General features: G+C 28.5%; 56 protein-coding genes and 2 other annotated features (2 of these 58 cut by a window edge). Of the genes, 52 read left to right on the forward strand and 4 right to left on the reverse strand.

All coding sequences use genetic code 11. The features are described 5' to 3' along the window. The 23 genes from KGF42_RS02840 to KGF42_RS02950 all read left to right on the forward strand — a co-directional run. Positions 1–246: the 3' end of a DUF881 domain-containing protein gene (locus KGF42_RS02840; RefSeq protein ID WP_107595490.1), read on the forward strand. 453 nt of this gene lie to the left of the window's left edge; 246 of the gene's 699 nt are visible here — the last part of the coding sequence; its start codon lies beyond the left edge, outside the window; it ends in the stop codon at positions 244–246. A 4-nt stretch (positions 247–250) separates the two neighbouring features. Continuing rightward, positions 251–925, forward strand: coding sequence for a DUF881 domain-containing protein (locus KGF42_RS02845; RefSeq protein ID WP_227825665.1), 675 nt, complete (start codon positions 251–253; stop codon positions 923–925). A gap of 98 nt (positions 926–1,023) precedes the next feature. Continuing rightward, positions 1,024–1,377: a small basic family protein gene (locus tag KGF42_RS02850; RefSeq protein ID WP_227821153.1), complete on the forward strand. Its 354-nt coding sequence runs from the start codon at positions 1,024–1,026 to the stop codon at positions 1,375–1,377. 189 nt (positions 1,378–1,566) lie between these two features. Continuing rightward, positions 1,567–2,724, forward strand: coding sequence for a cell division protein FtsZ (gene ftsZ / locus KGF42_RS02855; RefSeq protein ID WP_054274623.1), 1,158 nt, complete (start codon positions 1,567–1,569; stop codon positions 2,722–2,724). 277 nt (positions 2,725–3,001) lie between these two features. Further along, positions 3,002–4,276, forward strand: a complete 1,275-nt coding sequence (locus KGF42_RS02860) for an ABC transporter substrate-binding protein (protein ID WP_227821152.1) — start codon at positions 3,002–3,004, stop codon at positions 4,274–4,276. Between the two features lie 324 nt (positions 4,277–4,600). Continuing rightward, positions 4,601–5,446 (forward strand): sigma-E processing peptidase SpoIIGA, encoded by an 846-nt coding sequence (locus tag KGF42_RS02865; protein ID WP_079740138.1) that lies wholly within the window; start codon positions 4,601–4,603, stop codon positions 5,444–5,446. A gap of 24 nt (positions 5,447–5,470) precedes the next feature. Then, the gene (sigE, locus tag KGF42_RS02870) at positions 5,471–6,193 is read left to right on the forward strand and encodes an RNA polymerase sporulation sigma factor SigE (RefSeq protein ID WP_003416098.1); all 723 of its coding nucleotides are present in this window, start codon (positions 5,471–5,473) and stop codon (positions 6,191–6,193) included. Positions 6,194–6,284: 91 nt separating this feature from the next. Further along, positions 6,285–7,058 carry an RNA polymerase sporulation sigma factor SigG gene (gene sigG / locus KGF42_RS02875; protein ID WP_003416101.1) on the forward strand — a complete coding sequence of 258 codons (774 nt, stop codon included), beginning with the start codon at positions 6,285–6,287 and terminating at the stop codon, positions 7,056–7,058. 103 nt (positions 7,059–7,161) lie between these two features. Continuing rightward, a complete protein-coding gene (locus KGF42_RS02880; RefSeq protein ID WP_003416105.1) occupies positions 7,162–7,425 on the forward strand; it encodes a YlmC/YmxH family sporulation protein in 264 nt (87 codons plus the stop codon). 21 nt (positions 7,426–7,446) lie between these two features. Then, positions 7,447–7,908: a transcriptional regulator NrdR gene (nrdR, locus tag KGF42_RS02885; protein WP_227821151.1), complete on the forward strand. Its 462-nt coding sequence runs from the start codon at positions 7,447–7,449 to the stop codon at positions 7,906–7,908. Next, the gene (gene pgeF, locus KGF42_RS02890; RefSeq protein WP_311315295.1) at positions 7,905–8,666 is read left to right on the forward strand and encodes a peptidoglycan editing factor PgeF; all 762 of its coding nucleotides are present in this window, start codon (positions 7,905–7,907) and stop codon (positions 8,664–8,666) included. The genes nrdR and pgeF overlap by 4 nt, the downstream gene beginning before the upstream one ends. Positions 8,667–8,680: 14 nt before the next feature. Next, positions 8,681–9,373, forward strand: coding sequence for a response regulator transcription factor (locus tag KGF42_RS02895; protein WP_227821149.1), 693 nt, complete (start codon positions 8,681–8,683; stop codon positions 9,371–9,373). Positions 9,374–9,401: 28 nt separating this feature from the next. After that, positions 9,402–10,691, forward strand: coding sequence for a HAMP domain-containing sensor histidine kinase (locus tag KGF42_RS02900; RefSeq protein ID WP_227821148.1), 1,290 nt, complete (start codon positions 9,402–9,404; stop codon positions 10,689–10,691). A gap of 54 nt (positions 10,692–10,745) precedes the next feature. Further along, positions 10,746–11,678 (forward strand): YIEGIA family protein, encoded by a 933-nt coding sequence (locus KGF42_RS02905; protein ID WP_227821147.1) that lies wholly within the window; start codon positions 10,746–10,748, stop codon positions 11,676–11,678. 44 nt (positions 11,679–11,722) lie between these two features. Then, a complete protein-coding gene (locus tag KGF42_RS02910) occupies positions 11,723–12,655 on the forward strand; it encodes a YIEGIA family protein (protein ID WP_227821146.1) in 933 nt (310 codons plus the stop codon). A 1-nt stretch (position 12,656) separates the two neighbouring features. Then, complete coding sequence (locus tag KGF42_RS02915) at positions 12,657–12,857, forward strand: capping complex subunit for YIEGIA (RefSeq protein ID WP_004454951.1); 201 nt, start codon at positions 12,657–12,659, stop codon at positions 12,855–12,857. A 236-nt stretch (positions 12,858–13,093) separates the two neighbouring features. Beyond that, positions 13,094–14,422, forward strand: a complete 1,329-nt coding sequence (locus KGF42_RS02920) for a DUF512 domain-containing protein (protein ID WP_227825667.1) — start codon at positions 13,094–13,096, stop codon at positions 14,420–14,422. A gap of 27 nt (positions 14,423–14,449) precedes the next feature. After that, entirely contained in the window at positions 14,450–15,775 is a 1,326-nt protein-coding gene (gene der / locus KGF42_RS02925) for a ribosome biogenesis GTPase Der (RefSeq protein ID WP_003426959.1), read from the forward strand. A 34-nt stretch (positions 15,776–15,809) separates the two neighbouring features. Then, the gene (plsY, locus tag KGF42_RS02930) at positions 15,810–16,424 is read left to right on the forward strand and encodes a glycerol-3-phosphate 1-O-acyltransferase PlsY (RefSeq protein WP_227821144.1); all 615 of its coding nucleotides are present in this window, start codon (positions 15,810–15,812) and stop codon (positions 16,422–16,424) included. A 30-nt stretch (positions 16,425–16,454) separates the two neighbouring features. Beyond that, a complete protein-coding gene (locus KGF42_RS02935; protein ID WP_227821143.1) occupies positions 16,455–17,474 on the forward strand; it encodes an NAD(P)H-dependent glycerol-3-phosphate dehydrogenase in 1,020 nt (339 codons plus the stop codon). A 301-nt stretch (positions 17,475–17,775) separates the two neighbouring features. Beyond that, complete coding sequence (spoIVA, locus tag KGF42_RS02940; RefSeq protein WP_227821142.1) at positions 17,776–19,251, forward strand: stage IV sporulation protein A; 1,476 nt, start codon at positions 17,776–17,778, stop codon at positions 19,249–19,251. 482 nt (positions 19,252–19,733) lie between these two features. Then, complete coding sequence (locus tag KGF42_RS02945) at positions 19,734–20,003, forward strand: ACT domain-containing protein (RefSeq protein WP_227821141.1); 270 nt, start codon at positions 19,734–19,736, stop codon at positions 20,001–20,003. Positions 20,004–20,028: 25 nt separating this feature from the next. After that, positions 20,029–21,384, forward strand: a complete 1,356-nt coding sequence (locus KGF42_RS02950; RefSeq protein ID WP_227821140.1) for a PFL family protein — start codon at positions 20,029–20,031, stop codon at positions 21,382–21,384. Between the two features lie 442 nt (positions 21,385–21,826). On the opposite strand, the gene KGF42_RS02955 is transcribed toward KGF42_RS02950, so the two are convergent. Further along, positions 21,827–22,867, reverse strand: coding sequence for a PTS sugar transporter subunit IIC (locus tag KGF42_RS02955; protein ID WP_227825668.1), 1,041 nt, complete (start codon positions 22,865–22,867; stop codon positions 21,827–21,829). Between the two features lie 381 nt (positions 22,868–23,248). Between KGF42_RS02955 and KGF42_RS02960 the strand changes: the two genes are divergently transcribed. From KGF42_RS02960 to KGF42_RS03000, 9 genes are all read left to right on the forward strand, one after another. Beyond that, positions 23,249–23,884, forward strand: a complete 636-nt coding sequence (locus tag KGF42_RS02960) for an HlyD family efflux transporter periplasmic adaptor subunit (RefSeq protein WP_227821139.1) — start codon at positions 23,249–23,251, stop codon at positions 23,882–23,884. Between the two features lie 9 nt (positions 23,885–23,893). Then, complete coding sequence (locus KGF42_RS02965) at positions 23,894–24,598, forward strand: YggS family pyridoxal phosphate-dependent enzyme (protein WP_227825669.1); 705 nt, start codon at positions 23,894–23,896, stop codon at positions 24,596–24,598. Between the two features lie 39 nt (positions 24,599–24,637). Next, entirely contained in the window at positions 24,638–25,096 is a 459-nt protein-coding gene (locus KGF42_RS02970; protein ID WP_227821137.1) for a cell division protein SepF, read from the forward strand. A gap of 18 nt (positions 25,097–25,114) precedes the next feature. Continuing rightward, complete coding sequence (locus tag KGF42_RS02975; RefSeq protein ID WP_054274603.1) at positions 25,115–25,372, forward strand: YggT family protein; 258 nt, start codon at positions 25,115–25,117, stop codon at positions 25,370–25,372. Between the two features lie 9 nt (positions 25,373–25,381). Then, positions 25,382–26,167: a YlmH/Sll1252 family protein gene (locus tag KGF42_RS02980; protein WP_227821136.1), complete on the forward strand. Its 786-nt coding sequence runs from the start codon at positions 25,382–25,384 to the stop codon at positions 26,165–26,167. 34 nt (positions 26,168–26,201) lie between these two features. After that, positions 26,202–26,729 (forward strand): DivIVA domain-containing protein, encoded by a 528-nt coding sequence (locus KGF42_RS02985; protein WP_227821135.1) that lies wholly within the window; start codon positions 26,202–26,204, stop codon positions 26,727–26,729. A 173-nt stretch (positions 26,730–26,902) separates the two neighbouring features. Further along, positions 26,903–27,138: a binding site (T-box leader), on the forward strand. Positions 27,139–27,229: 91 nt separating this feature from the next. After that, positions 27,230–30,337 carry an isoleucine--tRNA ligase gene (gene ileS, locus KGF42_RS02990; RefSeq protein WP_227821134.1) on the forward strand — a complete coding sequence of 1,036 codons (3,108 nt, stop codon included), beginning with the start codon at positions 27,230–27,232 and terminating at the stop codon, positions 30,335–30,337. A 296-nt stretch (positions 30,338–30,633) separates the two neighbouring features. Continuing rightward, positions 30,634–31,506 (forward strand): YitT family protein, encoded by an 873-nt coding sequence (locus KGF42_RS02995; protein WP_227821133.1) that lies wholly within the window; start codon positions 30,634–30,636, stop codon positions 31,504–31,506. Positions 31,507–31,619: 113 nt separating this feature from the next. Beyond that, on the forward strand, positions 31,620–31,880 hold the full coding sequence (locus KGF42_RS03000; RefSeq protein WP_227821132.1) for a hypothetical protein: 261 nt from the start codon (positions 31,620–31,622) through the stop codon (positions 31,878–31,880). Positions 31,881–32,042: 162 nt separating this feature from the next. Here KGF42_RS03000 and KGF42_RS03005 read toward each other — a convergent pair whose 3' ends face one another. Next, positions 32,043–32,615: a TetR/AcrR family transcriptional regulator gene (locus KGF42_RS03005; RefSeq protein WP_227821131.1), complete on the reverse strand. Its 573-nt coding sequence runs from the start codon at positions 32,613–32,615 to the stop codon at positions 32,043–32,045. A 183-nt stretch (positions 32,616–32,798) separates the two neighbouring features. On the opposite strand from KGF42_RS03005, the gene KGF42_RS03010 reads away from it, so the two are divergent. Further along, complete coding sequence (locus tag KGF42_RS03010) at positions 32,799–33,641, forward strand: DegV family protein (protein WP_054274595.1); 843 nt, start codon at positions 32,799–32,801, stop codon at positions 33,639–33,641. Between the two features lie 120 nt (positions 33,642–33,761). On the opposite strand, the gene KGF42_RS03015 is transcribed toward KGF42_RS03010, so the two are convergent. Further along, the gene (locus KGF42_RS03015; RefSeq protein WP_054274594.1) at positions 33,762–34,838 is read right to left on the reverse strand and encodes a M24 family metallopeptidase; all 1,077 of its coding nucleotides are present in this window, start codon (positions 34,836–34,838) and stop codon (positions 33,762–33,764) included. A gap of 493 nt (positions 34,839–35,331) precedes the next feature. On the opposite strand from KGF42_RS03015, the gene KGF42_RS03020 reads away from it, so the two are divergent. The 13 genes from KGF42_RS03020 to cplR all read left to right on the forward strand — a co-directional run bounded on the left by KGF42_RS03020 (position 35,332) and on the right by cplR (position 50,458). After that, positions 35,332–36,735 carry an amino acid permease gene (locus KGF42_RS03020; RefSeq protein WP_227821130.1) on the forward strand — a complete coding sequence of 468 codons (1,404 nt, stop codon included), beginning with the start codon at positions 35,332–35,334 and terminating at the stop codon, positions 36,733–36,735. A 90-nt stretch (positions 36,736–36,825) separates the two neighbouring features. Continuing rightward, positions 36,826–37,066: a binding site (T-box leader), on the forward strand. Positions 37,067–37,108: 42 nt separating this feature from the next. Beyond that, complete coding sequence (locus KGF42_RS03025) at positions 37,109–37,807, forward strand: 5'-methylthioadenosine/adenosylhomocysteine nucleosidase (RefSeq protein WP_227821129.1); 699 nt, start codon at positions 37,109–37,111, stop codon at positions 37,805–37,807. A gap of 24 nt (positions 37,808–37,831) precedes the next feature. Next, positions 37,832–38,833 (forward strand): tryptophan--tRNA ligase, encoded by a 1,002-nt coding sequence (gene trpS, locus KGF42_RS03030; RefSeq protein ID WP_227821128.1) that lies wholly within the window; start codon positions 37,832–37,834, stop codon positions 38,831–38,833. 583 nt (positions 38,834–39,416) lie between these two features. Next, complete coding sequence (locus KGF42_RS03035) at positions 39,417–40,619, forward strand: LytS/YhcK type 5TM receptor domain-containing protein (RefSeq protein ID WP_227821127.1); 1,203 nt, start codon at positions 39,417–39,419, stop codon at positions 40,617–40,619. A 4-nt stretch (positions 40,620–40,623) separates the two neighbouring features. Then, positions 40,624–41,394, forward strand: a complete 771-nt coding sequence (locus KGF42_RS03040; RefSeq protein ID WP_227821126.1) for a LytR/AlgR family response regulator transcription factor — start codon at positions 40,624–40,626, stop codon at positions 41,392–41,394. A 146-nt stretch (positions 41,395–41,540) separates the two neighbouring features. Beyond that, entirely contained in the window at positions 41,541–42,962 is a 1,422-nt protein-coding gene (locus KGF42_RS03045; protein WP_227825670.1) for a carbon starvation protein A, read from the forward strand. 183 nt (positions 42,963–43,145) lie between these two features. Then, on the forward strand, positions 43,146–43,628 hold the full coding sequence (locus tag KGF42_RS03050) for a TraR/DksA C4-type zinc finger protein (RefSeq protein ID WP_054274585.1): 483 nt from the start codon (positions 43,146–43,148) through the stop codon (positions 43,626–43,628). A 49-nt stretch (positions 43,629–43,677) separates the two neighbouring features. Beyond that, on the forward strand, positions 43,678–44,457 hold the full coding sequence (locus KGF42_RS03055) for a polysaccharide deacetylase family protein (protein WP_227825671.1): 780 nt from the start codon (positions 43,678–43,680) through the stop codon (positions 44,455–44,457). Between the two features lie 319 nt (positions 44,458–44,776). Beyond that, positions 44,777–45,223, forward strand: a complete 447-nt coding sequence (gene lspA, locus KGF42_RS03060) for a signal peptidase II (RefSeq protein ID WP_054274583.1) — start codon at positions 44,777–44,779, stop codon at positions 45,221–45,223. Next, positions 45,192–46,139 carry an RluA family pseudouridine synthase gene (locus KGF42_RS03065; protein ID WP_227825672.1) on the forward strand — a complete coding sequence of 316 codons (948 nt, stop codon included), beginning with the start codon at positions 45,192–45,194 and terminating at the stop codon, positions 46,137–46,139. The genes lspA and KGF42_RS03065 overlap by 32 nt, the downstream gene beginning before the upstream one ends. Before the next feature lie 361 nt (positions 46,140–46,500). Then, positions 46,501–47,034, forward strand: coding sequence for a bifunctional pyr operon transcriptional regulator/uracil phosphoribosyltransferase PyrR (gene pyrR, locus KGF42_RS03070; RefSeq protein WP_054274581.1), 534 nt, complete (start codon positions 46,501–46,503; stop codon positions 47,032–47,034). A 272-nt stretch (positions 47,035–47,306) separates the two neighbouring features. After that, the gene (locus KGF42_RS03075) at positions 47,307–48,515 is read left to right on the forward strand and encodes a solute carrier family 23 protein (RefSeq protein WP_107595473.1); all 1,209 of its coding nucleotides are present in this window, start codon (positions 47,307–47,309) and stop codon (positions 48,513–48,515) included. A 290-nt stretch (positions 48,516–48,805) separates the two neighbouring features. After that, complete coding sequence (gene cplR / locus KGF42_RS03080) at positions 48,806–50,458, forward strand: ABC-F type ribosomal protection protein CplR (protein ID WP_227825673.1); 1,653 nt, start codon at positions 48,806–48,808, stop codon at positions 50,456–50,458. A 214-nt stretch (positions 50,459–50,672) separates the two neighbouring features. On the opposite strand, the gene KGF42_RS03085 is transcribed toward cplR, so the two are convergent. Continuing rightward, positions 50,673–52,448 carry an NFACT RNA binding domain-containing protein gene (locus KGF42_RS03085; RefSeq protein WP_227825674.1) on the reverse strand — a complete coding sequence of 592 codons (1,776 nt, stop codon included), beginning with the start codon at positions 52,446–52,448 and terminating at the stop codon, positions 50,673–50,675. Positions 52,449–52,742: 294 nt separating this feature from the next. Between KGF42_RS03085 and ltaE the strand changes: the two genes are divergently transcribed. From ltaE to coaBC, 6 genes are all read left to right on the forward strand, one after another. Then, a complete protein-coding gene (ltaE, locus tag KGF42_RS03090) occupies positions 52,743–53,777 on the forward strand; it encodes a low-specificity L-threonine aldolase (protein WP_227821120.1) in 1,035 nt (344 codons plus the stop codon). 289 nt (positions 53,778–54,066) lie between these two features. Continuing rightward, positions 54,067–54,897, forward strand: coding sequence for a diaminopimelate epimerase (gene dapF / locus KGF42_RS03095; RefSeq protein WP_227825675.1), 831 nt, complete (start codon positions 54,067–54,069; stop codon positions 54,895–54,897). 3 nt (positions 54,898–54,900) lie between these two features. Then, on the forward strand, positions 54,901–55,782 hold the full coding sequence (locus KGF42_RS03100; RefSeq protein WP_227821119.1) for a YicC/YloC family endoribonuclease: 882 nt from the start codon (positions 54,901–54,903) through the stop codon (positions 55,780–55,782). 29 nt (positions 55,783–55,811) lie between these two features. Beyond that, positions 55,812–56,429 (forward strand): guanylate kinase, encoded by a 618-nt coding sequence (gene gmk, locus KGF42_RS03105; protein ID WP_054274574.1) that lies wholly within the window; start codon positions 55,812–55,814, stop codon positions 56,427–56,429. Between the two features lie 2 nt (positions 56,430–56,431). After that, positions 56,432–56,698 carry a DNA-directed RNA polymerase subunit omega gene (gene rpoZ, locus KGF42_RS03110; protein WP_003416246.1) on the forward strand — a complete coding sequence of 89 codons (267 nt, stop codon included), beginning with the start codon at positions 56,432–56,434 and terminating at the stop codon, positions 56,696–56,698. A gap of 4 nt (positions 56,699–56,702) precedes the next feature. After that, positions 56,703–57,671, forward strand: the 5' portion of a protein-coding gene (gene coaBC, locus KGF42_RS03115; protein ID WP_227821118.1) for a bifunctional phosphopantothenoylcysteine decarboxylase/phosphopantothenate--cysteine ligase CoaBC. 231 nt of this gene lie beyond the right edge of the window; 969 of the gene's 1,200 nt are visible here — the first part of the coding sequence; it begins with the start codon at positions 56,703–56,705; its stop codon lies beyond the right edge, outside the window.

A 57,671-nucleotide genomic window follows, 5' to 3' on the forward strand; every position in this document is an offset into this window, starting at 1 on the left:
AGAATAGTTTCTAATACATATATGTATTTAAAAGAGGATAAGCTTTATATGAATGACACTGTTATAAAAGAACCAATCATAATAAAAGCAATTGGTGATTCTGATACATTAGCTTCTGCACTTAATATAAAATATGGTATTGTCTGGGAAATAGAAACATATTATAATGCCAAGATAAAAGTGACTAAAGAAGACAATATAGAAATAGATGGACATAGTGATATAAACAAAGTAGAGGGGAAATAATAGTATGAAAAAGAAAATAGTTATATTGAGAGCATTCATATTAGGTATTTTCATATCAACTTATATAAAATCACTAGACCCAAATAGAGTGTACATAACATTGAGTCAAACTGAAAATATTGAGAGTGAGGTAGAAAATACAAAAAAAGAAATAAAAAGTTTAAAAGAAACACTTAAAAGTAACAAAAAAACTTTGAATGAATATAAAGAAGCAAAAGAGAATGGAAATGAATCTGTTCAAACACTTATGCAAAAAGAACTTGAAGAAATTAAAGCATTAAGTGGTTATTCAACTGTTACAGGACCAGGTATAACTATTACTATGGAGGATAGTGAGAGAGAATTAAAAGATGGGCAGAATCCAAATGATTTGATTATACACGATATAGATATTTTGAGAGTTTTAAATGATTTAAAAAAGGCTGGTGCAAAAGCAATTTCTATAAATGGAGAAAGAGTACTAGCAACAAGTAAGATAAAATGTTCAGGAGCTACTATTACAGTAAATGATACAACATATGGACAACCATTTATAATAAAAGCTATAGGAGATATAGATTTATTAAGTGCTGCTATAAATTCTCCAGAATCATATGCTAAGTCTCTTAAGGACATATATGGAATTAATATAAAAATACAGGAAAATAATGGAAATAAAGTGAATTTATTTGCAAAATAAAACGAAAAATATAAAAAAATTAATAAAAAGTAAAAAAAATTAATAAAAAGGATTGTAATATAGTTGTGTTTCAAAGTAAAATAAAGAGGTGAAGATTTATGTTATGGGTTTTAGGAGGATTAGCATTTGGTGTAGTAGTAGGTTACTATATTCCATTTACATATTCTATGGATTATTCTATATATATGTCAGTAGCTATTCTTGCAATAATGGATTCTATCTTTGGAGCGATAAGGTCCAGTTTTGAAGATAACTATGATAATGTAATTTTTGTTACTGGTTTCATAGGTAATGCTATATTGGCTATATTATTGACTTATATAGGGGAAAAATTAGGAGTTTCTATTTACTATGTTGCTGTATTAGTTTTTGGTATGAGATTGTTTAATAATTTATCCATAATTAGACGCTATATTATTAGTAATATTATGAATAAAAAACGTAAAAATTAAAGAGCATTTAATATATACATAAATTATTTTATACTTAAAGAGTAATATTTGACAATATAAGTAAGAAATTTAAAAAGGAAAATTTACGTTTTTGTGGAATATGTTACTTAAAGGTTAACAAAATAAAAGAAGAAAATGATATAATTAATACATACGATAACTTTGAATCATGAGAGAAGGGGGTTTATGATGCTAAACTTTGACGTAGAATTAGAAGAATGTGCACAAATTAAAGTAATAGGTGTAGGTGGCGGTGGAAACAATGCTGTCAATAGAATGGTAGAAGCTCAACTAAAAGGCGTTGAATTTATATCAGTAAATACAGATAAACAAGCTTTATATACATCAAAAGCTGAATATAAAGTTCAAATAGGAGAAAAATTAACTAGAGGACTTGGAGCAGGAGCAAATCCAGAGGTAGGAAAAAGAGCTGCTGAGGAGAGTAAAGATGAAATAGTAAAGTTACTTCAAGGAGCTGATATGGTTTTTGTTACAGCTGGAATGGGCGGTGGTACTGGTACAGGAGCTGCTCCAGTAGTTGCAGGCTTGGCAAAAGAAATGGGTATACTTACAGTAGGTGTAGTTACAAAACCTTTTGCATTTGAAGGTAAAATAAGAATGAAGAATGCTGAAGGTGGAATAGCAGAACTTAAATCAAAAGTAGATACTCTTATAACAATACCAAATGATAGACTTTTACAAATAGTACAAAAAAATACTTCAATGTTAGATGCTTTTGCAGTTGCAGATGATGTATTAAAACAAGGTATACAATCAATTTCTGACCTTATAGCAGTTGAAGGGTTAATAAACTTGGACTTCGCAGATGTTACTACTATAATGAAAGACAAGGGTCTTGCTCATATGGGTATAGGTAGTGCCAGTGGTGAAACTAGAGCAATAGATGCTGCAAGACAAGCTATTCAATCTCCGCTTCTAGAAACATCAATACAGGGTGCTAAAGGAGTTCTTCTTAATGTTACAGGTGGTCCTAACTTAGGATTATTTGAAGTTAATGAGGCATCTACTTTAGTTATGGAATCTTGTGACCCAGAGGCAAATGTTATATTTGGAGCTTCTATAAAAGAAGATTTAGGTGATGAAATAATGATTACAGTAATCGCAACAGGATTTGAAGGATTACAAAATGGTTCTTTAGATTTAGATACTAAGCCTAAATCAAGCATACGTTCTTCATTAAATACAACAGTAAAGCAAGCTGTAAAAGAAATTGAAGAAGAAGCCATCGTTGAGGAAAAAATAGAGCCTCCTAAAAAGGCAAGTATAATTGAAGAAGATGATGATGAGAGCATGGAGATACCTACATTCCTAAGAAGAAGAAGATAATATGTAAGCTTATAAAGAAGTCAATAGACTTCTTTTTATTTTGTCCAATTTAAATAGTTAGATTTTAAAATATACTTTAAATATTGATGATATATAATAAATAAATTTTTTAGTATATAAATAAAATTTAATATAGATAGAAAAAAAATATAGTTATAGGAGCTATTATAGTTTTTTGTTATTAGACAACGGTAGTTTTATTTGCTAATATTAAATCTGAATTAAATTGTAAATATTTGAGGAAAAAGACAAATTAAAGTCTGAAAGGGGATTAAGCATGATTAAACTAAAAAAAGTTATTTCTTTAGTTATGATAGGTATTCTATCAGTATCAATTCTTGCCGGATGTTCAAAAAAAGAAGATTCTAAAGGTAAAGATAGTAAAGAAAAATTAGTTGTGTGGTCTGCACCATTAACAGACCATGATGAAGACGCATGGAAGCCAATATTTGAAAAATTTGAAAAGGAAAACAACTGTGAAATTGAATTCCAAATAGTACCATGGGATAACTACGCAGAAAAATATGCAACTGCAATAAGTGCAGGTGAAGGTCCAGATATAGGGTACATGTATGCAGAGATGTTCCCTCAATTTATAGAAATGGGTGCAGTAGAAGATTTGACACCTTATCTAGAGAAATCAGGAACTTCAGATAATTATCTATACTTAGATGATGCAAAAATGATGGGTGGTATTTATGGTTTACCTATAGAAGCTGCTAATCCAGGTGTATTGTACTACAATAAAGATATACTAGAAAAATTAGGAGAGAAACCTCCAAAAACATGGGATGATTTTAAAAGAATATGTGAAAAAGCAACAAAAGATACTGATGGAGATGGAAAAATCGACCAATGGGGTCTTGCACAAGGTTGGGGTTCTAAAGTATTTGGAAGCTTAAACTGGAACTGGTATCCGTATTTATGGCAAGCTGGTGGAGATATATATAATGATGATTTAAAATCAGTTAAGTTTAATAATGAAGAAGGTTTAAAAGCTGCAAACTTTATAAATGATATGAAAAAATATATTCCAGAAGATGCTTTATCAAAAGATAGTAATGAAATGATTGAAAGTGTATTTGGGCCAGGAAAAGCTGCATTTACTATAATGCTGTCTTCTGCTGCTACAAGTACCTTTGATAAATCATTCCCAGATTTAAACTGGGGATATGTAACATCATTAGAAGATAAGACAGTTGGTAGTTTTGCTTCAGTAGATGATTTAACATTAATGTCAGCATGTAAAAACAAAGAACTTGGATTTAAACTTCTTGAATATATGTTAAGCAAAGAATCAATGGAAGCTTTCCATAAAGAAGTACCTAGAGCTCCAGTTGCTAAAGGTGAAAAATACCAAGGAGACCCAAGATTTGAAGAAATGGTGACAAGAGATAAGGATATGTATAGACCATTGACAGTTGGACCTCATGGAGTAGAGATATATGAATATTTATGGAAACAACTTCAAATGATGATAGCTGGAGATATAACTCCAAAACAAGCATTAGATGAATCTGCAAAATATGCAAATGGATTATTAGCAGAATAATTTAAGTTTGTATTTGAATTTATGGACCATGTAATTTGATTTTATACAAGTAAAAGATTTACTTGATATATCATTAAATTGTGTGGTCTTTTTTTATGGAAATATACCAAAAATAGAACGAATAACTTCTACCTAGATATATTGGATTCTACAAAAAAGTCTATTTGTTTAATATTAAAAATATATCTTTTGGCGACATAAAGTATAAGACATATATCATTGTTCTTTTTAAATAGAATTTGTTTTGGATTCGACCATCAAAAGTGACATAAAATTTTGTACATACTATCTTATAATATGTTTAAAGGTTTTAAGGGGGGATACATGGTGTATATTGAGTACTATGTTATAGAAAACCTAGTAATAAATTATATTATTATAAGTTGTACTTCTATTCTTACTAAAAAATATAATCCTAAAAAAAATAAGTTGTTGGGGGCTAGTTTAGGAGGTGCCTATTCTGTTGCTTATTTGTATCCATCAATGAATATACTATTTACTGTGCCGTTTAAAATAATAATCATGAGTATAATAACTTTAATTTCATTTAGAAGTAAGAGCAAAAAAGATTATGTTCATGTAGCATTAGTTTTTTACCTAGTAAACATTTTTATTTCTGGAAGCACTTATTTTATAATTTATTTTACAGGAATAAGTCATTTAAAAATATCTTTCTTAATTGCATGTACTTATGTAAGTTGCGAATTATTAAAATACATTTATAAAGATTTGAAGATGCTTAAATACATTAAGGAGCTTACAAAGACTATAAATATAAACTTACTGGAAAAAAGTTTTTGCTGTACAGCTTTAGTAGATAGTGGAAATTTATTAAAAGACCCAATAAGTCAAAGTGATGTAATAATAGTTAAGTCAAGTGTGTTAGAAGGATTTATTCCAGAAAAACTATTAAATATTAATTATGAAGATATAGATATGAAAAAAGCACAAGAAATTATAGGAAGTTTAGATGATAAGACTTCAGGTAGAGTTAGAATAATACCTTATAAACATGCTGGAAGTAATAAGACAAGCATAATAATAGGCTTAAAAGCTGACTATATAGAAGTAGATGAACAAAAGATAGGAAATATAATACTCGGTATTTCAAATTTTAATGATAGAGAGTATGGAGCAATAATGAATCCAAATATATTGCCTGGATTTTAGGTAAAAATTTAAGGGGGACAAGGAATGTTACGATTGAAAGAAAGAATTATAAGCTTTATTACTATGTTAGGTATTAAATTAAAAATAATAAAGCCAAAGGGAATATATTATATGGGAGGGGCAAATATACTTCCTCCTCCATTAAAACCAGAAGAAGAAATGGAGCTTTTACAAAAACTAGAAACAGATGAAAGTGTAAAGTCGATTTTAATAGAAAGAAATCTTAGATTAGTGGTCTACATATCAAGAAAATTTGAAAATACAGGTATAGATGTAGAAGATTTGATTTCAATAGGAACTATAGGTTTGATAAAAGCAGTTAATACTTTTAAACTGAATAAAAACATAAAATTGGCAACTTATGCTTCAAGATGTATAGAAAATGAAATATTAATGTACTTAAGAAAAAATAATAAAAAGAAGACCGAAGTATCATTTGATGAACCTTTAAATATAGATTTAGATGGAAATGAACTTTTATTATCTGATGTTTTGGGTACAGAAAATGATGAAATATACAAAATAATTGAAGAAGAAATAGACAGAGATTTATTGGTTATGGCACTTGACAGATTAAGTGACAGAGAAAAGCAAATTATGGAATTAAGATTTGGTCTTATAGATAAAGGTATTGAAAAAACACAAAAAGAAGTTGCTGGAATGCTTGGAATATCTCAGTCCTACATATCTAGACTTGAAAAGAAAATAATTTCAAGATTACAAAAAGAAATGAAAAAATTTGTATAATGTTAAATTAATTCTTCTTAAAAAGTATAAAAAAATTGGAAATGTAAATAATTTCAATAGATGAATACTTTTGAGAGAGGACTGAAAATGTATGCAAGTTAATAAGGTTGAAATATGTGGTGTTAATACATCTGAACTTCCAGTTCTTAAAAATAAGCAAATGAAGGAACTTTTATTACAAATAAAAAATGGTGATGAAGAAGCCAGACAACAGTTTGTAAGAGGAAATTTAAGATTAGTCTTGAGTGTAATAAAAAAGTTTAACAACAGAGGAGAAAATATAGACGATTTATTTCAAATAGGTTGTATTGGTCTTATAAAAGCTATAGATAATTTTGATTTAAGTCAAAATGTAAGGTTTTCAACTTATGCTGTTCCTATGATTATAGGAGAAATTAGAAGATATTTAAGAGACAATAATCCAATTAGAGTAAGCAGATCATTAAAAGATATAGCATATAAGGCGCTACAAGTTAGAGAAAGATTAATTAGAACAAATTCTAAAGAACCTACAGTATCAGAAATAGCAAAAGAATTAGAATTAGAGGTAGAGTCAGTTGTAATGGCACTTGATGCCATACAAGACCCAATATCTCTATTTGATCCAGTATATCAAGACAATGGAGATGCAATATTCGTTATGGATCAGGTTCAAGATAAAAAAGATACTGATGAAAATTGGTTGCAAGAAATATCACTTAAAGAAGCTATTAAGAAATTAAATAGTAGAGAGAAGTTGGTATTAGATTTAAGGTTTTACAAAGGAAGAACTCAGATAGAAGTTGCTGATGAAATCGGTATATCTCAAGCACAAGTATCAAGAATTGAAAAGAATGCTTTAAAAAATATGAGAAAATATGTATAAGTAATCCATGGACTGTAAACATTATTTTAATTTAAATGACCTATATAGGTCATTTTTTTTTACTTCGATACATATTTATTTTTAAAGAAAGGGTGAGTATAATATGATTAGAGTTTCTGATATAATGGAAAAAGAAATTATAAATGTAAAAAATGGAAAAAGGATGGGATTTATAATAGACATAGATATGGATATTCATGAAGGGAAAGTAGTCTCATTTACCATTTTTGGAGATGGAAGTAGAAGTTTTTTTTCAAGAGGAGGGGATGAAGAAGTTATATTTTGGAATGATATACTTAAAATAGGTTGTGATACAATAATAGTAAATATAGGTTCAGAATTAAGCTTAGATGAGTTTGAGATATAGTTAAACAAAGGAGGAATATAGATGCAATGTCCTTATTGTAATTATAAAGAATCAAAGGTAATAGATTCTAGACATACAGATTTAAAATCTATCAGAAGAAGACGTGAATGTGAATCGTGTAAAAAGAGATTCACCACATATGAGAAAATAGAAACAACTCCTTTAATGGTTATTAAAAAAGATAATAATAGAGAATATTTTGATAGAGAAAAGATAAAATATGGGTTATTAAAAGCATGTGAAAAAAGACCTGTATCTATTGAAGAGATTGAAAGTATTGTTGTACATATTGAAAATGAAATAAATAAATGTTTTATAGAAGAAATTGAAACTAAAAAAATTGGTGAGATGGTAATGGATAAGTTGAAAGATTTAGATGAAGTTGCCTATGTGAGATTTGCTTCTGTGTATAGACAGTTTAAAGATATAAATACTTTTGTAAATGAGCTTAAAAGTATATTGATAGAAAAAGGAGACAAATGATGAAAGATTATATAAATATAAAAAATGTACAAGATATTAAAGAGTATGTTAATTTAGATGGTAATTGTAAAGAACTTGATGAAAAATTAGATTCTATAAATCTAGTTATAACATGTAAGAATATAGATGCAAAAAATAAAGAAGACATGTTAAAAGTATGTAAAGAATGTGATTTGACATTTGAAAATTTAACTAGTAATTCTCAAATACATTCAGATATAGTTAACGTAGTTAATGAAGATACTATAGGGAAAAGAATAGATGGAGATGCACTTATAACAAACTTAGAGAAAGTACCCCTTTTACTATTTACTGCAGATTGTGTACCTATCTCAATCATAGATGCTAAAAATAAAGCCATAGGACTGGCTCATGCAGGCTGGAGAGGTACTTTTAGTAATATAGGTCATAAAACAATACAATTAATGTCTGAATGTTATAAAACAGCTCCTGAAGACTTAGTATGTATAATTGGGCCATCAATTGGGCCTTGTTGTTATGAAGTATCTGAGGATTTGGTAGAAAAATTTAACACAATTCTTACAAATAATGATGAAAAGTTCTATATAATAAAAGAGGGAAGTTACTATTTAGATTTATGGAAAATTAATGAGTATATGCTGAGATGTAGTGGAGTTAAAAAAGAGAATATAATAAATTTAAATTTATGCACTGGTTGTAAAGAAGATGAATTCCACTCTTATAGAAAACATAATAAGGCATCAGAACGAATAGGAACGGTACTACAGATAAAATAGAGAGGAGCTTTTTAATGAATACTAAAGTGCTTGTTATAGACGATGAAATGCATATAGTTGAGCTATTAAAATTCAATTTGGAGGTGTCAAATTATGAAGTTAGTTATTCATATGATGGGTTTGATGGATTTGTAAAAGCTAAGGAAATTAAACCAGATTTAATACTTTTAGATTGGATGCTACCAAATATAAGTGGAATAGAAGTTTTGAGAAAAATAAGAAGTGATAAAGACTTAAAAAATATTCCTGTTATAATGCTTACTGCTAAGAATATGGAAAATGACAAGGTTGAAGGGCTTGAAATAGGTGCTGATGACTATATAACTAAGCCATTTAGTATAAAAGAGTTGTTAGCTAGGATTAGTTCTGTTTTAAGAAGATATAACTTGACTAGCTTAGGTGAAGAAAATAATATACTTACTACAGGTAATTTAAAACTAGATTTATCAAAGCATGAAGTCACTAAAGGTTCTGAAAAGATAGAGTTAACACTTAAGGAATTTGAGTTGTTAAAATTATTAATTCAAAATAAAGGAAAAGTACTTTCAAGAAATTATCTTTTAGATAAAATATGGGGATATGAATACTATGGAGAAACTAGAACAGTAGATGTTCATATAAGATATTTAAGAAAAAAAATAGAAGATGAAGATAAATCAGAAAAATATATAGAGACTATAAGAGGTGTAGGATACAAAATAGATTAAAAAGGTTATATTTTAGGAGTGTTATCTTGTGGAAGAGTTAAACAGTATATATTTTTTTATTGTTATGTTGTCTATAGTTATTGTGATATTAGCTGTAAGATACACAATAACATTAAGAAAATATTTAAAAGAATTTATATATGTCTCAAAAAAAGTAAGTAATAATGAATACCATGCTAGGCTTAATATATCAGCCAAAGGAGAGCTTGGAGAATTAGCTAGAAATTTTAACCATATGATAAAGAATATGGATAAAACATTAGAAGAAGTACAGTATAAGCATTTACAGTTAAGGTCTATATTAAAGAGTATATCTCATGGAATTCTGGCTATAGATGTGAATGGAAATATACTTCTGATAAATGATGAAGCAAAAGAAATGATAAAAAGTGAACCAAATCAACTGGTTGAAGGTCACAATATCAATGTTGTAATAAAAGAAGAAGAAATATTAAGACAGATACTTCGATTTATTGGTTCTAAAGATAATGAAACTGCCAATATTACTACTAAAGATGATATAGTATACAAAATAAAAGTAGACCCAGTTTATCTTCAAAATACCAACAATGTAATAATAGGTTCGATAGTAAATATAGAAGATATTACTAAAAAAGTTAAGCTTGAAAATATGAGAAGTGATTTTGTTGCAAATGTAAGTCATGAACTTAAAACACCACTTACATCTATAAGTGGATTTGTTGAAACACTAAAGTCAAATGAAAATATAGATGTGAATACTAGAAATAGATTCTTAGAAATAATAGAAAGTGAATCAGATAGATTAAAAAGATTGATTGATGATATATTATTATTATCATTTGTGGAAAATAAAGATACTCTTCTTATGGAAAATGTTGTAGTATATGATGTATTTAAAGAGGTATATGAAATAACTCAACATTCAGCTAGTGAAAAAAATATAGAAATTTTATACAAATGTGATGATAAGTCAATAAGTATATTATCTAATAAGGATTATATAAAACAAGTATTTTTAAACCTAGTTGATAATGCTATAAAATATACTCAGGATAATGGGATTGTACAAGTTGTAGTTTTAAAAGATGAAGAAAAAATAGTAATCAAAGTTATAGATAATGGTGTAGGGATACCAAAAGAAGATGTAGAACGCATATTTGAACGATTTTATAGAGTAGATAAAGCAAGAAGTAGAGATGTAGGAGGAACGGGTTTAGGATTGGCTATAACTAAGCATATAGTTAAATCGCTAAATGGATGTATAAAAGTAAAAAGTGAACTTGGTATTGGTAGCGAATTCATAGTTACAATATTACAAAAAAATTTCCTTAAATAGAAGGGAATTTTTTTTGTTTTTTGCACAAACTATATAAGAGAAGGAGCTGAGAAAATGGAAGAAAGTTTATTGAATGCAAATTTATTTAGACACTCTTTTATAGTTGCACTAGTTGTAGGAATATTATGTAGAGGATTAGTTTTAAGAGTTACAGACAAACAATACCCATCAAGACCACAAGATTATTTAGAACAGATAATTATATCTGGGCTTTCAGCTTCATTAGGTGCTATAGCATTGCCTGCACTTATAGACAAGGAGTTTGCAGCATTGACATTTTTTGCAGTAGCAATACAACAGTTTCAAGGTCTTGCAGAGCAGGAGAGAATAACATTAAAAAATATTGACAATGAAGAATTAGTACCAAAGGGAGATGCTTACGTCGAAGAAATAGCATCTACGTATGAATCTAGAAGTTATATAAGTCTCTTTTCTGCATTAGTATCTTCTATAGTTTATATTGTTTTTGCAAGAAAGTATAACCTTAGCTTTTTTTATTGTACAGTATTAGCTATTGTGTCAGGGTCTATTGTTGGTTTAATTTTTAGAAGATTTTTAAGAAGAAACAGTATAGCAGATATAGCGGATATAGTTCCTGCGAAAATAAGTTTTGAAGGACCTATTTTAATGGTAAATGATGTAATAATAACGAATATAGGTCTAGAAAGTACAAGAGAAAAATATAGAAATGAATGTCTGGCTGTAGAAGTTATACCAAGAGATTTAGGTGCATTTGGAATAGTAAATGATATAGGGCAAAGACAAGCTATAATACATAATCTATTTATTCATATGGGTATAGATAGAGATGTAGATGAGGTTGATATTGTTGCTATATCTAAGACTAACTTAAAAAAAAGTACTGTGGTTATACCATATATGCCAATACTCAAAGATATAGATGTCATGATAGATGTAGTGAAAAGTACGCCTATTATAGAAACATCAAAAGGAAAACAGAGTGATTTTTCTAGAAAAACTTTATAGATTTAAATGTAATATTTTAGATTAAATATTTTAGGAGGGATTTAATGGATAGAGTATTTTTTGTTGCTGTTATTATTGGTATAACATCTAGAGTTATAATGTTGAATTTAGACCAAAAACAGTATCCAACTCAACCAAATGTTTTACTGTCTCAACTTATATTAGCATTCGTCGCTTCTTCACTAGGAGCATTATTGGTTCCAGCTCTTATAAATCGTTCTTATACATCTATAACATTTTTATCCCTAGCAGCAGAACAATTTAGACAAGTGAGAGCAAATAGAAGAAATACATTGCAAAATTTAGAGGAAGTTCAACTTGTAAAAAGAGGAGCTGCATTCATAGAAGAGATAGCTAGAACTTACGAAGTAAGAAATTATATGTGTATAGTTACATCCTTTTTAACAATAGGATTGTATTATGTAATACTTGCAGAAACGAATATAAGTGAAGGTATGAGCCTAATAATAAGTTCAATTTGTGGATTATTATTAGCTTTTATACTAAAAAAACTCCTTACTAGAAAAAGTATTGGAGACATAGCTGATGTAATTCCTGCTGAGATTAGTTTTGTAGATGAGTCTATATTGAAAGTAGGAGATTTAAAAGGGATAACAAATATAGGTCTAAAAAGTGATAGAGAAGTATATATTAATAGAGGTGTAGGAATAAAAATAATTCCTAAAAATAAAGATTATGCTAATGCAGGAATATTGTTTGACTCAGGTCAAAGACAAGCGATAGTATACAATATATATTCAAGGTTAGGTTTATATGGAGATTATGGAGAACCTTCATTCGTACCATTGCCTAGAAGGAATAAAAATGATGAAAGTATAATGATTGCTTATTTACCAGTAGATAAGAATGTAGAAAAAGTAATGGAAGCTGTAAAGTCGTGTCCAATACTTTCAAGTTCTAAAGGAAAAAACTTATCACTAAAAAATTATAAAATAGGAAAGAAAGGAAGTGCATAAGATGGGAATGGATATAGGTTTAAATGAATATACCCTAGCTATAGTTACACTGGATAAGAATATGAAAAATGGTGGAGGTTGTCCAATATTTTATGCAAATGATGAGAAAGATTTACAAAATAAGGCATTGTTGATGTCAAAGTGTGTAGGTGGAATGGTTCATGATATGACAAATGGAACGTTAATCATAGTAAAACATTAAAATTATAATTTTTTTTAATAACAAATAATATTCAAATTTAAGTCTCTTAAAGATTTGAATATTATTTGTTTTAATCTATTTTATAGCTATTTACTCATATTGACTATTAGAATTAAAATGTGTTATTATGACATGAAATGTTTAAAAATGCTATTATAAAATATAATAAATTAACAAATTGTATATGAAAATATATTATAATAAGCCTTGGTGAATATAAAAGAGTGGTGAAAATATTGGAAGTAAATGTAAAAAAAATAAATAATATTATAAGTAAGGTTTACAAAGATAGTATTGCAGAAGAAATAGGTATAGAAGTAGGAGATTTACTTATATCTGTGAATGAACAGCCAATACATGATATAATAGAGTATAGATTCTTACTAAGTGATGAATATTTAGAAGTAGAAATACAAAAAAAAGATGGCGAAGTATACATATACGAGATAGAAAAAGACTATGATGAAGATTTGGGTGTTGAATTTACAAATCCAATAATTGACCAAGCTAAAAGCTGTAGAAATAAGTGTATGTTTTGTTTTATAGACCAATTGCCAGAAGGTATGAGAGAAACTCTTTATTTTAAAGATGATGATTCAAGGTTATCTTTTTTACAAGGAAATTTTGTTACACTTACAAATATGAGTGAAGAAGATATAAATAATATCATTAAATATAGAATAAGTCCTATAAATATATCTGTGCATACAACTAATCCAGAATTAAGACAAAAAATGATAAGCAATAAATTTGCAGGAAAATTATATGGTATAATGGAGAGATTGGCAGATGCTCATATAGAAATGAACTGTCAAATTGTTTTATGTCCAGGTATAAATGATGGAAAGGAATTGGATAGAACAATAAAAGAACTAGCTCAACTTTATCCATATGTAAACAGTGTTGCGATAGTACCAGTTGGAATTACAAAACACAGAGAAAATTTAGCAAACTTAGACATATTTGATAGTAAAGGTGCAAGTAGAACTATAGAACAGATACACAAAATGCAAAAAAAATATCTTAATGAAATAGGAACTCGATTTGCCTTTTTATCAGATGAATTTTATATATTATCTAAAATAGAATTACCTAAATATGAAGAATATGAAGGGTTTTTACAGTTTGAAGATGGTGTTGGAATGATACGTAAATTAAAAACAGAAATTGAAGAATATTTAAATACGTTACCAGAAAATATGCTTAAAAGAGAAAAGAAAGTATCAATAGCTACTGGTCATTCTGCATATGAATTCATACAAAGTATGGCAGATGCTATGATGGACAAGTTTAAAAATCTTCAAGTAAATGTATATGAAATAAAAAATAAATTTTTTGGCGAGACAATAACTGTATCAGGGCTTTTAACAGCTAAAGATTTAAAAGAGCAGCTTGAAAATAAAGAATTAGGAGAAGCTCTTTATATAACAAGAAGTATGCTAAAAGCAGATGAAGAAATTTTTTTAGATAATATTGAACTAAATCAGTTAGAAGAACTTATGAAAATAAAAATTATCCCATGTTTGAATGAAGGAAAAGACTTTGTGGATAAAATTTTAAAATAGAAAACAAAAGATGGAAGGAGAAACAAAATGAGTATAAGCAGGCCAGTTGTAGCTGTAGTTGGGAGACCAAACGTTGGTAAGTCTACAATATTTAATAAATTTGCAGGAAAAAGGATATCAATAGTTGAAAATACACCTGGAGTTACAAGAGATAGAATATTTGCTGAAGTAGAGTGGTTAGATAAGTATTTTACATTAGTGGATACAGGAGGAATTGAACCTGATAGCGAAGATATAATATTATCTCAAATGAGAAATCAAGCAATGCTTGCAATGGACATGTCACATGTAATACTTTTTATAGTTGATGGTAAGGCTGGAATAACAGCTGCTGATAAAGAAATTGCACAATTGCTTAGAAAGACAAAAAAACCAGTAATCTTAGTAGTTAATAAGATTGATAGTCAGAGTCAGTTTGATAATATATACGATTTTTATGAATTGGGATTTGGAACTCCTTTTGCAGTTTCAGGAGCTAATAGTATGGGATTTGGAGATTTATTAGATGAGATAGTTGAAAATTTTCCAGCAGGATTAGATACAGAGTATGAAGAAGATATAATAAGAGTAGCTATAACAGGTAAACCAAATGCAGGAAAAAGTTCTATACTTAATAAGATACTTGGAGAAGAAAGAGTAATTGTAAGTCCAATTGCAGGAACTACTAGGGACGCAATTGATACTTATTTTGAAAAAAATGGACAGAAATTTCTTCTGATAGATACAGCAGGTCTTAGAAGAAAAAGTAAAATATATGAGACAATAGAAAAATACAGTGTAATAAGAGCCATGAGTGCAGTGGATAGAGCAGATGTAGTATTGATAGTAATAGATGCTCTAGAAGGTGTAACAGAACAAGATACAAAAGTTGCAGGTATAGCACATGATGAAGGTAAAGGGTGTATATTTGTAATCAATAAATGGGACTTAATAGAGAAAGATAATAAGACTATGAGTAATTACACAAAAGATATAAAAGAAAAATTTCCATTTATGATGTATGCTCCAATAGTATTTGTTTCTGCAAAGACTAATCAAAGAATGAATAAGATATTGGATACAGTTGAGTATGTGTCAAATGAACATTCTAAGAGAATATCAACTTCAGCACTAAATGAAGTAATTGGAGAAGCTGTAATGTTAAACCAACCACCATCTGACAAAGGTAGAAGATTAAAAATTTACTATGGGACTCAAACAGACATTAGACCTCCTAAAATTACACTGTTTATAAATGATAAGGACTTAACTCACTTCTCATATCAAAGATACCTTGAGAATAAGATAAGAGAAAATTTTGGATTTGAAGGAACTTCCATAAAGTTTGAGTATAGACAAAAAAATAAAAAATAAATATCTAAAATATAACTAAAGGGAGGGAAATTCAGTGGAGATATTTAGTTATATAATTATTGCTGTGGTTGCATATCTTTTAGGCAATATATCGACTTCGTACATAGTTGCAAAGCGAATTGCTGGGGTTGATATAAGGACACAAGGTTCAGGTAATGCAGGTTCGACAAATGTACTTAGGACACTTGGGAAAAAAGCAGGAGCAATGACATTTTTAGGTGATGTCCTTAAAGGTGTGATAGCTGTTTTAATATCAGAGCTTACAGCAAGATTGGTTGGTATAGATACTCTTTTAGCTGGATATCTGGCAGTTATATGTGTTGTAGCAGGTCATAATTGGCCAGCAGTTTTAGGATTTAGAGGGGGTAAAGGTGTTGCAACTTCGTTAGGTGCAATGCTCGCTGTAAATCCAGTAATAACATTAATGTGTCTAGCAGTATTTATATTGGTGGTATCTATAACAAAATATGTTTCATTAGGTTCTGTTGTAGGAATAGGATGTTCACCAATATTTATGATTATAGTAAAAAATAAAGCTGGCTTAATAGTAGCTTTGTTTTTAACTGCATCAGTAATATATAATCACAGAGCAAATATAAAGCGATTATTAAATGGGACAGAGAGAAAAATTGGTCAAAAGAAAGAATAGTAAATATATTATACTCAGGTGGTGTTAAACATGGAGAAAGTATGTGTATTAGGTACTGGAAGCTGGGGAAGTGCATTAGCTTTAGGTCTTGCAAAAAAAGGTAATGATGTGAGCATGTGGACTCGAAAAGAAGAACAAGCTAAAAAAATAAACAGAACTAAAGAAAATACAGACTATTTACCAGGAGTATTATTTCCAAATAATATAACTATAAGTACTGATATAGAAAAAACTATAAAAGATTGTAAGGTGATAGTTCTAGCAGTTCCATCACAGGTTGTAAGGAGTACTTGTCAGAAAATAAAACCATTTATAAAAGAGGGACAAATTATTGTAAATGTAGCAAAAGGTCTTGAAAAAGGTACTAGACTTAGATTGTCTCAAGTCTGTGAAGAAGAATTACCACAAAATCCATATGTAATACTATCTGGGCCATCTCATGCTGAAGAAGTAGCAAGGGATATTCCTACTACAGTAGTAGTAGCTTCTAAAGATTTAAAAGTAGCACAGATGATACAAGATTTATTTATGAGCCCTAAACTTAGAGTTTATACAAATCCAGATATAGTTGGAGTAGAACTTGGAGGAGCATTAAAAAATATTATAGCCTTTGGAGCTGGGATATGTGATGGATTGGGGTATGGTGATAATGCAAAAGCTGCCCTTATGACAAGAGGTATTAGTGAAATGAGCAGACTTGGAATTGCTATGGGAGCTAGTATGTCTACATTTGCGGGTCTTTCAGGTATAGGAGATTTAATTGTTACCTGTACAAGTATGCATAGTAGAAATAGAAGAGCTGGTATACTCATAGGTCAAGGTATGAGTTTAGAAGAGACTTTAAAAGAAGTAAAGATGGTTGTAGAAGGAATAACTGCTACTGAAGTAGCACATGATATTGCTGAAAATTTGAATATAGACATGCCGATAACTAATGCTATATATTCTGTAATAAAGAAAGGTTCAAATCCTAAAGAAGTTGGAATAGAACTAATGATGAGAAGTAAAAAGCATGAAATGGAAGAAGTAGTTTTAGGTGATGACATATAAATTATAACATAAAAAAATATATATTTTAGCCCTCTTTATTATAAAGAGGGCTATTTTAATTTTATGTAGCATAGTCTATGTTATAATGCAATAAATCATTTTATATACAATTTATAACTATTATAATTATCATTATGTCTTTTAGTGCAATAGATTTTAATAAATTTAATTTAGCTTGAAGTTTACTAATTTCTATATGTAGGGGAATTTAATATTGCTAGTCTTTATTTTTCTATTTTAAGAATATTAACCCCTAACTCTAAATATAATTTAATAAGATTAGATGTATAGGAGGAATAATATGAATAATAACATATACGAAGATATATCCAAAAGGACTCAGGGGGATATATATATTGGAGTAGTGGGTCCTGTAAGAACAGGAAAATCAACTTTTATAAGAAAATTTATGGAAAAGTTGGTTATACCTAATATAGACAATGAATTTAAAAAAGATAGAACAAGAGATGAGATACCTCAAAGTGGTTCAGGTAAAACAATCATGACGGTAGAACCAAAATTTGTACCAGCAGATGGTGTAGAAATTAAAATAAAAGACACAGTATCTTTAAAAGTAAGAATGGTAGATTGTGTTGGATACATAGTTGAAGGAGCTTTAGGGCATGAGGAAGGTGGAAAACAAAGGTTAGTATCAACTCCTTGGTCACAAGAAGCTATGACATTTGAAAAGGCAGCAGAGATAGGAACTAAAAAAGTTATAAAAGACCATTCTACAATAGGAATAGTTGTCTTGACAGATGGTTCAGTTACTGGCATTGATAGAAAAAGCTATGTAGAACCAGAAGAAAGAGTTATACAGGAATTGAAAAGTCTTAAAAAACCATTTGCAGTGGTTTTAAATACGTTAAGTCCAAAAAGTGAGGAAACAAATATGCTTAGAAATGAATTGGAAGAAAAGTATGAAGTTCCAGTTCTTCCAATGAATGTGGTTGAAATGGAAGAAGATGATATAGAGGAAGTTATGGAAGCTGTGTTATATGATTTTCCACTTACAGAAATAAGAATTAATTTACCAAAATGGGTTGAAGGTCTTGAAAGAAATCATTGGATAAAAAGTAGCATAATAACAACATTAAAACAAAGTATTATAGATATAGGTAAAATAAGAGATATAGAAGGGATTATGCAAGGATTTTCAGCGTTAGAGTTTTTGGAAGATACAGGTGTTGATAATGTAGAGTTAGGAGAAGGTGTTATAAACATTGATTTGCAGACAAAGCAAGATTTATTCTACAATATCCTTGAAGAAAAGAGTGGATTTAAAATTGAAGGAGATTATCAATTGCTTAGTCTGATAACTAGACTATCTAAAGTCAAAAATGAGTATGATAAAATAGAAAGTGCTTTAATAGATGCTAAGATAAAAGGATATGGAGTAGTAGCCCCTTCTTTAGAAGAACTTAGTTTAGAAGAACCAGAAATAATGAAACAAGGAAAACAATATGGTATCAAGTTAAAAGCCAATGCACCATCACTTCATATTATAAAAGCAGATATATCTACAGAGGTTTCTCCAATAGTTGGAAATCAAAATCAAGGTGAAGAGATGATAAAATATCTTATGGAAGTATTTGAAGAGCAACCAGCAGATTTATGGGAATCAAATATGTTTGGTAAGTCACTTCATGACTTAGTAAAAGAGCAATTACAAAGTAAATTATATACTATGCCAGAAGAAATAAGAGTTAAAATGCAAAAGACTTTACAAAAAATTGTAAATGAAGGAAGTTCTAACATTATAACTATTTTGTTATAGAAGTATAGCTACTTATTAAAGTGAAACATTTGTTTACTTTAGTAAGTAGCTTTTTATTTATAAAAGTTACTAGAAATATAAATTTATAATGATTGATAATTGTGGAAAAATTATGATGGATAAAGTTTATTTTTTGGCAATATTGTTTTAAAGCTAGGAAAGTATAGTTGAGTTCATACAAATAAAAAAATAATTTTTAGAATGGTATCATTTAGGAAATAGAGAGATTACTAAGTAATACCTTTCATTATTATGAAAACTGTATTTATTATTGAGAAAATATATATAATACATGAATTTTCTAAATAGTATAAAAATAATAGAATATTGAAAAAAAATTGACAAATGAATGTGTAGGTATTAAAATATATTAAATATATACATAAAAAGTGATTTACTAACAAATAAATGAAATATATGTTAATACATAGTTCAATTTGTAAAAATATAAGATTTATAAAAAAATAAGGGAGGATATTATTATGAAAGCCATTTTAACAGTAATTGGAAAGGATAAACCAGGTATAGTAGCAGGAATTAGTGATGAATTATATAAGCAAAATATCAACATAGTAGATATATCACAGAAGATATTGCAGGATTATTTTACAATGATTATGATAGTTGACTTAGAAAAGTCATTAAGTTCTTTTGAGCAAACGGTTGAGGACTTGGTTAAAAGAGGTAAAAAATTATCAGTAGAGGTAAAAATTCAACGAGAAGAAATATTTAATTCAATGCATAATCTGTAGTAGACAGTAAGGGGAGGTGATAACAGTGAATGTAGGAAATATACTTGAAACAATCAAAATGATAGATGAAGAACAGTTAGATATAAGAACTATAACTATGGGGATTTCTTTATTAGATTGTATAGACCCTGATGGAGATAAAGCTAGAGAAAAAATATATAATAAGATTATGAATTCTGCTAAAGATTTAGTGAAGGTTGGAAAAGATATAGAGCGTGAATTTGGTATACCAATTGTAAATAAAAGGGTATCAGTAACTCCAATTTCCATTATTGCAGGTGCAACAGATGAAAGTGACTATGTAAAGTTTGCACAGACGTTGGATAAGGCTGCAGAGGATTTAGGTATAGATTTTATTGGAGGATTCTCAGCATTAGTTCAAAAGGGATATACAAAAGGTGATAAGATATTAATTAAATCAATTCCAAAAGCTCTAGCAAGTACTAATAAAGTATGTGCTTCAGTAAATGTAGGTTCTACAAGATGTGGTATAAATATGGATGCAGTAAAAGAAATGGGAGAAATCATAAAAGAAACTGCAGAATTAACAAAAGATGCAAAAGGTTTTGGTTGTGCAAAACTAGTAGTATTTTGTAATGCAGTGGAAGATAATCCATTTATGGCAGGGGCATTTCATGGTGTTGGTGAAGCCGATAGAATTATAAATGTCGGTGTAAGTGGTCCTGGAGTTGTTAAGAGAGCTCTAGAGAAAGTAAAAGGAGAGCCATTTGATGTTGTTGCAGAAACAGTTAAAAAGACTGCATTTAAAATTACAAGAGTTGGACAACTTGTAGCAAAAGAAGCTTCTAGTAGATTGGATGTTCCATTTGGGATAATAGACTTATCCTTAGCTCCTACACCTGCTATTGGTGATTCAGTGGCAAACATATTAGAGGAAATGGGTCTTGGAGTTGTTGGTACTCATGGTACCACTGCAGCATTAGCACTTTTAAATGATGCTGTTAAAAAAGGTGGAGTAATGGCGTGCTCACATGTTGGAGGACTTAGTGGAGCGTTTATACCAGTATCTGAAGATGCAGGTATGATTGATGCTGTTATCAAAGGTGCTTTAAGTATAGATAAGCTTGAAGCAATGACTGCTATTTGTTCTGTAGGTCTTGACATGATAGCTGTACCAGGAAATACTACAGCAGGTACACTTGGAGCTATGATAGCTGATGAAGCAGCAATAGGTATGATTAATAACAAGACTACAGCAGTTAGAATTATACCAGCTCCAGGATGTGATGTAGGTGATATGGTAGAGTTTGGAGGTCTTTTAGGACGCGCACCAGTAATGCCTATAAATACAAATTCATCTGAACTATTTACTCAAAGAGGCGGAAGAATTCCAGCTCCTATACATTCATTTAAAAACTAAGTACACTACATATAATAATATTTAAATAAAGATTTAGATGGCTAAATTAAAGAAGTCTATATATTTAAATATTATAATTAAGATAATAAATTTAAAAAGTTAGTTGTTAAGATTGTGATAACAATAAAGCGATACATGGTCATTTAAAAGACCATTTATCGCTTTTATTTTAATAATATCTAATTAATATAAAATTTCTATGTATTTTAAAGTTTATGCTACCTAATAGTAATAAGTTATATTAATTTTTATATCTAAAATATCAACCAAATAAAAAACTAAATAAAAAGAATAACTAAAAAATAAAAATTTATCTAAATATTCAACACACATAATAATCATAAATATAAATAAAAAATAAAACTTTTGCAATTAGTAAAATTGCCTACCTACAATATAAAACTCTAATATTTAAAATATAAATTTATAAATCTTATTGTTTTTAAGCAATTTCTTCCTCTACATCAGTACCACGTATTTCACCAGCAGTAAGAACTTTAAAGGTACTGAATATTTTTGAACCTAAAAATCCTGCAATTACATTGAATAGGGCACATAAACCAGCTGTTATAATAACTTGTTGAACTGGATTATAAGCAAACATTATGGCAAACCCAGCCACAGGTGTAGCTGTACCTGGTGTCATGTTTACAAGACCCATCAAAGCTACAATGATACCAGAAAAAGCTCCTCCAAAGAAATTAGTAGAATATATAGGTATTGGATTAGCTGAAATTATGTCCGATTGAGTCAATGGTTCAATAGCAACAGATATAATATCTTTTTTAGAACCTAATTTCAATTTTGCAAATAGTGTTGAGTTCATAAAAGCTGAACCAAAAGCACCTAATGCTCCTATTGCCATAGGAAGACCAGTAAGACCAATTATAGATGTAAGAGCCATTGAACTAAGTGGAGATGTTCCAACTACTGTTATTAGACCTCCTAGTATAATTCCCATTATTATAGGGCTGATGTTGGTAGCTTCTATTAAAACTTGTCCAATTTGTAGTAGTGTACTATTAACTAATGGGTCTACATTTGATGCTATAAGACGAGATAGTGGTGCACATAGAAGAATTACAACTACTAAATCCACTCCAGGTGGCACTTTTTTCTCTATAAATTTAATTAAGAAAGAAACAAAGTATCCAGCAACGAATCCAGATAATATAGAAAAATCTAAACAAGACAATCCTATTAGAACTGCATAAACTGGAGACACACCTAAAGCTAAAGGCACAAGTATAGCAGCAGCAACTCCACCAAGGCTACCATTAGCAGCACCAACACTTCTAAAAAATTCCATACCTAGAACATCACCAAGTAAAGAAAGGTTGAATGCCTCTACTAAGAAAGTAGCACATGCAGCATTTGCTAGAGCTCCCATAGCCTTCATACCATATGGAGCTTTGTAACTAAAAATTGTGAAACAACATAGAACCAATAAAAGTAAACCTGTTCCTAATAGAATTTCTGACATAAGAAAATCCTCCTTGTATTTTTTTTAGGACATAAACCTTTGTTGTGATAACGTTATCCTAGTGCGTAAATAATTAACTAAATCAATGTCAACAGAACAAAAGTTATTTTAAATCTTAATTGGTTTTATATTGTATCTAAAAATAAAAATAACTATAAAAATATATAAAGTAAGCTTAACGTATAAAATATAAATTAAACTTATACTTTATAATACAATTATATATAAATAATACAGTCTTGTATAGAAAGATTGATAAAAAATAAATTTAATATAAAAAAAACAATTATTAGAATATAAAATATTAGCATATAAAAAAGGAATAAACCTTTTTTAGAAGAAGTACTTATTAATGAAAGAAATTTTATAGGGGGAGAGTAGTTGAAAAAGATTAAATATACCAGATTAGTAATGCTTGGTATTCTTATATATTTAGTATTTAATGTATTAGTAATGATAATTAGCAAAAACGTAGATACATTGGTACTAAAAAGTGAAAAAGTTGATGCAAAAATTCATGTAAAAGGAACTATAGAAAAAGATGCCAATGACCAAAATAGTTATTTATCTACATACATCAGTAAAGAAGATTCTAAGAACTTTGAAAAGAATCAAAATGTAGTAATTGAACATAACAAGCAAAAAATAGATGCAAAAGTTTACAAAATATATAAAAATAATAATAAAATAATGATAAAATTAAAAATAAGTAACCAAATTGTTGCAAATCAGGATACAAGTGTCGAAGAATTTGATATAATATATAATCAGATGGAATGTTTAAAAATACCTAAAACTTCTATAAAAACAAAAGACAATAAACGTGGTGTATATGTAATTGATGAACAATCACAAAGTGTAAAATTTGTCATATTAGAAGGAATAACTTATGAGAATGAATCTTCTGTATTTGTGGATTATTATAAAAATGACATAAATGGAGTCACAAGTGTTAATCTATATGACAAAATAATTTTAAGACCTAACAGTATAAACACAAATATAAGGATAAAGTAGGTGATAATAATGGGTTCTATTAAAGATAATTTATCTGAGATAAGAAGTAAAATTGATAAAGCTGCAAAAAAAGTAAATAGGGATAGTGAAGAAATTACCCTTTTGGCAGTCACAAAAACTGTTGATGTAGATTTAGTTAATGAGGCAATTGAGGAAGGAATAACTTCTGTTGGTGAAAATAAACCACAAGAATTAGCTAGAAAGTATGATATTATAGGTGACAAATTAAACTGGCACTTGATAGGGACTTTGCAAACCAATAAAGTTAAATACATAATAGATAAAGTTTGTATGATACATTCTTTAGATAGAATTGCATTATGCGAAGAGATTCAAAAACGTGCAGAACAAATAAATAGAGAAATAGATTGCTTAGTACAAGTGAATATATCTAAAGAAGAATCTAAGCATGGACTTGATAAAGAAGAAGTTGTAGATTTTGTCAAAGAAGTGTCAGAAAAATATAAAAATATAAAAATAAAAGGTCTAATGACAATGGCACCTTTTGTAGAAGATGAAGATGAAATAAGAGGTGTATTCAAAGGTCTTAAAGATTTATCAAAACAAATAAAAGAACTAAACATACCTAATGTAGGAGTGGACGTTTTATCAATGGGAATGAGTCACGATTATGAAATTGCTATAGAGGAAGGGGCTACCATTGTCAGAGTTGGAACATCAATCTTTGGAGAAAGAAACTATAATAAAAAATAATTACTAAAATCTGAATAAATTCTAAGGAGGAAGTTAATAATGTCAAATGGAATAATATCTAAATTTAAGAACTGGATAGTTGATGAAGAAGAAGATTACATTGAAGATGAATATGAAGATGGCATGGACGATGTAGTTCAAGAAGAAGAAATGAACAGTGGATTTAGTACTGCAAAAGCAAATAAAATTGTAAATTTACATACAACTAGTCAAATGAAAGTTGTAATAGTTGAACCTAAGGTTTATGATGAAGCTGCAACTATAGCAGACCATCTAAAACAGAGAAGGGCAGTTATAGTGAATTTGGAAGGGTTGACTAATTCTGAAGTTCGTAAATCTATATTTAACTTTATGAATGGGGCGGTTTATGTTTTAGATGGAAGTATACAAAAGGTTTCTAAATCAATATTTATACTAGCTCCTAATAATGTGGATATAGATGCAAATATGAAAAAAGAATTAGAAAGTAAAGCATTCTTCCCTTGGCAAAATAAATAGTAAAAAGGCGGTTAATATATGGGAACAATAAGAATTGCACTTTATTATCTTTTAGATATAATAGCATGGATGATAGTTATAAAAAGCTTGATGACTTGGTTTCCAAATGGAAGACAAAGCAAAATTTTTGAGATTTTAGAAAATCTTACAGAGCCAATAGAAGGACCAATAAGGTCTATAATGTACAAATATACAAATGGACCTATAGATTTTTCTCCTTTAATTGCAATAGTGTTATTGATGTTCCTAAGACAATTAGTGTTGGTTATATTCTAAGGTGATAGGATGGATAAATTAAAATTAACAAATCACATAAAGGATATAGACTTGAAAAATAAAATGTTTAAAGTAATAGACAAAGCTAATAGTTGTATAAAAAACTATGATGTCAAGTCTACTGAGTTTCTTAATCCATATGAAGTGAAAAATGCTGTAGCAATATTAAATTCTACAAATGAAATAAAATACAGTGTGGATGGAGGTTATGAACAAGCTGAAAGAAGCACTGTATTTATTTATCCATTTTATATGGAATATGAAGATATAGAAGATACTCTTAGATTTTTACAAATAGAAGGGAATTTCAAATTTAAAAATATATCTCATAAAGATTATTTAGGGTCAATTATGAGTCTAGGTATAAAAAGAGAAAAAATTGGAGATATAATTATACATGATAGCTTTTGTCAAGTAGTTGTAAGTAGTGATATTTGCGATTTTATAATTGTAAATTTAGGAAAAGTTTCAAGAAATAATGTAATTGTAAAGGAAATTTCCAGGGAAAATATTGTTAATAGTTCTTCAAAATATAAAGAAGTATCATTTACAGTATCTTCAGATAGACTAGATTGTGTCATAAGTGGTCTTTATAATATATCTAGACAAGATAGTGCAAAATACATAAATGGAGAAAAAGTCCATGTCAATTATGAAAAGATAACTTCAACCTCTAAAATAGTAAAAAATGATGATTTGATTTCTATTAGAGGCAAAGGAAGAGCTAAAGTAACACAAATAGGAGATATTACTAAAAAAGGAAAAATAAAAGTTCAAGCAAGATTAATTGTATAAGGACTAATTTAAATTATAGCTGGGAGGAAATGTAATGCTAACTCCAATTGAGATAGAAAATAAAGAGTTTAAAAAAGGTTTAAGAGGGTATAGAGATGAAGAAGTTGATGAATTTTTAGATATCATCAAGGAAGACTATGAATCTCTATGTAGGGAAAATAAAGCTCTTAAAGAAAAATTAGGATTATATCAAGACCAAGTAAATAAGTATGAAAATATTGAAGAAACACTAAAAGCCACTTTAATAACTGCTCAAAGTGCAGCAGAAGACACTTGTAGTGCGGCTAATAAAAAAGCTAAGATAATTGTTGAAGAAGCTGATTTAAAAGCTAGACAAATTATAGAACAAGCTAATAACCGTGTTATAGAGATAAGAAAAGAGTATGATGCTTTAGTTAAAGAATTCAAGATATTTAGAAATAAATTTAAATCACTGTTAGAAGATGAAATAAGAAGTGTTGATGAGATTTTTTATGATGTAGATGAAAAATGTGTAAATGCATTTGAAGGAACAACAGTGTATAATTATAGTAATGATGAAGCTGCTACAACCCTAGAATAATCTTGTACTTTGTTTGTTTTTAGGTAGAGTCGTTGTAGAAGTTTGAGAAATCTATAACAAAGATTGAAAATAGGATAAAAATGTAAGAAAAATATAAATTATTATATTTTTCAAAAATATATTGACTATTCAAATTATTTGTTATAGAATTTCATATAAACACAGATAAATTTTTAAAAGCGTTGATAGAGACATTTATCTTTAGATAATTTTACAGAGAATTGGGAATGCTGAGAACCAATGAATTTATAAAGATAAAAAATCACTCTTGAGCTGCAGGCTGAACGATTAAATTCTATTAAGCTGTGCCGGTTAAGTGCCGTTATACTATTAGAGTGTTATATGTGGCTAGTATTTTAGTTCACATATAGAATTAGGGTGGTAACGCGATTTATAACTCGTCCCTTTGGTTTAAAGGGGACGAGTTTTTTAGTATTTAAATTTATGTGAAAGAATAAAAATTTTTGGAATTATAATATTTATAAGAAAGGGTGATTTACATGGCGAAATTTAAGCCATTAGTAGACAGTTCTGTAAAACAAGCAGAAGCACAAGTTTTTGATTATTGGAAAGATATAAATATACTTGAAAAAACTTTAGAAAAAGGTAAAGATGACCCAAGTTTCGTATTCTATGAAGGACCTCCAACTGCTAATGGAAATCCTGGTGTACATCATGTTTTATCTAGAACACTTAAAGATTCAGTTTGTAGATATAAAACAATGTCTGGTTATCAAGTAAAAAGAAAAGCTGGTTGGGATACACATGGATTACCGGTTGAAATACAAGTAGAAAAAGAATTAGGTCTTACTAGTAAACAACAAATAGAGGAGTACGGAATAGCTGAATTTAACCAAAAATGTAGAGAATCAGTTTTTTCATTTGAAAAACAATGGAGAATAATGACTGAGAGAATGGCTTATGAAGTTGATTTAGATAATCCATATATAACTTTAGATAATAACTATATAGAGTCTGTATGGTGGATACTGAATAAATTCAACAAAGAAGGATATATCTATGAAGGGCACAAAATACTTCCTTATTGTCCAAGATGTGGAACTGGTCTTGCTAGTCATGAGGTTGCACAAGGATATAAAGAAGTAAAAACTAATACAGTTATAGCTAAATTTAAGAAAAAAGATGCTGATGAGTACTTCTTAGCATGGACAACAACTCCATGGACTTTACCATCAAATGTTTCATTAACAGTAAATGCTGATGTAGATTATTTAAAAGTTAAAAAAGGTGATGAGGTATATTATGTATCTAAGCCTTTAGCTGATAAAGTACTAGGTGAAGACTATGAAGTTTTAGAAGAAATGAAAGGTAAAGACCTAGAAGGGTTAGAATATGAACAATTAATGCCTTTTGTAGAAGTTGACAAAAAAGCATTTTTCATTACAGTAGGAGATTATGTAACTACTGAAGATGGTACTGGAATAGTTCATACAGCACCAGCGTTTGGTGAAGATGACTATAATACAGGGAAAAGATATGACTTACCAGTTGTTCAACCAGTAGATGAAACTGGTAAATTTATAGCTACTCCTTGGGAGGGTAGATTTGTAATGGAAGATGGTCTAGATGTTGAAATAATAAAATTGCTAGCTTCTGAAAATAAACTATATAGTAAAGAGAAAGTAGTTCACAATTATCCTCACTGTTGGAGATGCCAAACTCCATTAGTATACTATGCAAAACCAAGCTGGTATATAGAGATGACTAAACTTAAAGATAAATTAATAGAAAACAATAATGGTGTAAAATGGTTCCCAAGTTTTGTAGGTGAAAAGAGATTTGGAAACTGGCTAGAAAATCTAAATGACTGGGCAATATCAAGAACTAGATATTGGGGAACTCCTCTTCCTATATGGAGATGTGAGTGTGGTCACACAGATTCAGTTGGTTCAAGAGCTGAATTAGCTGAAAAAGCTATAGAAGATGTAAACCCAGAGACAGTTGAACTTCATAGACCATATGTAGATGATATACACTTAAAGTGTGAAAAATGTGGAAAACCAATGACAAGAGTAACAGAAGTTATAGACTGTTGGTTTGATAGTGGAGCTATGCCATTTGCTCAACACCACTATCCATTTGAAAATAAGGAAAACTTTGATGAATTGTTCCCAGCTGATTATATATCAGAAGGTATAGACCAAACTAGAGGTTGGTTCTACTCATTACTTGCAGTATCAACATTTGTATTAGGAAAAGCACCATATAAGAGTGTTTTAGTTCCAGACCTTGTACTTGATAAAGATGGTAAGAAAATGAGTAAATCAAGAGGAAATACAGTAAATCCAATGGAATTATTTGACCAATATGGAGCAGATGCACTAAGATGGTATCTACTATATGTTTCTCCACCATGGACTCCAACTAAATTTGATATGGATGGATTAAAAGAAATCCAAAGTAAATTTATAGGTACTATGAAGAATGTATATAATTTCTTCACTTTATATGCAAACACAGATGATATAAATCCAACTGAATTCTTTGTAGGATATAAAGATAGACCTGAACTTGATAGATGGATATTATCTAAGTTCAACAATTTAATGAAAGATGTAGAAGAAAACTTAGATATATTTGAGTTAAACAAGACTTTAAGAATGATACAAGATTTTATAAATGATGATTTATCTAACTGGTATATAAGACGTTCAAGAAGAAGATTTTGGGCAACTGAATTAACAGAAGATAAAAAAGCAGTTTATAATACAACTTATGAATTATTACATGGTCTTTGCAGAGCTATAGCTCCATTTGCGCCATATATGTCAGAAGAAATGTACAGAAATCTAACAGGAGAAGTATCTGTCCATTTAGCTGAATATCCTAAATTTAATGAAGAATTAGTAGACACTAAATTAGAAGAAAAAATGGATTTAGCTAAAAATTTAGTTACTTTAGGTAGAGCTTCAAGAGAAGTTGAAAGAATAAAAGTTCGTCAACCATTACAAAAAGTGTTAGTAGATGGTAAGTTTGAAGATACAATAAGCGATGTAGTTGATTTAATAAAAGAAGAGCTTAATGTTAAAGAGGTAGTATTTGCTAAGGATTTAGATGAATATATGAACTTTAGCCTAAAACCAAACTTTAAGGAAGCAGGACCATTACTAGGTTCTAAGATGAATTTATTCGTTGGAGCATTAAATAAATTAAATGCTCATGAAGCTGTCAATAAACTTGAAAAAGGTGAGACTTTAACAGTTGATTTAGATGGAGAAGACTTTGAGTTCAATAAGGAATTAGTGCTAATAGGTATAACTGCTAAAGAAGGATTTAATGTATCTGTTGAAAATAATCTTTTTGTTATACTAGATACTAAGCTAACTGAAGAGTTGGTTGATGAAGGTTATGCTAGAGAATTTATATCTAAAGTACAGCAATTAAGAAAATCTAATAACTTTGAAGTATTAGATAATATAGTAATAGAATACTGTGGTGATGATGAAATTGCTAAGGCTGTTGAACATTTTGATGAATACATCAAGTCTGAAACTTTAGCTTTAGAAATAAATAGAGTAGATGATAAGTCTTTAGAAGAACAAAATTTAAATGACCATATGACAGGTATAAAAGTTACAAGAAAATAAAAAGAATAGTTAGTCAATCAAAATCCCTATAGAAATTAGTTTATAAATTTCTATAGGGATTTTTTAGTACAGTATAATTATCTATTCAATAAAATGTTGTAATATTCCAAAATTTACAATAAATAAATCTGTATAAATCATATAAATTATTCATAGCATATGATAGAATATTAATTAATAAACGTTTAAGTGAGGATGAATAATATTTTTAGTAAACTACTTTTGATAAATTTATTTATAAATTTATCGTGTGTTATGCAGGGTGGTTTATTTATTATGTAAAGGGGTGCGTTTTGATGTATGGTGAAAGCAAAAAGCTAAGTGTTGATAATAACGTATTTTTACAATATGGTCTTATTATATTGGGTATGATTTTATCAACCATAGGAATAAATTTATATCTAGCACCAGCCAAGTTATTAAGTGGAGGAGTAGCTGGAATTTGTGTTATATTATATAAATTATTTGGTATAAATCAGGGAATATCAAGTTTCTTGATGAATATACCAATATTTATTATAGCTAGAAAGTATTTTGATAATAAATTTTTGTTAATAAGTTTTGTCAATATGTTACTATTTTCTGTAGCACTTGGGTTAACACAAGACATTGCTAAGTATTTTCCAATAGATGATACTATGTTACAGTGTATTTATGGTGGTGCATTAACTGGTATAGGTATGGGATTGACTTTTAAAGCAAGAGCTACTGCTGGAGGACTTGATATAGTAGCAGCGATAATGAAAAGAAAATACGATATACCTATGAAAAATACATTTTTATTTATTAACTTCTTTGTAGTATGTGCAGGTGCCTTCTTATTTGGAGCTAAGTTGGTAATGTACACTTTAATTACTATGTATATAATTTCTTTTACAATGGACATAGGAAAAGATTGCTTTGATAGAAAAAAATCTATACTTTTAATATCAAATAAATATGATGAAATATCCAAAGTAATAATGAGCAAGATGGGAAGAGGAGTTACTTTTTTGGAGGCAGAAGGTGCATATACACAAAACAAGAAAAAGATGATTTATTGCATAATATCTGCAAATGAAATAGGTAAATTTAAAGATTTAATTTACGACATGGATAGTGAAGCTTTTATTTCTGTCAATAATGTGGAAGAAGTAAAAGGTGGAGGTTTTAAGGATAAATTTCTTTAAGATTATAAGATGCTAAAAAATGCCATATATATTGAGATTATACCTAGTTAGATGTATACTGTAGTTAATGGGGTACATGAAGTACTCAATAATATACTAGGAGGTATAAGAATATGTTAAGAGAGAGATTTGTAGTAAGAAATCATCATAATCCACATACAAGTGGATGCTGTGGGACTGGAGGAGAAAGATGCTGTGGAGGGGATAACCACGAGCATTCACATCAACATTCTCACAGTCATGGGCATGAACATGTAAATGGTGTAGGTCACGACCATAATCATGATGATGGTTTTTCAGGAACTCATGAGCATAGCCACGAGCATACACATGGGTATGAACATTCAGATGGACATACACATGAACATAAATAAAAATATTTAAAATTCATAAAAGATTTTTATTTTGTGATTCCATGAAGGTTTAAATAAAAATTGAATATTTTAAGTAAAAATTATTGATAATAAATAAGAAAGTGAACTGTTAAAGTAGATAACTTAAATAGTTCACTTTTATTAATTATCTAAGTATTAAATTTAAATCCAATGGCTAACTAAAAAAGAAGCTATATTTTCATAAGGTATTTTTTCTATTTTTAATAAGCTTTGGACAACTAAACCATCAACTATTGACATAAGTAAGAAAGAAAATGATTCAGCATCCTGTTCATTTTCGCTACTATTATATTTTTCTAGTGATTCAACAATTTCAGATTTAAGAGTAGTTCTCCATTCAATATATTTTAATCTCATTCTTTCTTTCAAATCGTCATTTGAAGTAATTGCCTCACAAATAAGGTACATATGTACTCTACCACGACTTTCTATAGTAGATATTTTATCTAAGATTAAGTTAACCATTTCTATTTGAGAATTTTTTGATTTGACATTTTTTACACAGTTTAGTATAGCGCTAGTTATAACTTCTAAATGAGTATCCGCAATATCATATATAATATCATTTTTAGATGCGTAGTGATAATATAAAGTACCTTTACTTATATTTACATCTTTTGCAATATCAGCAAGGCTAGTATTTTGAACTCCATTTTTGGCTATTAAATTGGTTGCAGATGATAAAATAGCCTGTTTCATATTATTTGTTTTCATAAAACTTACCTTTCTATGTATATTTATAACAAATTAATAACATTATAAACTTATGGATATTTATTGTCAATAAAGCAAGAATCTATATCTATTGACTTTTGTTCATTCAAAATATAAAATAATAATTAAATCGGTCGTACGACCGACTGAATAAATAAAACAATATCTTATAGTGAGGTTAATATGGATAAAATAAAATTGATAGTGGACAGTGCATGTGACTTACCTAATGATATAATAGAAAAATACAACATAGAAGTTGTTGGTTTAAATGTATCTTTTGGAGAAGAAAGTTATATATCTGGAAAGGAAATAGATAATGAAACTTTCTATAGAAAAATGAGTGAGAGCAAAGTACTACCAAAGACATCATGTCCTTCACCTGATAAATTTTTAGAAGCATATCATTGTCAGGAAGAAAGTATATTGGTGATTAATATAAGTTCAGGATTATCTGGCACTTATAATAGTGCACTTTTGGCAAAGGATATGTTTGAAAAAGAAGGAAACAACAAGAAAATTGAGGTTATAGATTCGCTTAGTGGGTCAATTGGAATAGGACAATTAGTGTTAAAAGCAGCAATATTAATAAAAGAAGGAAAAGAAATCGAAGAAATTGTTTCAATAATAGATAGATACAAAGATAACCCTCCATTTTTTGGAACTCTAGAAACTTTAGAAAATGCTATTAAGGGGGGGAGAATAAACCCAATAGCAGGAAAAATTATAAATACCTTGAATTTTAAGGCGATAATACAAGTTGCAGATGGTGTTGTAACTCCAATAGACAAGGCAAGAGGTGAAGGTAATAGCTTGAAAAAGTTGATTACTTTAGTAGAGTCAAAAATTAAAAATAAAGAAGAAAAGGTTTTATTTATAGGACATGCTAACTGTCCTGAAAAGGCTCAAAAAGTAAGAGAAGTTATGGAAAAGGATGTAAAATACAAAGATGTTGTAATCTGTGAAGTTGGTTCAGTTATGGGTACATATACTTCAAAAGGTGCAATTTTAATAACTGCAATATAAATAATAGATTGAAATAAATAATGGATTGAAATAAATAATGGATTGAAAAATTAAAGCCATATAAAAATGCTTAAAGTATTTTTATATGGCTTTTTTTATGTTATCAAATTGATTTTATAATTAACCAACTACACATATTTCTTTATCATGTTTGTTTAATATCTCGCAACCATCTTCAGTAACAAGTACCAAATCTTCTATTCTAACTCCAAACTCACCTGGTAAATATATACCTGGCTCTATAGAGAATATCATTCCTGGTTGTACAGTATCTGTATTTATAGAAGATACATCTCCTTTATCATGAACCTCAAGTCCTATAGAGTGACCAGTTCTATGAGTGAAATATTGTCCATATCCTTTTTCAGTTATGTAATCACGAGCAGCAGCATCTATATCACAGAATCTAACACCCGGTTTTACAATAGCCTCAGCTCTCTTATTAGCTTCAAGAACTATTTCAAATATTTCTCTACCTTTTTCAGGTATTTCTTTATAGAATACAGTTCTTGTCATATCAGCACAATAATTGTCTTTTATACAACCTATATCTAATATTATTGCATCTCCTGGTTTTACAAGTGCATTTCCAGGTTCACCATGTGGATTAGCTCCATTAGGTCCAAATCCTATAATAGGGTCAAATGAAAATCCATCAGTACCTAGGTCTTCATATATTTTAGATAATTTACCAACAAGTTGTTTCTCTGTAAGTTCACCAGAAACAGTAGCTTTAAGTTGTTCCATAGCCTTGTCATTTAATCTTGAAGCTATTCTCATTAATTCTTTTTCTTCTTCATCTTTACACATTCTTAAAGTATCTATTATATAAGATGAATTTACAAATTTACTTCCTCCACCTAATTCTATTAAGTTTAATAAAAATCTAGCTGGCCAGTTTTTATCAACACCCATAGTAGCATTTTTGTCTATATGTTCAGTTATTATTTCTACTGGATTTTGAGTATCATTAAACCAAACCATTTCAACACCTAAATCTTCTGCAACTGGGAATAATTCATTTATAAATAATTTGTTATTTCCATTTAAATTTAGATATAATGATAATAGTCTTTCACCTGGATGGATTAGCACTCCTGTTAGATAAAATATCGAAGTAGGGTCACTTACTAACATTTGAGAAATATCATCTTTTTTCATTTGTTCAAGTACAGCATTTAATCTTTGAGCCTTCATAATAATTTCCTCCTAATCAAAATTCAATACAAATCAATTTTAGCATTATTAAACAAAAAATAGTATACTTTTCTTCTAGAAATATAAAAAAATTTTGGTATATTGTTTTTATATTAAATTTAATCATTACTTTTACATTAAAATAGAAATAAAAGACTTTTTATTGTGAAAATATTATAGAAATAGTAAATAAAATTTATAAAGTCGTGTATTTAAGCTTTTTATATAGTAATGAAAAATAATAAATAAAATTTTATATTAAAATAATATTGAAACAATTTTAAAAGTTTAGTATCATTAAAATTAAAGTGGTAAAACTTTCAATGTTTATCATTTTTAATAAAATTTGATTTCAAAGTATTTAGATTTTATAAGTAAATGCCTTTAATGGTGTGAATATTCTGGAATTTATTATTTTAATGATAATGAATCTATTTTATTAATTTTGAAATCAAATTTTAAATAATTAATAGAGAGGGGAAATTAAATTAGGATGGAAAAGAAAAAAATAGGCCTATGGAGTTTGGTATTTATGAATGTATCAGCTTTATATGGTATAAGATGGATAGCTAAGTCTACTGCATCAAGCTTTGGTTTAGGATTAGGTGCAATACCTATGTGGTTATTATTCTCATTCATATATTTTGTACCAGGAGCTTTAATTTGTGCTGAATTAGCTTCTACATATCAAAAAGGTGATGGAGGTTTGTATGATTGGGTCAAGGAAGCCTTTGGAGAAAAATATGGATTTTTAGTTTCTTGGCTAAACTGGACAGCTAAAATATTCTGGTATTCTTCATTCTTGACATTTTTAGCAGTAAATGTTTCTTATACAATAGGAAATCCAGCACTTGCAGATAATAAGATGTTTGTACTTATACTATCTTTAATAATATTCTGGGCATTATCTCTTATAGCAACTAAAGGAATAAGTTTTACAAAGATATTTACTAATACAGGTGCATTAGGTTCAACAATACCAAGTGCTATACTTATAATATTTTCATTTGTAGCAGTATTTGTACTTAAAAAACATGATATAGCTTCAACATACACAATAGCTTCAATGACTCCAAAACTTAATATGGATGCATTTGTTGCTATATCGGCTATAATGTTTGGTTTAGCAGGAGCAGAAACTTCAGCTAACTTTATAACAGAAATAGATAAGCCTGAAAAGAACTTCCCTAAAGCTATATTAATATCAGCTGGAATAGTAGGTTCGTTGTACGTATTAGGCTCAATTGCAATAACAATGATAATACCACCAGATCAAATTACTGCTTCTAAAGGTGTGTTAGATGCACTTGGAGTTGTTTGTGAATCTTTAGGAATCGGTTCTTGGTTGGTTCAACTGATAGCTTTTGGTATAGCTTTTTCAATATTAGGAGCAATAGTTCTTTACATAGCATCACCAATAAAAATGTTATTTGGTAGTGTTAAAAAGGGAGTATTTCCTGATAGTTTGGTAGAAGTAAATGAACACAAGATACCTTCTAAAGCAGTTATACTTCAAGCAATAATAGTTACTATAATATTATTGGTTACTACATTAATGCCTTCTGTTGATGCTATATACAATGTTCTTGTAACTATGACAGCATTAACTGCATTATTCCCATATGTATTGTTATATGCTTCTTATATTAAACTAAGAAAAGAGAGACCAGATGAAATTAGACCTTATACTATGGCAAAATCAACAGGTACTTGTATAGGTTTAGCAAAAATGGTTCTAACTGTAACTGTAGTTGGTATATTATTATCTGCAGCTCCAGTTATGCCTACATTTGCTGAAAATATTATATATGAGATAGAGATGATTGGTGGAGGTCTTCTAGTTATATTATCTGGACTATGGTTATGGAATAGATATGAAAAGAAAACAGCTAAATAAAATGTATTTTAAAAATTTATTTTGGATATTATAATATATAGTTGACAATTTATAATGTAAGGAATATTATAAAATAAAGAAATTAATAAATTAAATCCTGGGATAAGAAATAGTAAATAAATATATTTTTACACAGAGAATTAAGGATGCTGAGAACTTAATGAAAAGTATTTATTGAATGGGTCTTTGAGGAGTAAAATGAAATGTAATTTAAGATTACAGAGTATTTGATATCGTGTATGCACGTTACAGCATATATTAAGATATATATATTCAATTTTGGATGTATATAAATTTAGGTGGTACCACGGAAAATATATCCGTCCTATTGATTTAGGACGGATTTTTTAATATAGAAAATTTAGGAGGAAAAATGAACGTAATAGGAATTATAGGTGCAATGGATGAAGAAGTAAGTATTTTAGTTGATTTAATGGATATTAAAGAGACTATAAAAAAAGCTAGTTTAGAATTTTATAAGGGAACTTTAGAAGGTAAGAATGTAGTATTAGTAAAGTGTGGTATAGGTAAGGTTAATTCTGCTCTTTGTGCACAGATACTAATAAGCGAATTTAAAGTTGATGCTATTGTTAATACAGGCGTTGCAGGAGCTTTAAATGAAAAACTTGATGTTAATGATATAGTAATATCAACTGATGCTATACAGTATGATGTAGATACTACAGCATTTGGAGATCCTAAGGGAGTTATACCAAGAATGAAGACTTCTGTATTTAAAGCGGATGAAAGACTTATAGATGCTGCTTATAAATCTTCTGTGGAAGAGGTAAAAACTCATAAAGTATTGAAAGGAAGAGTAGTTACAGGAGACAAATTTATAAATTCTAAAGAATTAAAGGAAGAATTAGTAAATGATTTTGGTGGATATTGTGGAGAAATGGAAGGTGGAGCTATAGCGCATGTATGTTATTTAAATAATACTCCATTCGTAATAATAAGAGCAATGTCCGATAAGGCAGATGGAAGTGCTGATGTTACGTATGATGTATTTGTACATGATGCTGCCAATAATTCTAAAGATATAGTTTTAAATATGTTAAAATCAATATAAATATATAAGGAGGGTACAAAGAAAATGGGTGAAAAAAAAGTTATATTTAGTGGTGCACAACCATCAGGCAAAATGACCTTAGGAAATTATTTAGGAGCTATAAAAAACTGGACTGAACTTCAAGATAATTATGATTGCTATTATAGTATAGTTGATTTACATGCAATAACAGTACCTCAGGACCCTAAAGTTTTGAGAGCTAATGCTATAGAATTACTTGCTCAATATATAGCTTGTGGATTAGACCCAGAAAAAAATACTATATTTATACAATCACATGTCAAAGAGCATGTTGAACTTATGTGGGTATTAAATACTATGACTTATATGGGTGAATTAAGTAGAATGACTCAATTTAAGGATAAATCACAAAAGAGTGAAGCAAATCTAAATGCAGGTTTATTTACTTATCCAGTTCTTATGGCTGCTGACATATTGTTGTATCAAACTGATTTAGTTCCAGTTGGGGATGACCAAAAGCAACATTTAGAATTAGCTCGTGATTTAGCAAATAGATTTAATAATAGATTTTCACCTACTTTTGTAATTCCAGAAGGATACTACCCAAAAGGTGGAGCAAGAGTGATGAGTTTGCAAGAGCCAACTAAGAAAATGAGTAAGTCTGATTCAAATGAAAATGCATTTATATTATTGGCAGATGATTCAGATTCTATAAAGAGAAAGATAAAAAGAAGTGTTACTGATTCTTTAGGTGTTGTAAAATACTCTGATGAGCAACCTGGTATTAAAAATTTACTTGATATATACTCTAATTTAAGTAAAAAGAGTGTAGAAGAGATTGTAAATATGTATGAAGGTAAGGGTTATGGAGTATTTAAAGAAGATGTAGCTGAAGTAGTATCAGAAGCTCTAAGACCTATAAGAGAAAAATATGTTGACCTTCTTAATAACAAAGATTATTTAGAAAAAATATATAGTATGGGAGCAGAAAAAGCTGAAAAACAAGCTAGAAAAACTCTTAGAAAAGTTTATAAAAAAGTTGGATTTATAGAGAGAAGATATTAATTGCATTATTTATCTTTATTTGGTAAATAAATTTTAAAGTTACTAAAAAAGTATATGATAGGAAATAGAGTGTTTCAAAGTGAACTTTTGTTCATGAGGCACTCTTTTTGTATGAAATCAAATATATTTTCATCATTTCGACAATGAAAAAGAGGTTTATCTTTTGAGACAGCATCTTTTTGTAATAAAAAAAGATGAGCTTTTGCTCATCTCAAAGGGGTTAGATCATTCTTACTTTGGGGAAAGTAGAATAAAGGTAAAAGTTAACTGATGTTAACTTTGTCTTTTTTGCATATCACTACTGAGCATAAAAAAATCAGAAAACCATAGCCTTCTGAACTAACTTCGAACATACATCATATTTTATACCCAATATGTAATTTATGAGTTAATTTTAACTCTTATAATGAAAATTGTCAATAATATATCAAAAAAACATTTTTTAAATTTATATAATTAAATGAATTTATGTTTATATAGGTGATATGATACAATAATTATGGTATTTATTTTTATGAATTTAATTTATAATAAAAAATAATAAGTTTAAAGTGTGTAAAGATTTATTTTTAAGAGGGAAAATATGAAAACATCAATTTTAATAGCATTAATAGAAAAGACAAGCCTTATTGTGGTGATGTTTCTTCTGATAACAAAGCTAAAAACATTTAAGCAAATATTTCAAAAAGAAAAATATAGTTTTAATGATTTGGTATGTATAGCATTAGTTTTTACTTTTTTAGCCATATTTGGTACTTATAATGGTATAAATTATATGGGGTCAATAGTAAATACTAGGATAATATCTATAGTATCAGGAGGCGTTTTATTTGGACCAATGGTAGGTATCACAGCAGGCGTTCTTTCGGGGATTCATAGATACTTTATGGATATTGGAGGTATAACATCTGTTCCATGTCTTTTATCAAGTATACTAGCAGGTGTATTATCAGGATTTTTATATAAAAGGATACCAAAGCAACACAGGGTAATATGTGGTATATTGGTAGGCATGGTTTCTGAAAGTTTTACTATACTACTTATATATTTAATATCACATCCACATTCTTTAGCACTTCAAATAATTGGTGGAATATATTTACCTTTAATAGTTGGACAGATTGGAATAGGATTTGTTATATCCATAGTTGAAGGGATTGAAAAAGATAAAAAGGATATAGAAGCAAGAAATAAAGCAGAAATAAAAGCACTTCAAAGACAGATTAATCCGCATTTTATGTTTAATTCCTTAAACACAATAGCTTCATTTATAAGGTTTAGTCCAGATAAAGCCAGAGAACTAATAATAAATTTGTCAACTTATTTAAGGTATAATCTCGAATATAGTGATAATTTGATAGATATAAATAAAGAGATTGAGCAAGTTAAATCTTTTGTAGAGATAGAAAAGGCTAGATTTGGAGACTTACTAACTGTGTCTTATGATATAGACGATGTGAATATAAAGATTCCAAGCTTGATTATACAGCCATTAGTGGAAAATGCAATAATACATGGGATTTTAGAAAGTGGTAGAGCTGGTATAGTGAAAATATCTATAAAAAAGTTGCCATATTCATTAGAAAATACTGTAAGAATATCAATTGAGGATAATGGTGTAGGTATAAGTGATGAGATTATAAATAATGTATATCAAGATAATATGCCAGAAAATAAGATTGGACTTTATAATGTACATTTAAGACTCAAGTTGATGTACGGAAGTGGATTAAATATGAGAAGAATGGACAATGGAACTTTGATAGTATTTTATGTAAAGGAGTAGAATGATGAGAGCTATAATAGTGGAAGATGAGTTTCCAGCAAGAAAGGAATTGAGATATTTTATTGAAAATAAAAGTAACATTGAGGTAGTAAGTGAATTTACTAATGGTATAGAGGTGTTAGATTTTATTCAGGAAAATAAAATAGATGTAATTTTTTTAGATATAAGTATACCTCATCTTGATGGAATGTTACTTGCAAAAACATTAAATCAGTTTAAATCAAAACCAAAAATTGTTTTTATAACAGCGTATGAAAATTATGCAGTAGATGCTTTTTCTTTGGGTGTATTTGATTATATACTGAAGCCTTATTCTGAAGAGAGAATTATTTCTATGTTGAATAAATTAGAAAATAGTGAAACGAGTGATATTGAGCTATATAATGACAATAGTAATTTACATAAGGATAAAAAAGATGTAATAAATCAGAATATAGAAGAAATAACACATAAAATTAGCCTTTGGAAAGGTGATAAGTTGGTTGTAATAGATATTGATGATATATATTATTGTGAAGCTAATGAAAGACAGACATTTATATATACTGAAAAAGAAAAGTTTATATTAAAAGAAGGTATATCAGAAGTGGAAAATCTTATAAATGATAAAACATTTTTTAGAACACATAGGTCTTATATCGTGAATTTAAGCAAAGTAAAAGAAATTATACCATGGTTTAATAATACATACATATTGAAGTTAAAAAACAGTAATTATGAAGTAACTGTAAGTAGAAGTAAAATAAAAGAATTCAGGTTATTAATGCATATATAAAATCATTTCATGTACTTAAACATGCACTTGATGTAATTAACATTTATATTAGTACAAAAAAGTATTACCATTTGAACTGGAAATAGTTTTCTCAAACTTATAAAAATTTATAAAGCAATTATACAAAAAACTAAGGGGATGAATTTATGGTAAGTTTTTTAGGTTCAATAGTAGTACTTATAGTAGGTTATTTTATCTATGGCACTTTTGTAGAAAAGGTTTTTGGAATCAATGATAAAAATCAAACTCCAGCTATAGCTTGTAGAGATGGAGTGGACTATGTTCCAATGAAATGGAAAAGAATCTTTTTAATTCAATTTTTAAATATCGCAGGATTAGGTCCTATATTTGGAGCTATACAAGGTGCATTATTTGGACCGTCAGCATTTTTATGGATTGTATTTGGAACAATATTTGCAGGTGGAGTACATGATTTTACTTCAGGATATTTATCAATGAAGAACAAAGGTACATCTGCATCAGAGTTGGTAGGTCTTTATCTAGGAAATGGTGCAAAAATAGCAATGAGAATATTTAGTGTTATTCTTTTGGTATTAGTTGGAGTTGTATTTGTAACAGGTCCAGCAGGATTACTAAAAACATTGACAGGAGTAAACACACAAATATGGGTTGGAGTAATAATTCTTTATTATATAATGGCTACTGTTTTACCAATAGATAAGTTAATTGGTAAAATATATCCTTTATTTGGAGCTGCTTTATTAATTATGGCAGTTGGTGTAGCTGGAGGATTAATAATAAAGGGATATAATATACCAAATATAAATTTACAAAATATGAATCCAAATGGAACACCTTTGTTTCCATATTTATTTATAACAATAGCATGTGGAGCAATATCAGGTTTCCATGCAACACAATCACCACTTATGGCAAGATGTGTTGAAAAAGAGAGTGAAGCAAGACCAGTATTTTATGGTTCAATGGTTGCAGAAGGAATAATAGCTTTAGTTTGGGCAGCTGCAGCTATGTCATATTTCCATGGTATACCTCAGCTTAATGTAATATTTAATGATGGTGGAGCAGCAACTGTTGTAAATACAGTATCTGTTGGATTAATGGGACCTATTGGAGGAGCTTTGGCCATACTTGGTGTTGTAGCATGTCCTATAACTTCAGGGGATACAGCATTTAGAAGTGCTAGATTAACAATAGCTGATGCAATGAATTATAATCAAGATGCAGTTAAAAATAGATTTTTAATAGCTTTGCCATTATTTGCTGTGGGGGTTGCCCTTACATTTATAGATTTTAATATAATTTGGAGATATTTCTCTTGGGCAAATCAAACACTTGCTATGATAATGTTGTGGACTGGTTCTGCGTATTTGGTTAAAGCAAATAAAAATCATTACATAACTACATTGCCAGCACTTTTTATGACTGTAGTAACATTTAGTTATATAATGCAGGCAAAAGAAGGATTTAGACTTCCAGTTAATATATCTAATGGAATAGGTATTGTAGTTGCAATAATCCTTGGACTTTTATTTTTTAAAAAAGCTAAGGATATAAAAGAGCAAAATGCTCATAAATTAGCAAGTTAATGTAATTATTATCAAAAACTAAAAACATTATATTAAAAATATATTTAAAGAATTTGTAGGTGAATTTTAAGTTTACCTACAATTTTTTTTGAAAAAATCAAATCTTGTTTTTTATTGTATTTTTAATTTAGTTTTCCACATACTATTTTTATGATATAAATATTAAAATTAGAGGTGTTGAAAATGGATACTAAAAAATACAAAGATAAATTATTAAAAGAAAGAGAAAAGTTAACTAATTTAGTAGTAGATATGAAAGATAATACCTTGTTTGGAGACACTACTAAACATACTAGTGAAAAATATTCATCAGGAGAATTATCTAGTTATGATAATCATATCGGAGATATGGGAACAGATTTATATATGCAAAATATGCAAAATAGTTTAATAAATCATGAAGAAGGAAGACTATATCAAATAGATTCAGCATTATCTAAAATAGAAAATGGAACATATGGTTTTTGTGATTTATGTCACAATCAAATAGATTTAGAAAGATTAGATATATTACCTGATACAAATTTATGTAACAATTGTGCAAAAAAAGAAAATGATTTATTAGGTGATGCAATGCAAAATCCTGATGTAGAAGATTCTAATTTTTATTCAGAAGACCTAACAAATTTAACTGATTTAAATAAGAATGGAACATTGAGAGATTAGAAGCCTGACATCATATATTGTTAGAATGAATTAGAAAAGAGGTAATGACATGAAGAAAGCAATATGGGGTATATGTATATGTTTATTATCCATAGTAGGTGTATATACATATAACCATAATACACATAATCAAAGTAGTTCAAAAGAAACCTATAGTTTAAATGACAATATAAAAGACGATTATGAAGATGTAATAATCAAGAAAGGAAATGAGGATGAAAAGATTCTAGCATTGACTTTCGATGATGGTCCAGATGAGGATTTTACACCACAAGTACTTGATATATTAAAGAAAAATGATGTAAAAGCAACTTTTTTTGTAGTTGGAGAAAAAGTAGATTGTAACAAAGATTTATTAAAAAGACAGTATGATGAAGGTCATGAGATAGGGAATCATACATTTACACATATAAATGTTGCAAAAAATAGTTATGGTAAGGTAGAAAAAGAAATAACAGATACACAAAATATTGTAAAAAATATAATAGGGGTAGAACCCAAAATATTTAGACCTCCATATAGAGCCATGAGTAAAAGTGTATGTGATATTATAGTTTCTAAAGGTATGAATATAATTCTTTGGTCAAACTTAGACCCTAGAGATTGGTCCAATCCTGGAGTGGATACAATTATAAATACTATTCTCACAAAAGTACAAAATGGAAATATAATACTTTTACATGATTATAATAATAAAAGAAACAACAAGTCACAAACCATACAAGCTTTAGAAGTAGTGCTTCCTAAATTAAAAGAGAGAGGATATAAATTCGTAACAGTATCTGAACTTATACAACATTTAGATAAAAATAAGCAAGTACAAAAATAAAAAATATTTGTTTAAAGATTAATGATGTTTGTAAATTTAAAATACAAGCATCATTAATCTTTAAGCTATAAAATATACAAAAAGTATTGAGTGGTATAGTACTTTTAAATTTTTTATACATAATAATATGATTTTAAATGTGTAATAATTTATAATATAGAAAGGGTAATATTATTTTAGATTTTGTGCCAGTTTTATTAAAAAATACAGTAACTAACAGTTTTAATAAAGTTGCTCTTTATAGTATTTTTTTTGTATAATGGTAATAGTGAATTTTGAGCAAAATTGATTTTTAAATAATTTATAGGGGGAAAAATCATTGTTATATGTGTTAATAATAATTCTGCTTATAGGATTAGATCAACTGTCTAAGATATGGGTGTTAAATAATTTGGTGAATGTATCAACAATACCAATAATAAAGAATGTATTTCATCTAACTTATGTTGAAAATAGAGGGGCAGCATTTGGACTATTACAAAATAATCAATGGATATTTATAATAGTTGCATTACTTGCAACTGTATTTGGACTATACTATCTCAATACAAGAAAAGTACATACATCTGGGAAGTTGGGAATTATATTAATCATTTCTGGTGCATTAGGAAATCTAATTGACAGGGTTAGATTAGGATTTGTAGTAGATTATTTTGATTTTAGAATTATATGGGAGTATGTATTTAATGTAGCTGATGTATTTGTAGTTTTAGGAACTGTATTTTTATGTATATATGTTTTATTTTTTGAAAGTAAAAGTAGGTGATTTGATGGATGAGATAAGAGATTTTTTGGTGCTTGAAGAGGAAGAAGATGTTAGACTTGATGTTTATCTAGCAGAACAATTAGGTGATATGTCAAGAAGCTATATACAAAAAATTATAAAAGATGGTAAAGTAAAAGTTAATAATAAAGTAGAAAAAGCAAAATATTTAGTTAAAGAAGAGGATAAAATTATTATAGAGATACCAGAGCCTAAAGTTTTGGAGGTTGTAGCTCAAGATATACCTATAAATATCGTATATGAAGATAATGATGTCTTAATAATAAATAAACCTCAGGATATGGTTGTTCATCCTGCTCCTGGAAATTATGAAAATACATTGGTAAATGGAATTTTATATCATTGTAAAGATAAATTATCATCAATAAATGGAGTTATTAGACCTGGTATAGTTCATAGAATAGACAAAGATACTTCTGGTCTTCTTATGATAGCTAAGAATAATTATGCACATAATTTTCTAGCAGAACAATTAAAAGAACATACTATAACTAGGGAATATGAATTTATATGCTATGGTGTGGTTAAAGAAGATAAAATAACTGTGGACAAACCTATAGGAAGAAATCCTAAGGATAGGTTAAAAATGGCTGTAGTCAAAGACGGGAAAAATGCAATCACTCATTTTGAAGTGGTAGAAAGATTTGATAAATTCACTCATATGAAAGCTAGGCTTGAAACTGGTAGAACTCATCAAATAAGAGTTCATGCTTTGTCCATAAATCACCCGCTTTTAGGTGATATTGTATATGGACCTAAAGAAAATAAGTTTAAATTAAAGGGACAAACCTTGCATGCTAAGAAATTGGGATTTATACATCCTACTACTAAGGAATATATTGAATTTGATTCAGAGTTACCAGATTATTTTAAGGAAGTTATTAGAAAAATCAAATAAAAATTTGCATAATATTATAAACCTTTGTTTAGTTTTATATAAGTGATAAATTTAGTGGAATTTAGCTAAAATGTTTTATATTAAAGTATTTTGATTAAAAAAGCTTGAAAAATTTGAAATATAAATATATAATTTGAGTTAATGGAGTATAAAAATTATCTTTAAACGATACAGAGATATCGTAAGACAATTGCTGAATTAGACTATATATTTTTTATATAAAAGCTTCTTGTCTTGTGATGAGGAGTTTTTTGTTGTTTAAATTGAAAATTTTAATAAAAGTGAAGTTATAAAAATTTAAAAGAGAGGAGTAGATTTGTCAAAATAAAATATAGTATATTTTTTTGGCAATAGTTATGATATGGTAGAAAAAGCTCAATTAATGGATGAAAAGGCGATAGCAAGAGCAATTACTAGGATAAGTCATGAGATAATTGAAAGAAATAAAGGCGTAGAAGACCTAGTATTAGTTGGAATAAAGACTAGAGGTGTACCAATTGCAAATAGAATTTCTAAAAGAATAGAACAAATAGAAGGAACAAAAGTAGACACTGGAGATATTGATATAACACTTTATAGAGATGACTTAGAAAAAATTAATGTTGAACCAGTAGTCAAGGGAACATATTTAGACTTTAATGTAGATGATAAAACAGTAGTTTTAGTTGATGATGTGTTATATACAGGAAGAACTGTAAGAGCAGCACTTGATGCTATTATTGATATAGGAAGACCTAAATCAATACAATTAGCAGTATTAGTGGATAGAGGGCATAGAGAGCTACCTATAAGAGCAGATTATGTAGGAAAAAATGTACCTACTTCTAGACATGAAATTATATCTGTTAGTTTATTAGAAATTGATGGAGAAGATTCAGTTACAATCAAAGAATAATTATTTTTAAATATTATATAAAAGCTTAGCATTGAATAGTCAGGGGGAGGATAAAGCTTACATAGATTGCACAAAATAAATATTATAATTTTATGGATGTGTATTTTAGTATAGTCTTTATTCTCCTTTATTTGAATTTTAATGTCGTAAAATGTAAAAAAACAATGAAATTTATAATGAGTTTAAAAAGTAGAATCTAGGGGATGATAATTAATTAAAAGATATTAATTAAATAGAGGATTTATTTATATATAATAATTTTGGAGGTTTTTATGAAAAAAACGATAATGTCTTTACAACATCTATTAGCCATGTTCGGAGCGACAGTATTAGTTCCCATTTTGACAGGCTTTAATCCGTCAGTTGCAATTTTCTGTGCTGGTGTTGGTACATTGATATTTCATTTTTGTACAGAAGGAAAAGTACCTGCCTTTTTAGGTTCAAGTTTCGCATTTATACCAGTTATACTAGCAGCTAAAGAGGCGTATGGAGGAGATTTAGCATATGCTCAAGGTGGTATAATAGTAGCAGGATTAATTTATATTATAATGTCGATTATAGTAAAAGTAGTTGGAGTAAATAAAATTAAACTGTATTTTCCAGCACAAGTTACAGGAGCTATGATAGTAGTTATAGGTTTGAATTTATTACCAACAGCTTTTAGTATGGCTTCAGCAAATTTTGTAATAGCATTTATAACTTTAGCAATAGCAATTTTAACTAATAAATTTGGTAGAGGATTTATAAAACAATTAGGAATATTAATAGCTGTTTTTTCTGGGTATATAATCTGTTTGATATTAGGATTAGTAGATATAACTACAATTACAGAAGCAAGTTTATTTGCAATACCTAACTTTACAGTTCCTAAATTTAGTTTAGGAGCAATTGTGATTATATCTCCAGTTGTGTTAGCTGTATTTATGGAACATATAGGAGATATGACTACTAATGGTGCTGTAGTAGGTAAAAACTTTATAGAAAATCCAGGGTTAAATAGAACCTTACTTGGAGATGGATTTGCAACTATAGTTGCAGGTTGCTTAGGTGGACCAGCTAATACAACTTATGGAGAAAATACAGCAGTACTTGCTATAACTAAAAACTATGACCCTTCAATACTTAGACGTACAGCAGTGTTTGCTATATTACTTGCATGTGTAGGTAAGTTTGGGGGATTCCTTCAAAGTATACCAGGTTCAGTTATGGGTGGAATTAGTATAATGTTATTTTCAATGATAACTTATGTAGGATTAAAGACTATAAGAGATAGTTCTTGTGTAGAAAGTAAGATAAATATATTAATAATAGCAGTTATATTGCTAATAGGTCTAGGAACAACGTATATGTCTAATAAAGGTATTTCTATTGGAATTCCTATAACAAGTACAGTAAAGATAACAGGTCTTAGTTTAGCTGCAATTGTTGGAATTGTATTAAATAGAATTTTAAATAATCAAGATTTTAAAGTTGAAGAATAATAAATGCTATCTTGTATAATTTTAAATAATTAATTTTCTATAGACATTTGTAATTAATGTTGATATAATGATTAAAAATAAATGAAAGAAAGGGCAAGGTAACTGGGACAATGAGAATATAATCTATTTTTTATAATTTAAAGTATTGTAATTTTTGAAAAGCCTATTTTGGTGGCTTTATTTGCGATGCTTAAATTAAGGAGAGTAGATTATAGTCTATACGTTTATTTGTTATGCCTATTTATATAAATCTCTCCTTATATTTAAGTGTATTAAGGAGGGATTTTTTAATGCTGTTAGTAAAAGTAGATAGTTTAAAGAAATATTATGCTGATAAATTAATTTTAGATATAGATAAGTTTGAAGTGTCAGAAAATGACAAAATAGGTCTAGTTGGTTCAAATGGTCAAGGAAAAACAACATTATTAAAGTCAATATTAGGTGAAATAGAAATTGATGAAGGATATGTTTATCTTACAGATAGCTATTCTTATATAAGTCAAAGTGAAAATAATATTGAAACATGTAGTAATAGTAAAGAAAAGAGTCTTTTAAATGCTCCAGATAGATTTGAAGAGTATTTATCAGGAGGAGAAAAAGTTAAGCTAAAGATAGCAGATGCACTGAGTGATAAGAAAAATATAATAATAGCTGATGAGCCAACTTCAAATTTAGATAAAAAAAGTATTGGGATTTTAGAAGACATGTTTAAAAGGCATAAGGGAGCCTTATTATTAATATCTCATGATAGACGTTTTCTAGACGAGTTATGTACAACTATATTAGAGCTAGAGGATGGAAAATTAAAAGCTTACAAAGGTAATTACACTGATTATTTAATGCAAAAAGATGAAGAAATAAAAAGAGCTGATTTTGAATATCAGGAATATATTAAAGAGAAAAAAAGGCTTGAAAAAGCTCTTTTGTATAAAAAAGCTTTAAGTGATGGTGTAAGAAAAACTCCAAAACGAATGGGTAATTCAGAAGCTAGGTTACACAAAATGGGTGGGCAGACTAATAAGAAAAAATTAGACTCAAATGTAAAGGCTATAAAAAGTAGAATTGATAAACTTGAGGTAAAGAATAAACCTAAAGCTTCTACAGAAATGAAGATTAAGATTCAAGAGGGTATGGAGATAATTAGTAAAAATCTAATAGAGATAAAGGATATGACTCTAAAGCTAGGGAATAAACTCCTGTTAGATAATGTTTCTTTTAAAATAAAAAGAGGCAAAAAGATAGCATTATTAGGTGATAATGGGTGTGGAAAAAGTACTTTGATAAAAGAAATATTGACCAATAAAAATGACCATATAAAAATAAATAACAAGGTGAAAGTAGGGTATTTTGACCAACATCAAAGTTTATTAGATGAGGAAAAGAGTGTTCTATATAATACTAAAGTAAATAGTTCATTTGATGAATATTTTATAAGGATAAACTTAAACCTATTTGGATTTAAAGGTGATGATGTCTACAAAAATGTAAAAGTACTCAGTGGAGGAGAAAAGGTAAAAATAGCACTATGTAAAATAATATTGGAAGATAATAATTTTTTAGTATTTGATGAGCCAACAAATTATTTGGATATAAAATCTATGGAGGCACTAGAAAAGGCAATGATAAACACTGATAAAACTATGCTTATAGTATCTCATGATAGAGTATTTGTATCACATATTTGTAACTATATTATAGACATAAAAGATTATAAAATAAGGGAGTTTGATTGTAATTATGATGACTATATAATTAACAGAAATAAAAAAACTCATAGTAGAGAAAGTCAAGCTAAAAAAGAAAATCTTTTAGTATTAGAAAATAGACTTACAAATGTTATATCTATGTTGTCTATAGAAAAGGATAATCTAAAAAAAGAACATTATGAATCAGAATACAATGAGTTACTAAAACAAATTAGCAGATTAAAAAATAGCTTTTAATATTAATTTTCTAATTATATTTGTCTAGAAGATTAAAGATACTCGTTATGAATATAAATGCAGTTATCAAAACATAAAAATAGTTTATTAGAAAATTAAAAGTGAGTTAAATAGAAAATGGTATTCTTATTGTATTTTATAAGAATACCACTTTTTTCATTTAGTATGGTAATATATGTTTATCTAGTATTAATTTTTGTATTTAGTGCAGAGATTATTCAGATTTAACTTTAAGTTTAGCTACTGTTTCTTCTTCAGGAGTAACATAAATAGTACTGTTAGTCTCATAAATAACCATACCTGGCTTAGAACCACTAGGTTTTTTTACGTTTTTTCTCTTAGTATAGTCTACAGGCACCTGAGAAGAAAGCTTTGACTTACTAAAAAATGCTGCCAGCATGGCTCCTTCAAATATAGTATTATCAGGTACTTCCTTACCAGCACACTTTATTATTACATGAGAACCAGGAATATTCTTTGTATGCATCCACAAATCGTCGTTATCAGCAAGTCTTAGTGTAAGATAGTCGTTCTGCTTATTATTTTTACCAACTAATATTTTAAACCCATCAGAAGATATAAATTCATGAGGTTTTGTAGAAGGGATAGTATCCTTTTTGCTGTTTTTCTTTTGAGTCTTGATATATCCAACCTTAGCAAGTTCCTCTTTTATGTCTTGTAATTCAGCCAAATTTTCACAATTTTCAATACTTAAAATTATATTTTCCAAGTAATCTATTTCTTCTTTATTTAATGAAATTTGATGAGATATTTCAACTTTAGCATGTTTCATTTTGTTGTACTTTTTAAAATATTTCTGAGCATTTTCAGATGGTGTCAAGTTTTTATTTAATTCTATTGTTATATCTTTACAATTTTCATCATAGAAATTGGCAACTTTAATGCTTTCCATACCTTTCTCTACCATATATATATAAGATGTAATTAGTTCGCCTTTTACTTTATAAATATCTGCATTTTCAGATTCTAACAATTCTTCTTCTTGCTTTCTAAGTTTGTTATAAAGTCTATCAAGTTTAACAGATATACTTTTCTTTAAATCAGAGGAGCGTTGATTAATTCTATCTTTAATATCTTTAGTTCTGTAGAAATCTTCCAGTATATTAGACATACTTTCCTTATTAATGTATGATAAATTATTGAATAGTGTAAGAGTGACACAACTGAAATCAACTACTTTATCTAATTTTTTATCTATAACAATACAAGGTGAAAATTTATTAGAGTTTATATCACTAAATAAATTGCAAAATTCTTTGTATAAAGAATTAAATTGATGACTAGATATATCTTTTATACTAGTGTTTTGATTTATATCTGCCCTGTAGCAAATTTCTTTAGCAATGGTAGGACTTATGCCTAGAAATTTAGAATATATAGACTTAAAAACAGAACCTTCAAATTCGTTAAGCCTTGTAATAAATAAATCCTTAGATATATCATCAAGAGGATTAAGTTTATCTTGCTTTGGTGGTAATGAGTAGATATGTCCAGGTAAAACTTGACGAACTCTACTTATACTAAAAGGCACTCTTTTTATAGAATCTATAATTTTATTGTCTTCACCATGAGTTACTATTATATTGCTGTGTCTTCCCATAATTTCAATCATAATATTCTTAATTGTCTTTTCTTTTAATTCATCTAAAGACTCAATGCTGATTTTTATTATTCTTTCAAAACCAATTTGAGAGATTTCTATAATATTTCCTCCTTGTATATACTTTCTAAGTAACATACAAAACATAGGTGCTTTTAGGGGGTTTTCTTTTTTATAATTACTTGTTAGATAAACCCTAGGATTTGAAGCACTTGCACTTAAAACCAATCTAAAATTTTCTTTATTATTTCTTATATTAAAAATTACCTCATCATCTTCAGGTTGATGAATCTTATCTATTTTTCCACCTGTAAGCTTTGATGATAATTCATCTACTATTGAATGTATAACTAATCCATCTAATGCCATATATAGCACCCCTTTCTTTGACTAAAATAAGTCAGTAAATTAATTATACACATAATATATGCTCTATGACTAGGGGGAATTTAAACAACATGGATTAATATATTATACTTACATGATATACTCACAGAAGGCTAGTCAGTATATTTTAAAACTTAATAATTTAAATTTGCTTAAATATAAAACAAATATAGTATAATTATTATGTAAAGAGTAACTTAATAAAAATATAAACTCTACAAAAATAAATAAATTTTAAAAGTGTATAGTCTATAAATATGAAAGAAGGTTGAAAAAATGAAATTTATTGATTTAAGAAGTGATACTGTTACTATGCCTACTGATGAAATGAGAGAAGCTATGGCAAAGGCTCCTGTTGGAGATTCAATCTTTAGAGATGACCCTACTGTAAATAAACTTGAAGAATTAGCAGCAGCTAAAGTTGGAAAAGAAGATGCAATTTTTCTTCCAAGTGGGACTTTTGGAAATCAGTTAGCTTTATTTACTCACTGTCTAAGAGGTCAAGAAATCATTATTGGTAAAGGTTATCACATTGTAACTCATGAGGTTGGAGCACCTGCTGTAATAGCTGGAGTTCAACTTAGAACTATAGATGAAGATGAAAATGGAGCACTTAATCCTGAACTTGTTGAAAAGGCAATTAGAAGAGATGACATACATGAACCACAGACAGGTCTTATATGTGTAGAAAATGCATATTCAGGTGGAACTGTTGTGAGTCTTGATAATTTAAGAGAAATTAAAAAAATAGCTGAGAAGCATAACTTACCAGTACATCTGGATGGAGCAAGATTATTCAATGCAGCATTAACTTTAGGTGTAGAAGCTAAAGAAATAGCAAAGTGTTGTGATAGTGTTATGTTCTGTGTATCAAAAGGTTTAGCTGCACCAATGGGGTCTATACTTGCTGGAAGTAAAGAATTTATAGCAAAAGCTAGAAGAAAGCAAAAAGTTATGGGTGGGGGAATGAGACAAGTTGGTATAGTTGCAGCTGCTGGTATAATCGCTATTGAAAAAATGACACTAAGATTAAATGAAGACCATGAAAATGCAAAATATTTAGCTTGTGAGTTAGATAAAATTGAAGGTATTGAAGTAAATAACACTAACCCAGACTTAAGTATGGTCTTCTTTAAAATGAATGAAGATGTCATAAAAGAAGATGTTTTGATAAAAGAGTTTTTTGAAAGAAATATAAAAATTAATAAAATGGAAAATGGGGAGTACAGATTTGTAACTCATGTAGATATTACTAGAGAAGATTTAGATTATGTTTTAAAAACACTTAAAGAGTTAATAGCTGTATGTTAATATGTATGTATTAAAGAAGAATTAAATCTAGCATGTTGAGTATTTTATTTTAAAAATTCATATACAGTTTAAACGAACTATACATAAAATTCATATGGAAATATTATGATATAAACATAGAAAGAACTAGCTTAAAACATAATATAATTACCCTAATTGTAATGGCAACTCTCCCTCACATCCTCAAATTATAGTTGTCATTACAAAACTTTTCCCATAAATTATAAGTTTATGGGAATTTTTTTATGTTATAATAGTTTAAGCGTTAATTTACGAAGGAGCGATACTTATGAAATTTTGGAAACTACATGGAATAGGGAATGATTTTATTGCAATAGATGGAAGATTCGACCATATAAATCCATCAAATTATACTATTTTAGCAAAAAAAGTATGTCATAGAAGATTTTCTGTAGGGGCGGATGGCTTGTTAGTTGTGAAAGATTCAAAAGTTGCAGATGTAGAAATGGTATATTACAATTCTGATGGCTCAAGAGCAGCAATGTGTGGAAATGGTCTTAGATGTTTTTGTAAATTTGTTTATGATAATGGTATAGTTAAAAAAGAAAATTTTACAGTAGATACATTAGATGGTGTAAAAGATATAAAAATAAATCTTATTAATGGAGAAATAAACTCCATAAGAGTCAATATGGGAGAAGGAAGTTTTATAGCTAAAGATGTCCCTGTATCTACAGATAAAGAACGTTTTGTGCAAGAAAGTATAAAAGTTTTAGATAGGGAATTTAAGGTTACTTCTATGTTGATGGGAGTTCCTCATACAGTAGTTATAGTAGATGAGTTAGATGTAGATGATGTTTGTAAGTATGGAAAAGAGATTGAAAATAATAAAATATTTTCTAAAAAAACGAATGTAAATTTTGTAAAGGTAGAAGATAAGTATAATATACATGTTTACACATGGGAAAGAGGTTGCGGATATACTTTAGGTTGTGGTACTGGTATGACTGCATCAGCAATAATATGTAATTTGCTTAACATGGTAGAAAGTAGTGTAAATGTAACTTCTCAAGGTGGAACAGTTAAAATAGATATAGGAGATTTCTATTATATGACAGGTCCAGCAGTAAAAATATGTGAAGGTGTTTTGGAGGTTTAATTAATGGCTATAAGTATGACTGGTTTTGGAAGAGGAGAATACAAAGATGATAATTATTACTTTTTAGTAGAGTGTAAAACAATAAATCATAAGTATTCAGATATAAACATACGTTTTCCAAGAAAAATTTCATTTTTAGAGGATAAGGTTAGAAATTTAGTAAAAAATTATGTAAAAAGAGGAAGAGTAGATTTATACATAAAATTTGACTTATTAGGTAAAGAAGATGTAAACTTAAACTTTGATGAGGGATTAGCATCTCAATATATAGATATACTAAAAGAAATAAAAAATAAATTTGACATTATAGATGATATTAGTGTTATGAATGTTGCAAAGTTTCCTGATATTGTGAAAATAGAAGAAAAAGAAGAAGATGAAGATTTATTATGGTCAATGTTGAATCAAGCAGTTGAAGATGCATTAATCAAATTAAAAGAAATGAGAAGTGAAGAAGGTAAAAAATTAGCTGAAGATATTACCATGAGATGTGATTTATTAAAAAATCACATAGAAGAAATTGAAAAATATTCAAGTAGTGTTGTAGAAGATTATAGAGAAAAATTGAATTTGAGAATAAGTGAATTGTTGGATGACCCTAGTATAATAGATGAGAATAGATTAGCACAAGAAGTTGCAATATATGCAGATAAAAGCAGTATAACAGAAGAAATAGTTAGATTTAAAAGTCATATAGGTCAACTTAAAAATACTATATTTAAAGACGACTCTATAGGTAGAAAAATAGATTTCTTGATACAAGAGATGAATAGAGAAACTAACACTATAGGTTCGAAGTCATCTGACATAAATATAACTAATTTAGTAGTGGAAGTAAAAAGCGAATTAGAAAAAATAAGAGAACAAATACAAAATATAGAGTAAGAATACAATATTAGAAGGGGAATGCTTAAATGTTTGCGAAAAAAGGATTATTGCTAGTTGTATCAGGACCATCAGGTGCAGGAAAAGGTACTATTTGCAAAGAACTACTTAAAGAAAATGATACAATAAAACTTTCTGTATCAGCTACTACAAGAAAACCAAGAACTGGAGAAGTTGATGGAGTAAATTATTTCTTCATAAGCAAGGAAAAGTTTGAAGAAATGATAAAAAAAGGTGAGTTTTTGGAGTATGCTCAAATTTATGATAATTTTTATGGGACTCCAAAAGCAGCAATAATGGAATGTTTAGAAAGAGGACAGGATGTACTATTAGAAATTGAAATGCAAGGAGCAAAACAAATAAAAGAAGTTTGTCCAGAGGGAGTATTTATATTTGTACTACCACCATCACTTAAAGAATTAAAAAATAGAATTGTTGGAAGAGGTACAGAAACAGAAGCTGAAATAGAGAAGAGATTTAGTTGTGCATATGAAGAAATTAAAATGATTAAGGATTATGATTATTTTATATTTAATGAAGATGTAAAAACATCTGCTAAAGAAATAGAAGGTATAATATCATCTGAAAAGAATAAAGTTAGCAGATATAAAAATATTATAATAGAGAAATTCAAGGAGGAATTATAATTATGTTAAAACCATCTATCAATGAGGTACTAGAAAAAATAGACAACAGATACTATTTAGTAGGAACTGTTTCAAAGAGAGCAAGAAAATTAATTGATGGAGAAGAACCATATGTTTCAAATAAAGCTAAGGAAAAACCTGTATGTGTAGCAACTAAAGAAGTTGCAAGTGGAAAAATAACATATAGATTATTGACAGAGGAAGAAATAGAAATCGAAGAAGCTAGACACCATGCTGAGCAACACCAACAAATTTCAGAAGAGGAGTAAGGTCATGCTAAAAGATAAAACTGTTGTAATTGGTATAAGCGGTGGAATAGCTGCATATAAGGCTTGTGATGTTGTAAGTAAGTTAAAAAAACTAAATGCAAATATCCATGTTATAATGACAAAGTCAGCAACAGAATTTGTTAAACCACTTACATTTCAATCACTGAGTCAAAATTATGTAGTAGAAGATATGTTTGAAGAACCAAAAACTTGGGAAGTTGAGCATATATCATTAGCAAAAAAAGCAGATTTATTCTTAATAGTGCCAGCAAGTGCAAATGTTATAGGAAAGATTGCAAATGGTATAGCTGACGATATGTTAACAACTACTGTTATGGCAACCAAAGCACAGGTTCTGATGGCACCAGCTATGAATACTAATATGTATGAAAATCCAATTGTACAAAAAAATATACAAACTTTAAAGAGCTTTGGATATAAATTTATTGAACCAGAAAGTGGAAGACTTGCATGTGGAGATATTGGAGCAGGTAAACTAGCTAATCCAGATGTAATAGTGGAGGAAGTTTTAGCTAATCTTACTAAAGAGCAAGATTTAAAAGGTCAAAGTATAATAGTTACAGCTGGCCCAACTGTAGAAAGTATAGACCCAGTAAGATATCTAACTAATAGGTCTTCTGGAAAAATGGGATATTCTATAGCAAGAGAAGCTATATCTAGAGGTGCTGATGTAACATTAATATCAGGTCCTACAAATCTTTCTATTCCACAAAACCTTAAAAAGTTTGTTCAAATAGAGTCAGCACAAGATTTATATGAAGCAGTAGTATCAAATTTAAGTGAAAATAAAATAGTAATTCAAAGTGCAGCAGTTGCAGATTATAAACCAAAAACTTATTCTGACAAGAAAATTAAAAAGAAGAATGATGATTTATCAATAGAACTAAGTAGGAATTATGATATTGCTTATGAAATAGGAAAAATAAAAGAAGATAAGATATTAGTAGGATTT

It is taken from the genome of Clostridioides sp. ZZV15-6383, from assembly GCF_020657735.1.
Taxonomy (GTDB): Bacteria; Bacillota; Clostridia; order Peptostreptococcales; family Peptostreptococcaceae; genus Clostridioides; species Clostridioides difficile_D.

Coding starts and splice junctions, on each gene's coding strand:
- dapF (WP_227825675.1), top strand. CDS start 54,067: ATGAAATTTTGGAAACTACATGGAATAGGGAATGATTTTATTGCAATA.
- KGF42_RS02910 (WP_227821146.1), top strand. CDS start 11,723: ATGGATAGAGTATTTTTTGTTGCTGTTATTATTGGTATAACATCTAGA.
- KGF42_RS03000 (WP_227821132.1), top strand. CDS start 31,620: ATGTTAAGAGAGAGATTTGTAGTAAGAAATCATCATAATCCACATACA.
- der (WP_003426959.1), top strand. CDS start 14,450: ATGAGTATAAGCAGGCCAGTTGTAGCTGTAGTTGGGAGACCAAACGTT.
- KGF42_RS02915 (WP_004454951.1), top strand. CDS start 12,657: ATGGGAATGGATATAGGTTTAAATGAATATACCCTAGCTATAGTTACA.
- spoIVA (WP_227821142.1), top strand. CDS start 17,776: ATGAATAATAACATATACGAAGATATATCCAAAAGGACTCAGGGGGAT.
- KGF42_RS02860 (WP_227821152.1), top strand. CDS start 3,002: ATGATTAAACTAAAAAAAGTTATTTCTTTAGTTATGATAGGTATTCTA.
- sigE (WP_003416098.1), top strand. CDS start 5,471: ATGTTACGATTGAAAGAAAGAATTATAAGCTTTATTACTATGTTAGGT.
- KGF42_RS03040 (WP_227821126.1), top strand. CDS start 40,624: ATGAGAGCTATAATAGTGGAAGATGAGTTTCCAGCAAGAAAGGAATTG.
- KGF42_RS02850 (WP_227821153.1), top strand. CDS start 1,024: ATGTTATGGGTTTTAGGAGGATTAGCATTTGGTGTAGTAGTAGGTTAC.
- nrdR (WP_227821151.1), top strand. CDS start 7,447: ATGCAATGTCCTTATTGTAATTATAAAGAATCAAAGGTAATAGATTCT.
- KGF42_RS02880 (WP_003416105.1), top strand. CDS start 7,162: ATGATTAGAGTTTCTGATATAATGGAAAAAGAAATTATAAATGTAAAA.
- KGF42_RS03045 (WP_227825670.1), top strand. CDS start 41,541: ATGGTAAGTTTTTTAGGTTCAATAGTAGTACTTATAGTAGGTTATTTT.
- gmk (WP_054274574.1), top strand. CDS start 55,812: ATGTTTGCGAAAAAAGGATTATTGCTAGTTGTATCAGGACCATCAGGT.
- KGF42_RS02935 (WP_227821143.1), top strand. CDS start 16,455: ATGGAGAAAGTATGTGTATTAGGTACTGGAAGCTGGGGAAGTGCATTA.
- KGF42_RS02955 (WP_227825668.1), bottom strand. CDS start 22,867: ATGTCAGAAATTCTATTAGGAACAGGTTTACTTTTATTGGTTCTATGT.
- pgeF (WP_311315295.1), top strand. CDS start 7,905: ATGATGAAAGATTATATAAATATAAAAAATGTACAAGATATTAAAGAG.
- ileS (WP_227821134.1), top strand. CDS start 27,230: ATGGCGAAATTTAAGCCATTAGTAGACAGTTCTGTAAAACAAGCAGAA.
- KGF42_RS03100 (WP_227821119.1), top strand. CDS start 54,901: ATGGCTATAAGTATGACTGGTTTTGGAAGAGGAGAATACAAAGATGAT.
- cplR (WP_227825673.1), top strand. CDS start 48,806: ATGCTGTTAGTAAAAGTAGATAGTTTAAAGAAATATTATGCTGATAAA.
- trpS (WP_227821128.1), top strand. CDS start 37,832: ATGGGTGAAAAAAAAGTTATATTTAGTGGTGCACAACCATCAGGCAAA.
- KGF42_RS02980 (WP_227821136.1), top strand. CDS start 25,382: ATGGATAAATTAAAATTAACAAATCACATAAAGGATATAGACTTGAAA.
- sigG (WP_003416101.1), top strand. CDS start 6,285: ATGCAAGTTAATAAGGTTGAAATATGTGGTGTTAATACATCTGAACTT.
- pyrR (WP_054274581.1), top strand. CDS start 46,501: ATGGTAGAAAAAGCTCAATTAATGGATGAAAAGGCGATAGCAAGAGCA.
- KGF42_RS02965 (WP_227825669.1), top strand. CDS start 23,894: ATGGGTTCTATTAAAGATAATTTATCTGAGATAAGAAGTAAAATTGAT.
- KGF42_RS02895 (WP_227821149.1), top strand. CDS start 8,681: ATGAATACTAAAGTGCTTGTTATAGACGATGAAATGCATATAGTTGAG.
- KGF42_RS02945 (WP_227821141.1), top strand. CDS start 19,734: ATGAAAGCCATTTTAACAGTAATTGGAAAGGATAAACCAGGTATAGTA.
- KGF42_RS02865 (WP_079740138.1), top strand. CDS start 4,601: ATGGTGTATATTGAGTACTATGTTATAGAAAACCTAGTAATAAATTAT.
- KGF42_RS03005 (WP_227821131.1), bottom strand. CDS start 32,615: ATGAAAACAAATAATATGAAACAGGCTATTTTATCATCTGCAACCAAT.
- KGF42_RS03050 (WP_054274585.1), top strand. CDS start 43,146: ATGGATACTAAAAAATACAAAGATAAATTATTAAAAGAAAGAGAAAAG.
- KGF42_RS03075 (WP_107595473.1), top strand. CDS start 47,307: ATGAAAAAAACGATAATGTCTTTACAACATCTATTAGCCATGTTCGGA.
- KGF42_RS03020 (WP_227821130.1), top strand. CDS start 35,332: ATGGAAAAGAAAAAAATAGGCCTATGGAGTTTGGTATTTATGAATGTA.
- KGF42_RS03025 (WP_227821129.1), top strand. CDS start 37,109: ATGAACGTAATAGGAATTATAGGTGCAATGGATGAAGAAGTAAGTATT.
- ftsZ (WP_054274623.1), top strand. CDS start 1,567: ATGCTAAACTTTGACGTAGAATTAGAAGAATGTGCACAAATTAAAGTA.
- KGF42_RS03085 (WP_227825674.1), bottom strand. CDS start 52,448: ATGGCATTAGATGGATTAGTTATACATTCAATAGTAGATGAATTATCA.
- ltaE (WP_227821120.1), top strand. CDS start 52,743: ATGAAATTTATTGATTTAAGAAGTGATACTGTTACTATGCCTACTGAT.
- KGF42_RS02985 (WP_227821135.1), top strand. CDS start 26,202: ATGCTAACTCCAATTGAGATAGAAAATAAAGAGTTTAAAAAAGGTTTA.
- KGF42_RS02970 (WP_227821137.1), top strand. CDS start 24,638: ATGTCAAATGGAATAATATCTAAATTTAAGAACTGGATAGTTGATGAA.
- KGF42_RS02845 (WP_227825665.1), top strand. CDS start 251: ATGAAAAAGAAAATAGTTATATTGAGAGCATTCATATTAGGTATTTTC.
- rpoZ (WP_003416246.1), top strand. CDS start 56,432: ATGTTAAAACCATCTATCAATGAGGTACTAGAAAAAATAGACAACAGA.
- KGF42_RS03065 (WP_227825672.1), top strand. CDS start 45,192: ATGTTTTATTTTTTGAAAGTAAAAGTAGGTGATTTGATGGATGAGATA.
- KGF42_RS02975 (WP_054274603.1), top strand. CDS start 25,115: ATGGGAACAATAAGAATTGCACTTTATTATCTTTTAGATATAATAGCA.
- KGF42_RS03035 (WP_227821127.1), top strand. CDS start 39,417: ATGAAAACATCAATTTTAATAGCATTAATAGAAAAGACAAGCCTTATT.
- KGF42_RS03010 (WP_054274595.1), top strand. CDS start 32,799: ATGGATAAAATAAAATTGATAGTGGACAGTGCATGTGACTTACCTAAT.
- KGF42_RS03055 (WP_227825671.1), top strand. CDS start 43,678: ATGAAGAAAGCAATATGGGGTATATGTATATGTTTATTATCCATAGTA.
- KGF42_RS02905 (WP_227821147.1), top strand. CDS start 10,746: ATGGAAGAAAGTTTATTGAATGCAAATTTATTTAGACACTCTTTTATA.
- KGF42_RS03015 (WP_054274594.1), bottom strand. CDS start 34,838: ATGAAGGCTCAAAGATTAAATGCTGTACTTGAACAAATGAAAAAAGAT.
- KGF42_RS02995 (WP_227821133.1), top strand. CDS start 30,634: ATGTATGGTGAAAGCAAAAAGCTAAGTGTTGATAATAACGTATTTTTA.